Below are 57,671 nucleotides of genomic sequence, written 5' to 3'. Positions count from 1 at the left end.
TCATCTTGAGTATAGTTATTTACTATAGTTTTAGCATTAATTGGATTAGAGCTATCCATTCTCATATCCAAAACATCGCTTTTAAGCCCAAAACCACGCTCATTAAGGTCCAGTTGAAGTGAGCTAACACCAATATCAGCTAAAATTCCTTTAATATTCTCTTGTGGAATTTTTTTAATAATTTGGCTAAAGTTGCTTTTGTAAATCTCAATCCTATCTTTATAATCTTTAAATTTATCTTGACAATATTTGATCGCCATATCATCTTGATCGCAAGCGATTATTTTGATATTTGGTATAGAATCTAATAGTGCTTTTGAATGCCCACCATATCCCAAAGTACAATCCAATATCACACCATCGCCAATATTTTTAAAAGTATCAACAACCTCGCTAAGCAAAACAGGAGTATGAATAGAGTTCAAAATAAGCCCTTAATTGAAATTTTTAATAAAAATTTTATCATAAATTTGATGAATAGAGTCTTATATTTTGGTATAATGTGGGTAATTTTATGGGATAGTTCAGGAATAATTATGAATGTAGAGTATTCAATAAATGAGATTAAGAAGATCTCATCTTCTATGTTTAAAAAGAATTTTTTAGGCATTTTTCATGGTTCTATATCAGCTAGAATAGAGCATAATCAATTTGTAATAAATAGAAAAGATGCGATTTTTGATGGTCTTAGCGATGAAGAGCTAACCATTTTATACTCTAAGAAAGATTATAGATGGAATGATGCTAGTATCGATGCGGATATCCACTTAAATATTTATAAAAATATAGCTGAAGCTAAGTATATCTGCTATGCAATACCGCCATTTCTAACCGCTTATAGCATTAATCACTCATTTTTTGAGCCTAAAGATTATTTTGGTTATATGAAATTTGGAAATATATTTATATATGACCCAAAACGCTTTGATGATTGGTATGAGCGTGCACCATCTGAAATTTGCCGCCACATGATAGAAAAGCATACAAATGTAGTTGTTATTAAGGGTTATGGGCTATATATATACGAACGAACGGCTCATGACTTAGCTAAATCCATAGCTTTGCTTGAAAATAGCTGTAAATTGCTAAATTTATCAAATGGATTTATAAATTGATTTTAGATAAAGATAAAATTTGATTTTAAGGTCTATTTTAAGGTAATTTAAAAGCAATTATTGATAAAATAACACCGTTTAATTGTCTGGTGTATAAAAAGGGTAGTTTGATGATAACTTGGATGCAAAAGCATAAAAAATATTTAGTTGTTACTATTTGGGTTAGTACAATAGCCTTTGTGGGTGCTGGATTTGTAGGTTGGGGTGCTTATGATATGAATACCAATCGTGCAAAATCCGTAGCAAAAGTTGGCAATAGAAATATATCAATTAGCCAATTTCAACAAAAATATAGCACAATGTATGAATTTTATCTAAATGCTTCAAATGGTAAATTTACTCAAGAACAAGCCGAGCAAATGGGGCTTGATAAGGTGGTGTTAAAAAGATTAATCCAAGATAATGTAATGTTAAATTACGCCGATGAGCTAGGACTAGATGTATCTCAAGAGGAGATAATCCTTGCTTTAATGGTAGATCCAAGCTTTATGAGCGATGGTAAATTTGATAAAGCTAAATATGAAAGCGTGTTAAAACAAGCTAGAATTTCACCAAAGGATTATGAGCAAAATTTAGCTAGCAATCTACTGCTTGATAAGCTATTTAATGCCTTAAAAATAGACACAAACTCAAAAGATCTTGATATGTTAGCGGCTAGTTATTTTATGAAAGATAGGGTATCTACGCAGATTATAAATTTAAATAGATCAGATATTAAAGTAGATGAAAGTGAGCTAAAATCAATCTGGGAAAGCAATAAAGATAAATATCTTACTCAAACAAAATATAATCTAAAAGGCAAATTTATACCAAAAATTATAAGCGATGAGAATTTGACCGCTTTGCAAGAGTATTATGATGAAAATAAAGCCCAATATAGAGATGGATTTGATAAAATTTTGAGCTTTGAAGTGGCTAAAGAGCGTGTAAAAGATGACTATGATATGAGACAAACAAGGAAATTAGCTCTAAGCCAATACCTAAAGGCAAAAAAGGGTGAATTGGAGTTTGAGTTTGATCTAATTGCTTTAGAAGATGATTATGAATTTGACGCACAAGAGTTGAAAAATCTACAAATTGGCGACTATATAAAGCCAGTTAAATATAGAATGAACTATCAAGATGGATATTTAATATCAAAATTAGAGTCTAAAGATATTCCAAAGCCTATGAGTTATGAAGAGGCTAGAGAGTTTATAATAGGTGAGTATATAGATAATAAACTTAAAAATAATTTAGAAAATATGGCTAAAGGTGCTTTAGAAAATTTCAATGGTAGAGATATTGGCTTTATAGCTAGAGATAGCAAGGTGGAGATTGCTGAGTTAAATGAGAGCGAAGTGTCTGAATTTATAAATTTAATCTTTGATAGCAAGAGTAAAGATGGGTATGTGATTTTAGGCAATAAAGCTGTAGTTTATAAAATCACAGATCAAAAATTAGCTAGTGCTAGTGATGTATCTAATTACGAAAATCTACTTAGAAATAGTGCGATTAGTATCAAAAATGAGCAATTAATAGAGGATTTACTATCATCGCTTCAACATAGATATAAGATAGAACAATATTATAAAGGTCAATAGTCGTGGGAATTAAAATATTAGGTATTGATATTGGCTCTACTCAAATTTGTGCTGTGATGGTAGAGCACGACCCAAGGTCAAATAATTCAGTAAAAATTATTGGTATGGGGACGATCAAATCTCAAGGATTAAAAAAGGGCTCAATTACAAATATTGAGTTAGCATCAAATTCTATAAAATCAGTAGTAAGCGATGTAGTAAGGGTAGCTGGAACTAAATTTGATAAGGTTATTGTATCTATTTCTGGTAAAGATGCTAAAAATATAGATTGTAAAGATGTGATAAATATCCCTGAAAAAGAGGTAACAATCAAGCAAATTGAGCGTGCTATTAGCTCAGCTGAATATAAGGTTAAAATTCCTCACGATTATGAGATTTTACATACTTTGCCTTATAACTTTAAAGTTGATGAGCAAGATAATATTGAAGATCCACTAGGTATGAATGGCACTAGATTAGAAGTGCAAGCTCACATTATAGCGGTGCAAAAATCAGCCATTACAAATTTAAGAAAAGCTATAGAAAAGGCTGGTTTAAAGGCTGATAATATCGTATTATCTGGATATGCTTCGGCTATCTCTACTCTAAACGAAGATGAAAAGTCATTAGGAACTGTCTTAATAGATCTTGGCGGTTCAAGTTGTGATATGGTTATTCACTCTGGAAATTCAATTAGATTTAACGATTTCTTACCAGTTGGTAGCTTAAATATAACCACAGATATTTCTACCGTGTTACATACCCCTCCAGCTGTAGCTGAAGAGGTTAAGATAAGATATGGAACTTTAAAAGCTAAAAGTAATGAGCTTATAGTCTTGCCAGATTTAGGCGATGAAAACTCAAGTCGTGAAGTGGATATAAGCGTTATAATAAATGTTATATATATGCGTGTTGAAGAGGCTTTAATGATCCTAGCTACTATGTTAAGCAAGAGTGGATATAAAGACTACGCTTCAGCTGGGATAGTCTTAACTGGTGGTATGGCAAAGCTTGAAGGGCTTAAGGAGTTAGCTACTGCTATTTTTGATAATATGCCTGTTAGAATTGCTAAACCAAGGGAATTTGAAAGCTCAATTGATGTTTTCAAAGACCCATCAAATTCATGTGCAATTGGTCTTTGCTTGTATGGTGCTGGGTATTTTACGCCATATGAGATAGATTCAGAAAGAAAGCTTAGATATAAAGATGAGATAGTCTTAAAGCCAAATCCTTTTGTATCTATTAAAGAGTTTGATGACAATATGGAGAAGTCTGGCTTAAGCGCAAATTCTAATTCATATGATGAGCTTAAATCTGAGCCTAAAACCAAAGTGGAGCTAGATTTGAAGATCGATGATATTAGCGATAAAGGTGATTTAAAGTCAAATAGTGATTTAGATAGGGTAAATCCTATTTCTAAATTTGTTAATTATTTAAAAAATTTATTTTAGTCAAGGGGGCTTGTAATGAGTGGTTTTACTGTAGAAGAGAAGACAAATATTTATGGTGCTAAGATAAAAGTTGTTGGCGTAGGCGGCGGCGGTGGTAATATGATTAATCATATCATCAGAGAGGGTATAAATAATGAAGATGGTATGAAAACTGTAGATTTGATAGTTGCCAATACAGACGCACAAGCACTTGATAGCTCAACTGCTCCAAATAAAATTCAACTAGGCGAGAAAAAGACTAGGGGGCTTGGTGCTGGTATGCAACCAAGCGTTGGTAAAGAGGCAGCTATTGAGAGTTATGAAGAGATTAAAACTACTTTAGAGTATTCTGATATTGTGTTTATAGCCTCTGGATTTGGCGGCGGTACTGGTACTGGTGCGGCTCCAGTAGTGGCTCAAGCTGCTAAAGAGATTGGAGCATTAACCATAGCCGTAGTAACCACTCCATTTAAATTTGAAGGTAGTAAGAGAATGCGTCTTGCTATTGAGGGTATCAATGAGTTAAAAAAAGAGTGTGATAGCGTTGTAGTTGTTCCAAATGAAAAATTAAGCAATATTGTAGATAGAAAAGCTGGTATAAAAGATAGCTTTAAGCTTGTTGATAGCATTTTAGCACGTGCGGTAAATGGTATGAGCTCTATAGTTCTTAGCCATGGCGATAGCGATATTAACCTTGACTTTGCTGATGTTAAGACTGCTATGAGTCATAGGGGGCTATCACTTATGGGTGTTGGAGAAGCTCAAGGTGATGGTGCGGCTCAAGAGGCCTTAAAATCAGCTATGCAATCTCCACTTTTAGATGATATGGATATTAAGGGGGCGATGGGTGCTATAGTTCATTTTACTATACATCCAGATTGTCCGATGAGTGATATGACTGAAGCTATGGAGATTATAGAGTCAGCTGCTGATCCTGATGCGGATATATTTTGGGGTACTAAATGCGATTTGAGTATGCCAATTGACAAGGTTTTAGTAACACTAGTTGCTACTGGTTTTTCTGATAATAATGTATCTAAACTTCAACCAAGCAAGGAGGTTACTCCAGCAAAATCTGAAGAGCCAAAAGAGAGTATATTTAGTCGTCGTAGGGTATCAGGCTTGGATATAAACATTAATAGCGATGATTTAGATATTCCAACTATTAATCGCCATCAATTAGATTAATTAGTAGTTTTATAGGTGGTTAAGCTAAATTTAACCACCAAAATTCTGATAAATACTTCATTTATTTAACTAAACTAAATATAATAATAAACAAAATTAATTTTTAAGGTGCTTAAATGGAAATTACACTTAATTTTTACTCCACTCTTTGTGCGATGGTTTTTGTGCTATTACTAGGTACTTTTATCATCAAAAAGATTAAATTTTTAAGAGATTACAATATTCCTGAGCCAGTTGTAGGTGGAATTATTGTAGCTGTGGCTATATTTATTGCAAATAGATATGCTGGATTGAGCTTTAATTTTGATGGTTCGCTTAAGGATCCATTAATGCTTGCATTTTATGCTAGTATTGGTTTGAGTGCTGATTTTGCCTCATTAAGAAAAGGCGGAAAAGTCCTTTTTGGTTTTTTATTTATTGTTACTGGCTTATTGATTTTACAAAATTTAGCCGGTGTTGGCGTGGCTTTGGCAATGGGAGAAAATCCTATTATTGGCTTACTTACAGGCTCAATAACTATGAGTGGCGGTCATGGCACTGGTGCAGCGTGGGCAGCTGAGTTTATCAAAGAGCCTTATAGTTATGCTCCAGCTATGGAAGTAGCGATGGCAGCAGCTACATTTGGTTTGATAGCTGGCGGAATTATCGGTGGTCCTGTAGCTAGATATTTAGTTGTTAAAAATAATCTAATAGGCCACACTTCAAAAGAGAAGATAGACCCAACTCTATTTGAAAAGCCTGAAAAAAGTAGATTAATAACATCTAGTTCGTTTATTGAGTCTTTGGCGTTGATTGCTATATGTTTATTGGTTGGAACTGAGCTTAAAAAGATTGTTACTTTCGTAACTATGCCTACATTTGTATGGTGTCTATTAACAGGTGCGATTCTTAGAAATATTCTATCAGCTACTAAAATTCACACAGTATTTGATCGCGAGATGTCTGTAATTGGCAATGTTAGCCTATCTCTATTTTTAGCATTTGCTTTAATGACTATTAATATCTTTCAGCTTATCTCTCTTGCACTTCCTATGCTAACAATCCTTGTGGTGCAAATTGTGCTTATGGTTTTATATGTGATATTTGTTACATATAGATTTTGCGGGAAGAATTATGACGCAGCCGTGCTATCAGCTGGTCATTGTGGATTTGGTCTTGGTGCGACGCCTACAGCACTTGTAAATATGCAAACAGTAACAAAGCATTATGGTCCAAGCCATATGGCATTTATCGTTATTCCATTAGTTGGAGCATTTTTCATAGATATTATAAATGCTTTTGTAATCTCAGCGATGGTGGGTTTGCCTATTTTTAATTAACCCCATATAAGGCGGCAAATTCGGGGCGATACTCAAAATGCATTGTATCAAAATGCTCCCATCTGCCGCCCCAGATAAATCCATTTTTCTCAAAAATCTCAACTATTTTATATGGAATTTTGTTTTGGTAGCCATCTTTGTGCCATAGCCAGTAGTGGCTATTTGCTACATTTATGTCTATAGCAATCCCCCAGCTATGAGCCGATAGCCTGTTGGTTTGAGCTATATTTCTATATTTAAATGTCCCACCAATATCTTTAAGATATATAATCAAATTTGGCTCATTTTGCACCAAAATATCAAGCTCATCGCTGACTTTTTGTAAAGCCTTAGCAGCTCCATTGATGGAGTTGAATTTAATTTTTTGATTTAGGCTGTTTTTTAGCCAAGTTACTTCAACTAAGTTTTTCTCTACAGCCTCTTTATTCTGACCATAAATTTCGTTAAAAAATCGCTCATTTCTTATCCTTCCAGCATCTATTAGCTTAGAGTTTAAAGGGGCTAAAAGGGGATATTTTAAAGCAAACATATCTTTGATACTTGGGTTATTTAAAATATCACCCTCATCATATGGCATAGATGAGTTATTGGCAAAGATTATATTATTATTTTGAAATTTAATATCATAGCTATTTTGTAGGGCTAATTTTGGATTTGGGGCTAGGATATTCATCGATTCTACAAGGCTGAGTAAAAGAGCTTTTATATCATCTCTATCTTTGCCAATCTCAATATCAGTTATAGCTGTGCGACCTATGATGGCTCTAGCGTTATTTTTGGTTTTTAGTCCCCAAGAAGCGTGAGTAACGCTGATTTTACCATCTACAACGCCAGTATATAGCATAATATGCCCACGCATATATAAAAGCGTAGCATAAGGCACTCCAAATTCAACTATCTTAGATTTTTTCTCTTCATCAGATAAGCCTTTTAAATCTATGATTTGTGCGATTTGAGATTGTGGTTTGGAGTTGCGTGGTAGCCAAATTCCAAAACTAGCAAAGTAGTCTTTTGTAAATGCAGAGCAATCACGAAGTCCATCTATCCCGCCCCAGCCATAGTTCATTCCTAGCATTTCATTTAATATCAGTTTAGCATTTTTGGAGTTTAGCTCCAATTTATCAGTGGCTATATCTTGGCTTATTTTATATCCTTGTGGTGTGATGAAATTGCCATTTTCAACTCTTTTATATGGCACCAAACCGCCAATTCTTGAGTAGAATTTAAACTCCCCAACCTTATCTTTTATCGCAACTCCATCTTTTATAAATATAGCGAATTTGGATTTTCTAAACTCATCAGCCTCTTTTTTGTTTAAAATTTTTATATCGCTACTTAAGACAAAGCCAGTAAATGAGTCGCTTTGGATAAAGGCCCACGCCCCATCAAGGCTAAAGTGCGATACAAGCACCGGATGGAAAGCTTCTAAATTTGAATCTTGTAAATAATCAAATGGATATCCCTCACCTGGTCTGCTATCTAAAAATAGCCTATTTTTAGTCGCAAAGCTTCTAACGGCGGTATCTCTAAGGATAATTGCTGGTTTTAAAATCGTTTTATAAGCGGCGAAATTTGCGTTTTGTCTATTCTTATCAAACCAAGCTTGATTGCGTAAAATGTGGCTCTCGCCATAATATTTTTGCTTCTCAAAAGTGTAAGTATTAAACGCCCACATAGCGCTATTTATATCAATATCAAAGCCATTATCCCAAACGCTAAAATATTTATCTATTAGCTCATTATTGTTTGAGCTAACGCTTAGAGTGGTATCTGGTAAGATACTTGCATTTTGATCCAAATTTAAATCAAGTGCCAAATTTAGCTCATTTAGCGTATAGCTCTGTTTAGAACACCCTAAAAATATAAAAATTATTAAAAATAGTAGTAAATTTCTCATTTTTATCCTTAATTTTTTAGGTATAATTATAGCAAAAATAGGATAATTGTTTTGTTAAATTACATTATAGAGCTTCTTGAAAATAGTAATATCTTTCTTACTGGCGGTGGTGGGGTTGGCAAGAGCTACACGACTAAAGAGATTATGCGAATTTATAGATCTAATGGCAAAAATATCATAGCCCTTGGTAGCACTGGAATTAGCGCAGTAGGGATTGGTGGAGTAAGCATTCATAGCTTTTTTAAATTTGGGCTTTGTGGGAATTATTCTGAATTAATGGCTCTTGATAATAAGCAAAAAGGACGGCTAAAAGAGCTATTTGATATTATCAAAAATATTGATCTTTTGATAATTGATGAGATTTCGATGGTAAGTGCTGATCTGATGGAGATGATATATTATAGGCTTATTCAAGGTAGCTTTAATGGTCGTGTGATGGTGGTGGGGGACTTTTATCAACTGCCACCAGTTAAAAAGCAAGATAGTAGTAGCTTGATGAGTTTTTGCTATGCTTTTGAATCTACTGCTTGGTATAATTTTAAATTTAAAAATGTTGAATTAGTGGTATCTAAAAGAACTTCTGATATGCGATTTTACTCTATGCTCTCACGAATTAGGCTTGGCATTGTAGATGATGAAATTTATCAAAGCTTAAAATCTAAAATAACAGATATAATCCCAAGCGATAGTATAGTTTTATTTGGTAATAACGCTCAAGCTGATATGCTAAATATCAAAAAGCTATCTCAAATTCCAAATCCGCTCATATCCATAAAGGCTAGTAGTAAGATATATGATGAGAATTTGCATATTAGTGCTTATGATAAGTGGGTAGATAGCTTAAATGTCTTAAGTGATTTGCAGATTAAAAAAGATGCTAGGGTTATGTTTTTGACTAATAAATGGGGTGAGTATTATAATGGCGAACAAGGCATAATCAAAGATGTAAATATAGCTGATAATGGCAATGTAATTAGCATAAATGTGCTAAAAGATAGCGGCGAAATCGCTGAAGTGGAGCCATTTACATACTCTTTATTTGAGTATGAAAAAGATGGAGATAGTATAAATGAGAGATTAAGAGCGGAATTTACTCAATTTCCATTAAAACTAGCTTACGCCATTACCATACATAAATCTCAAGGAATGAGTATCGAGCGTTTGGTTTGTAATTTAAATAATATTTTTGCTAATGGTCAGCTATATGTAGCACTCTCAAGGGCGATTAGCTGGAGTGATTTGAGTATAGTTTATACTAAAAGTATGGATTTTTACTCATATTTAAAAAGCGTTGTAAATGTGGATAAGAGCGTGAGTGAATTTTATTCAAAAGAGAAATTTATAAGGGAAGATATATGAAAAAGGCTATTTTATTAGTGATGATTTTGTGTAGTTTTGGTTTTGGTGATATTGTGAGCGTGGAGGGGTTTGAGAGTGATTTATACTCCAAATATGATGCGAATAATCTTAAGAAAATATCTATGGATTTAGAGATTATAACTAGAGATGATGATGTGCCCACAGCTCCTATTTACGATGCTTTAAATATCATTGTGGGGAGCTTTTATGCTGAGGATATTATGACTTCAAAAGGCAAAGAGGGCTTTAAAACCACTTTAATAAAATATATAGATAAAAAGCACTCAATTGCCATTGAAGAGATATATATAATCAAGCTTAAATTTGTAGAAGAGACAAATATCCAAAAGATACTTGATGCTATAAAATCTATCAATAAAAATACCCCAAATAGCAGTGAGCCAGCCTCTGTTTTACCAAATTTACCAAAGATTGAAAATCTAATCCAAGATAATAATTTTGATAAGAATTTTTAATTGCTAATTATATCGTAATTAGCTGGTATTTTAGGAGTTAATAGCCCTTTATCAATTGGCTTATTTTTGATTATTTGAGTAAATTCAATGGTGATTTGATTGCCTAGTTTATCTTCATAGCTAATTAGCTTTGGGGAGTTATTTTGCATTGTGATATTGTAGATTATATCATCATATTGGGCTTGAAATTTATCATCTGTGAGCTTTTTTGCGTTTTTTAGAATTTGGGTTATATCTGGTGAGTTTTTTAGGCTTGTGATTATGGCTTGTTCTAGTTCTGGCTCAATTATAGTAACTCTATTTTCTCTAAAATATATTAGCTTTGTAGTTGGGGTTTGGTATTGCCAAAATGCCCCTAACTTGCTATCTATAACCACCAAGCCACTATAATTTATTGTTTGATTTTGGCTTTTTATGGTTTGGGTAAATTTAGCATCAATGCTATCAAATTCAAGCTCGTTATAGCCAAATAGATTTAAAGATAATATAAAAATTACTATGATTTTTCTCATATTTTGCCTTAAATTTAGTGATTTGTAATGGCAAATTGTAGCAAAACTTAGCAAATAAAAGCCTAAATTTAAGCGATTTTAGGTAAAATGGCAGATTATTTTAACTACAGGATATAAAATGCTTTCACTCATTGCTAGAAAAATATTTGGAACCAAAAATGATAAAGAGGTAAAAAAATATTACAAAAGAGTAGCCAAAATCAATGCTTTAGAGCCAAAATATCAAGCCTTAAGCGATGATGAGCTAAAGCAGGAGTTTCTCTCTTTACAAAATTCATTAATAGATGGAAAAGTAACTAAAGATAGTATATTAAATGATGTATTTGCCATCGTAAGAGAGGTCTCAAAAAGAGTGCTAAATATGAGGCATTTTGATGTGCAATTAATAGGCGGTATGGTTTTAAATGATGGTCGCATAGCAGAGATGAAAACTGGAGAGGGAAAAACCTTAGTAGCTACCTTACCAGTGGTGCTAAATGCTATGGATAAAAGAGGCGTCCATGTCGTTACTGTAAATGACTATTTAGCTAAAAGAGACGCTACGCAGATGAGTGCTATATATAATTTTTTAGGTCTTAGCGTGGGCATTATAGTAGGTGGTGAGTATGATGATGTAAAGCGTAAGGCCGCTTATGATGCTGATATAACTTATGGGACGAATAATGAATTTGGCTTTGATTACTTGCGTGATAATATGAAATTTGAATTATCTATGAAGGTTCAAAGGGAGCATAATTTTGTAATAGTAGATGAGGTAGATAGTATTTTAATCGATGAGGCTAGGACTCCTCTTATAATTTCAGGGCCTACTAATCGCACTCTTGATGGCTATATCAAGGCTGATGAGGTGGCTAGAGCTATGGTAAAAGGTGAGCTAGCAGCCACGCCTCAAGATAAGCCTACAGGGGATTTTATAGTAGATGAAAAGAGCAGAACCATAATGATAACTGAAGCTGGTATTGCTAAGGCTGAAAAGCTATTTGGGGTTGAAAATTTATATAATCTAGACAATGCTATATTAAGCCATCATCTAGACCAAGCCTTAAAAGCTCACAATTTATTTGAAAAAGATGTCCATTATGTGGTGCGTGATTCTGGGGTTGTGATCGTTGATGAATTCACAGGCAGACTTAGTGAGGGTAGGAGATTTAGCGAAGGATTGCACCAAGCCTTAGAGGCTAAAGAGGGTGTAAAAATTCAAGAAGAGAGCCAAACCTTAGCTGATATAACATTCCAAAACTATTTTAGAATGTATAGCAAAATAGCTGGTATGACAGGAACAGCACAGACTGAAGCATCTGAATTTTCTCAAATTTATAATTTAGATGTTATATCCATTCCTACAAATTTACCTATTAAAAGATTAGATAAAGATGATCTTATATATAAGAGTGAAAATGAGAAATTTAAAGCTGTTATCGAAGAGATCAAAAGGGCAAATTCCATCGGTCAGCCCGTGCTTGTAGGAACTGCAAGCATAGAAAAGAGTGAAGTGTTTCATAAAATGCTTGTAAAAGAGAGAATCGCCCACTCTGTGCTAAATGCTAAAAACCATGAAAAAGAGGCACAAATCATCGCTCAAGCTGGTGTTAAAGGTGCTGTAACAATCGCAACTAATATGGCTGGTCGTGGTGTGGATATTAGGATTGATGATGAGGTCAGATCGCTTGGAGGGCTATATATAATAGGCACAGAAAGGCACGAAAGTCGCCGTATAGATAACCAGCTAAGAGGTCGTGCTGGGCGTCAGGGGGATCCTGGTATTAGTAGATTTTATCTAAGCTTAGAAGATAATCTTCTTAGGATATTTGGTAGCGATAAGATAAAGGCTATTATGGAAAGATTAGGGATTGAAGAGGGAGAAAGTATAGAGAGTAGGCTAGTTACTCGTGCTGTAGAGAATGCTCAAAAAAAGGTAGAGAGCTTGCATTTTGAGAGTAGAAAACATGTATTAGAGTATGATGATGTAGCAAACGAACAAAGAAAGACCATATATAAATATAGAGATGAGTTACTAGATCCAAATAGCGATCTAAAAGATAAGATTATCTCTAATCGCCAAGATTTAGTCGCTATGTTTTTAGATGATGCTGATATTGTCGATGGTGGGCTTAGCGAGGATTTTGATATGGATAAACTATGCTTGATAATCAAAGAAAATAGCCTAATAGATATAAATTCTAGCCAGCTAAAGGGGCTTGATTATAATGAAATCAAATCTTTTATAGTTGATGAGCTTACTAAAGATTATGAGAATAAGATGTCAAATATAGATAGTGAGCAAAGAAAGAGTATAGAAAAACTCTTATATCTACAAATTTTAGACGCAGCTTGGAGAGAGCATTTATACCAAATGGATATTTTAAAAACGGGAATTGGGCTTAGAGGATATAATCAAAAAGACCCCCTAACTGAGTATAAAAAAGAGAGCTATAATCTCTTTATGGAGCTTGTAAATAGGCTAAAAACTGAGAGTGTAAGAGCTTTGCAAGTGGTTAAATTTAAAACAGAATTAACAAATATAGATGAGCCAAAAGATATGTCAAAAAGAGATAAAAAGCCATCTCGCAACTCGCCTTGTCCTTGCGGTAGTGGGGCAAAATATAAAGAGTGTTGTGGTAAAAGCGGACCAAAAAAAGGAGTTTTTGCTTAGTGGTTAGGTATTTGCTATTTAAATATTTACGCTTTGATAAGTCTCAGCCCTTCATCGCACTATCGGCTATTTTAGCCTTTTTGGGTGTTAGCGTTGGCTTGATGGTGCTTATCATTGCTATGGCTATAATGAATGGATTTGATAAAGAATTTGAGCGTAAGCTATTTACTATGAACTATCCAATTACGATTATTAGCTATATTAAAGGCTCTATTGATGAAAGCGATGTAACTGGGCTTAAAGAGCAGTTTAAAGAGCTTAAATTTAGCCCATATATCTCCACACAAGCTATTGTAAAATATGGCAACAAACTAGAGGGCGGAGTGCTATTTGGCGTAAATTTTAGCGATGAAAAGCAGATAAATTCTGTAATAAATGAAGCCTTAAAAGATACCATTCCAAAGGGTTTTGAGGTGGTTTTAGGCAAGGGGATTGCTGATGATTTCTCTCTTGCTTTAAATGATAAGGTTACTATACTTTTTACTCAGCTTAGTCCAAGTGGCTTAGTATCTATGCCTACTATGAAAAGATTTGATTATGTAGCAAATTTTAGCTCAGGGCTTAATGCTTATGATAAGGCGTATTCATACACAAATATAGAGTTTTTGGCTAAAATTTTAGGCTATGAGGATAAAAAATATGATGGAATTCATATCTATTCAGACAATCCAAAAGATGATATTATAAAGCTAAATCAACTCTTAAAGCCAGGTCAAAAAGCCATTGGTTGGTGGGAGCAAAATGGCAATTTTTTTAGCGCTTTAGAGCTAGAAAAAAGAGCGCTTTTTATAGTTTTAATGCTTATTATTTTAGTGGCTAGCTTAAATATTATTAGCTCACTTCTTATGACTGTTATGAATCGTCGCCAAGAGATAGCCTTGCTTTTGGCACTTGGAGCAAGTAAGATGGAGATTAAAAAGAGCTTTTTTGCTCAAGGGGTTGTAATTGGTGGAAGTGGGATAGTTTTTGGGCTGATTTTGGGGCTTTTTGGAGTTTGGTTATTAGGAAGTTTTGATATAATTAATTTACCAGCTGATGTCTATGGTAGCTCAAAACTCCCTATGGAGCTATCAATTTATGATCTAGCCATGATATTAGTTGGTGCTTTGATTATTGTCTTGCTCTCATCATACTATCCAGCCAAAAAGGCTAGTAATATCGATATTCTTACTACTTTAAGAAATGAGTAAGATTAGGCAAACAGGCTTAATAAGGGGAATTTATGGATATAACTCTATTTTTACAGCAGATGGTTAATGGCTTTAGCTTGGGTTCTATGTATGCTTTGATAGCCATTGGTTATACTATGGTTTATGGGGTGCTAAGGCTTATTAATTTTGCTCACGGCGATATAATGATGGTTGGGGCTTATGTGGCGTTATTTTCTATGACAAGTATGTCGCTTCCATTTGGTTTTGCTTTGATTTTTGCAGTTATTGTATCTGCGATTTTAGGTATTTGCACTGATAAGATAGCTTATAAGCCTCTTAGAGCCGCACCTAGAATTTCACTATTAATCACAGCTATTGGGATTAGCTTTTTATTAGAAAATATATTTCAAGTTGTATTTGGCGGGATACCTAGATCATTTAGCGTTCCATCTTTTTTTGAAAATATTGTAGAGATTGGCCCCATTACCTTGCCTGTTAGTGCGATATTTGTTCCTGTGATTACTATATTTTTGCTTTGTATAGTTTTATATATACTTTATAAAACCAAATATGGCATTGCTATTAGAGCTTTGGCTTTTGATATTAGCACTGTGAATTTGATGGGAATTGATGCGAATTTAATCATATCAATTGTCTTTGCTCTTGGGTCATCTCTAGCGGCTATTGGCGGAGTGTTTTGGGCTATTAATTATCCTAGTATTGATCCATTGATGGGTGTTTTGATAGGGCTTAAGGCTTTTGGGGCAGCTGTGCTTGGGGGCATTGGGAGTGTTGGCGGAGCTGTGCTTGGTGGATTTATCATAGGATTTAGCGAGGTTGTGGCTGTGGCTTTATTTCCAGATCTTGCAGGATTTAAAGATGCATTTGCGTTTATATTTTTAATCCTAGTTTTATTATTTAAGCCAACTGGAATTCTTGGGATTAATTTTGAAAAGAGCAGGTTTTAGATGGTGGGTAAATTTAAATTTTGGATAGCTACTATTTTGGCTATTGGGTTTTTATTTTTTTGTGATAGATATTTTAGCGAGTATAGTTTAGGAATTATCAATAATATCGCTATTTTCATAACTCTTGCTATTAGCTACAACCTTATAAATGGCGTAACTGGTCAGTTTAGCCTTGAGCCAAATGGATTTGTGGCTGTGGGGGCATATGTAGCGGCTATTTTATTATTAAATGCTGATTCTAAAGTGTATCAATTTGACGCTGCTGAGCCATCTGGTATTATACTAGCTCTATATACTAGCAATTTTATTTTAGCTATGTTTGTAAGCGGTATTTGTGCTACCTTGCTTGCTTTGATTCTTGCTATGCCTGTATTTAGGGTTAGGGGTGATTATTTAGCTATTGTTACTTTGGGATTTGGCTTTATAATCCAGCTATTAGCTGTGAATTTCCCAGCATTTACTAATGGCTCAATTGGGCTAAATGAGGTAATGAAAGTAGGTGAAAACGGAGATTTGAGTCGCTTTACTAATATATTTTATAGTGGAGGACTGGCTATTATAGCTACTATTGTGATATTAAATTTAGTCTATTCTAAATTTGGTAGAGCCATGAAAGCTGTAAGAGATGATGAAGATGCGGCCATTGCTATGGGGATCAACGCCTTTGCTACTAAGACTACCGCATTTTGCGTTAGTGCGTTTTTTGAGGGTATGGGTGGGGCCTTGCTTGTAGGGCTATTAGGTAGCGTGAGTCCAGATCAATTTACATTTATGTTTACTTTTTTATTGCTTATTATTATTGTGCTTGGCGGACTTGGTAGCACTACTGGAGCGATTATTGGGACGATACTTGTCATCGGCGGTAGCGAGTGGCTTAGATTCTTAGATGAACCGATGAATATATTTGGGTATCAAACAGATGCTTATCCAGGGCTTAGAATGGTGGTATTTTCTTTGGTACTTATATTTGTTATGCTATTTGCTAGAAAGGGCATTATGGGTCAGATGGAGCTAGGTGATCTATTTAGGCGTAAAGGTAGCGACAAATGATATTACAATTAAATAAAATTTCTAAAAATTTTGGTGGGGTTGAGGCTATTAAAGAGACAAGCTTTAGCATTAAAAGTGGCGAAATTTTCGGTCTTATCGGTCCAAATGGTGCTGGAAAAACTACTATGTTTAATATAATTACTGGTGCCTATGAGCCAAGCAAGGGTGAGATTAAATTTAATAATAAAATCCTAAATGGGATTAAACCAAATAAAATTGTAAATTTAGGTATCGCTAGAACATTTCAAAATATACGCCTTTTTGGCTCTTTGAGTGTGGTTGAAAATGTCCTAATCGGACTGAATTCATCTACTAAATATAGCTTTTTAGAGGCTTGCTTGCATATTGGTAGATTTGCAAGATCTGAAAAATTAGCCAAGGATAGAGCTATGGAAATTTTAGAGCGTTTGGGGATTATTAGATACGCTAATGAATTTGCAAAAAATCTAAGCTATGGAACTCAGCGTAAAGTCGAGATAGCAAGAGCGCTAGCTACTAATCCAAAGCTACTATTATTAGATGAGCCAGCAGCTGGAATGAATCCTAGCGAGAGTGATGAGCTAGCAGATTTGATATTTGATCTTAGGGCTAAAGATGGATTATCGATTTTATTAATCGAGCATGATATGAAATTTGTAAATCGCTTGTGCGATAGGGTTTTGGTGCTTGATTATGGAAGGGTGATTTTTACTGGCTCTCCATCTGAAGCAGTAAATCACAAAGATGTTATAAGTGCGTATTTGGGAGATTTTATACAATGATAGATGTTAGAAATTTACATGTTTATTATGGTATGATCGAGGCTGTAAAGGGGATTAGCTTTTCAGTTCAAACAGGTCAGATAGTAAGCTTAATTGGCTCAAATGGTGCGGGTAAAACTAGCACACTAAATGCACTTATAAACTCAGTTAAAAGAAGCGGAGAGATAAATTTCTTAGGCTATGATACTAGCAGACATAAGACTCACACTATAGTAAGGCAAGGAATAGCCCTAGTCCCAGAAGGTAGAAGAGTCTTTATAAATCTAAGCGTAGAAGAAAATCTTAAAATGGGGGCTTTTAATAATGATGAAAATTATGAGCATTTAAGAGATGCTATGTATGAGCTATTTCCTAGATTAAAGCATAAAAGAGATCAATTAGCTGGAACTCTAAGCGGTGGAGAGGCTCAAATGCTTGCTATTTCTAGAGCTTTAATGAGTGAGCCAAAGCTCTTAATGCTAGATGAGCCAAGCCTTGGACTAGCTCCTAAGATTGTTGGGGAAGTTTTTGATATTATAGAGAGATTAAAAGAAGAGGGCATTACTATACTTTTGGTAGAGCAAAATGCTTTTTTAGCCCTAAAAACCAGCGATTATACCTATGTGTTAGAAAATGGTCATATAGTAATGGAGGGAGTATTAAAAGATATGACTAATAATGATGAAATTCGCAAGAAGTATCTTGGTGCTTGATAAATCTTAGAATTTAAAGTAAATATGGGGGCAGATTAACGCCCCGTTTATTAAAATTTGTAGTTATATCCTACATATACGCCATAATTTAGTATATTATCAAATTCGTCTATACCGGTTGTTTGATAATCCCCTTTGACGCCAAATTCAATCTCATTATTTTTGACAACTTCATAGATACCACCAATTTTTAGACCGATTAATGCACCTGTGCCAGTTGTTGATGAATTATCTAAGGTATATGTATAGATACCTGAAGTATATTGGGCTTGACCTGAGAATTCTCCCTTAACAAATGAAATGCCAGTATAAGCACCAAGAGCTAGTTTGAGATTATCGCTTAGTAGTGGAGTGTAGTCAGCACCTACTAAGATATTGTGAGTTTGCCAACTAAATTTACCATCTATGAAATCCGCGCCATCTCTTAGATTATAATCTTCACTACCTTTAGTTCTGTATGAGTATCCACCCCAAACTCTAAAAGTATCAAAGTCATAACCACCTTTTAACCCAAGCTCAACTGAAGTATCGCTTGGATCATCAACAGTTGAAGGGAAAATTTCATCTAATGTTGTTCTGCTTTGTAAGAAACCACCCTCAACCCCTACAAATACGCTTTGCGCTACTGCATTGCTGCTTAAAATAGCTGTAGCTGCTACAACCGCAGCACCAAATTTAACTATGTTTGTCATAGAAAAACCCCTTGTATAATAAAATTTGAATTAAAAATTCATAACTTCACTATACCCCCCCCCATTAATCTAAGCTTAAATTTAATAAAATAAGATAAAAATTTATAATATTTCAATATTGTGTTACTTATGGTAACTTTTATGGGGTGATTAACTGACTTAAGCTGCCATTTATGCTATGATATATCGTGGTTTTATGCTTAAATGCCATTAATTTTAGTAGTTTGCTTTGTAAATTTGGCTGGGTAGATGGGCTAAACCACGCATTATTGCTAATAGCTATCATAAATTTAGGATCATTCTTAAATAGCTCATCTTTAGTAGCTTCGTAGCAGATGGCGTTTCTAATCTTTACTCCATCAATCTCATAATCACTTACCCCATTAGCCTTGCTATAATCCACCGCAGAGCCAAAAAATAGGGTATTAATAGGATTTTTAATGAAATTTGGCAGCGGGATCTCCTCGCCAAATGGGACTAAAATGAGCTTATCAAGCCTTTGAAATTCCCCTTTATCAAATATATATGTTGAGTTATAAAGCTTATTATCGCTAACCCCTAAGGCTCCAGCTATTATGGCTATTTGGTGGGATTTTTGCTTAAGCTCACTAAGTAGAATTTGGCTTTTATTTAAAAATAGCGGAAAGGCACTCTCAGGCAGCACCACAGCCCTAGAGCCATCTTGGATAGCTAGGTCGATTATATCAAGATTGCTTTTGATAATCTTATCTTTTGTGTTGCGATCCCAAATTTGATCTTGGCTAAGATCTGTGCTAATAAGCGAAATATCAAATGGCAAACTCTCATATTTGGCTGGTTTATTGTAGCTAATCATAAGGGAGCAAATAAGCAATATAACCCCAAAATATCCATTAAATTTAATAGCTATAATAAGGCAGATTATCACCAAAGCAAGGGTATATATAGATGGGATAAACGGGGTATCTATAAAGATTAATTGAAAATTTAACCAATCAAAGCCAAAAGGGGCAATGAGATTAGCAAAAAGCAAGAAAATCGCCTTAATATATATATTTTCTAGCCAACCAATAGCCAAAAATATAAAGCCATATATTAAGCAAATTCCCAAAATTTCAATAGGTATAAGATAGCTAAAATTATAATAAATCAAACTAAAGCTAATCCAGTAAAACCAAAATAATCCGATAAAAAACCCACTCCAAAACCAAATTTTTCTATCATTTTTTAATAATAGATATAGACCTAAAATTGCACTAATTAGACCTAAATTTGCAATATATTTTAAATTTAGTAGATCTAAAAATATAAAAAGCGAGAGTAAAATAGATATTATAAAGCCTTTTATTATAAATTTTAATGTAAAATAATCAACTAATTTTTTCTTAAAGGATCCACATGGCAGAAAATTCAATGCTAACTTCATTATTACCCCTTGTTGTATTGTTCGCAATATTCTATTTTTTAGTTATTAGACCACAGCAAAAACAGCAGCGTGAGCATAAAAATATGCTAGCCAATCTCCAAAAAGGCGATAAAATCGTAACAAATGGAGGCTTAGTGTGCGAGGTCATAAAACCAGAAGATGATTTTATCAAAGTTAAACTTAATGATGATGTAATTGTCCGCATTGATAGAAATTTTGTCGCCAAAAAATTAGACAAAATAGAGTCTAATGATGAGAAGTAGGATAACTTACAGGCTTATAGTTTTTATCCTTGCTTTTGCGTTTGGCATATTCTTTTCTATGCCAAGCTTCACTGATAGTCAAAATGGTAAAAAGGTAAGCCTAGGACTAGATCTACAAGGCGGTTTGTATATGCTCTTAAGCGTCCAAACAGAGTCTGCAATAATCTCTAAAATCAAAACAATAGCCTCAGCTATAAAGTATGATACCGATAAAAATGATATATTAGTAGATAGATTAAAAGCTGATGAAAATGGCATTAATATATCGCTTTTAGATGGAGATGATGCTAAGAGATTAGATGAAATTTTGACTAAAATCAGCGGTGTAGAGGTGCAAAAAGATGGATTGAATTATAGAGTTTTGCTCACCCCACAAGAGAAGATCGATACCTCTAAATACGCAGTAGATCAAGCTGTAGAGACTATTAGAAACCGCTTAGATCAATTTGGCTTAGCTGAGCCTACGGTGATTAAGCAAGGAGAGGATAAAATTTTAGTTGAACTTCCTGGTATTAAGAGTGCTGCTGATGAGCAAAGGGCTATGGATTTGATAGCAAAATCAGCCCACTTACAGCTAATGGCAGTTGATGAAAAGCGTCAAGATATAGCTCAAACTATGAATGAAGATGAGGCCGCAGCTTATGGAGATCTATTATTAAGCGATGCTAAAAATCCAAGATATAAGTATTTGGTAAATGAAATTCCAATTTTAGATGGAAGTATGCTAGTAGATGCTAGGGTGGCATTTGATAATCAAACAAATATGCCAATTATAAATTTCACCCTAAATGCTCAAGGGGCTGCTAAATTCGGTGATTTTACTGGGGCAAATGTAGGCAAAAGACTTGCTATAGTCTTAGATAATAGAGTATATTCAGCCCCATCTATTAATGAGAGAATCGGCGGTGGAAGTGGTCAAATAAGCGGTGGATTTAGCATTGAAGAGGCTCGTGATATAGCTATAGCTTTACGAAGTGGAGCCTTAATAGCACCTGTAAATTTGGAAGAAAAAAGAAGTATAGGCCCAAGCCTAGGTCAGCAAAGCATCGATCAAAGTATGATAGCTCTATCTTTAGGGGCTGTTTTGGTTTTATTATTTATGGTTTTAGTGTATGGCTTAGCTGGAGTTTTGGCTAATATTGCTTTGGTTGTAAATATATTGCTACTTATAGCGGTTATGGCGTTATTTGGTGCGACGCTTACACTTCCTGGTATGGCTGGGATACTACTAACTATAGGCATGGCAGTTGATGCAAATGTCATTATAAATGAGCGTATTAGGGAGCTTTTAAAAGAGGGACACAATATACATACTTGTATCCAAAAGGGATATCAAAATGCTATGAGTGCGATTGTTGATTCAAATTTAACTACGCTTATAACTTCAGCTGCCCTATATGCTTATGGGACTGGACCAGTAAAAGGCTTTGCTGTAACTATGAGTATCGGTATCATCGCTTCTATGCTAACTGCGATTTTAGGCACTCATGGTATGTTTGAGTTTTTAAGCCGTAAGATAGAAAGAGGTAGTAGTGTGCTTTGGTTTGGTTATAGGATTAAAAGGGGCTAATAATGCAGATATTTGATAAGGGTAAAATATATAATTTTATGGGTATTAGATGGGTTATGTTTGCCATCTCTGCTACGCTATTTTTTGGCTCTATTGCTCTTTTATTTACCAAGGGGTTAAATTATGGGATTGACTTTGCTGGTGGGACACTAATTCAGGTTAAATATCATGATAAAGATGCGCCAATAGATTTGATTAGAGATAAATTTTCTAGTAATGAAATTTTAAAAAATGCTAGTATAACTGAGTTTGGCTCAGCTAGTGAAATCACCATTAGATATACCACAACTAGCGATAGTTTGGGTAATAATCCTGGGGCTTTTGTGGCTGATATGCTTAAAGGTAGTGGAGAATTTGAGATTCGCAGAGTTGATGTGGTAGGGCCAAAAATCGGTAGTGAGCTAAGAGAGAAGGGGATAATGGCTGTGATTGTCTCTCTTGTGCTTATACTTATATATCTTGGTGTTAGATTTGAGTGGAGATTTGCTCTAGCTGCTATATTTAGCGAAATTCACGATGTGGTTATAGTGCTTGGGGCTATTAGTTTGCTTAGTATTGATGTAAATTTAGATACCCTTGCGGCGATTTTAACCGTTCTTGGCTACTCGCTAAATGATACTATCATTATTTTTGATAGGATTAGAGAGAGGGTTAAAGAGAGTAAATTTATAGAGCTATTTGGCGTGATTAATGAGTCTGTATCGCTTACTCTTTCTAGGACTTTGATGACATCAGTTACCACACTTTTAGCCGTTATTACGCTATTTTTCTATGGTGGAGATATGATACATGGCTTTTCTATTATTATGATAATTGGAATTTTGATTGGGACTATTAGCTCAGTTTTTATCGCTGCGCCTATGCTTAGTTGGTTTAGATTTAGTGTTGAAGAGTATAGAGCTTTAATGGTTGCTAAAGAGCTAAGAAAGAAAGAGAAAGAGAAAATTCGCGCTATGTATGAAAAAGGTAGATTATAAGGAGTTTATATGGATTGGGGTAAGGTTATATTTACATTTTTTGCACTTATGAGCTTGACTACTACGGCTGGTTTTTTATTTGAGGATAATGCTGTTGCGTTATTTATCGCTGCTAGTATAAATTTGATCTCTACCTTGCTTAAAGTAGGGGTAAGAAACCTACTTGCAGCTGAGCTTTTTGCTAGTTCATTGGTGGCTGATTTACATCTAATTCCTGCTTTTGTGTTGCTTATAACTGGCTATAGTCAAAGTATGGTATATACGCTAGTTATTGGTGCGATTTTGGCAAATATATTTTCTATTATTTTAATATTGATAGAAGCGTATAAAACTAGAGATGAATTCTAAGGATAAATAAATGCAATACATAGCTAAAGATATAGAGTATAAATGGCAAAGCACATGGAGAGATAGCGGTTATAGTGAGCCTAAAGATGATTATAATTTGCCTAAAAAGTATATTTTATCAATGTTTCCATATCCAAGCGGTAGGCTCCATATGGGGCATGTGCGAAACTATAGTATAGGAGATGCCCTATCTAGATACTATAGAAATCAAGGCTTTAATGTCCTTCAGCCAATGGGCTTTGATAGCTTTGGTATGCCAGCAGAAAATGCTGCTATAAAGCATAAAATCCATCCTAAGAAATGGACTTATGAAAATATTGATTATATGATAAAAGAGCTTGATTCTTTGGGGTTTAGCTTCTCTAAAAAGAGATTACTAGCTACAAGCGATCCACTTTATACAAAGTGGGAGCAAGAGTTTTTTATAAAAATGTATGAAAAAGGCTTAGTATATCGCAAATCAGCTGTAGTAAATTGGTGTGAAAATGACCAAACCGTCTTAGCAAATGAGCAAGTCGAAGATGGCAAATGCTGGAGATGTGGGCATGAAGTAGTCCAAAAAGAGATGCCAGGATACTATCTTAAAATAACTGAATATGCCAATGAGCTTTTAGAGTGTTTAAAGGATTTAGAGGGCAAATGGCCAAGCCAGGTTATTACTATGCAAGAGAATTGGATAGGAAAGAGCAATGGGCTTGAGTTTAAATTTGAGTTTGATGATAGTAGTAAAGAGATAGTCAAAAATGATGGATTTATGGTCTTTACCACTAGACCAGATACTATTTATGGTGTTAGCTATTGTGCTTTAGCACCTGAGCATGATATTGTAAAGGGATTATTAAATAGCGAATTTATAAGCACAGATATAAAAGATAAGATTAAATCTATGTTAAATCAAAGCCCTAAAGAGCGTCAAATAGCCGATAAAGATGGGGTATATTTAGGTATTAATGCTATCCATCCGCTAACCAAAGAGCTAGTGCCGATATGGTGTGCTAATTTTGTATTAGCCCAGTATGGGCATGGGGCATTGATGGCAGTTCCAGCGCATGATGAGCGGGATTATGAGTTTGCTATTAAATTTAATTTGCCTATTAAGAAGGTAATAGAGTGCGATGAGTTGCCATATACTCAAAAAAGTGGTAAGCATATAAATTCTAATATGATAAATGGCAAGGAGTATGAAGAGGCTAGTAGGGTTATTATAAATTATTTTCAAAATAATAACACTGGCAAAGAGGTTACAAACTATAAATTAAGAGATTGGGGTATCTCTAGGCAGAGATATTGGGGTGCGCCTATACCAATGGTGCATTGTGATAAATGCGGAATTGTAGCCCAAAAGCTTGAAAATTTGCCTATTTTATTGCCTGATGATGTGGTTATCACTGGGGAGGGAAATCCGCTAGATAAGCATCCAAATTTTAAAAACTGCAAATGCCCTAAATGCGGTAATCAAGCTAAAAGAGAAACCGATACTATGGATACATTTTTTGAAAGTAGCTGGTATTTTGCTAGATATGCAAGTGATGAGAAAACTTGGGAAAAAGTAGCCATAGATAAAAAAAGCGTTGATTACTGGATGAGCGTAGATCAATATATCGGCGGGATAGAGCATGCTATACTTCATCTTTTATACGCTAGATTTTTTCAGAAAGTTTTAAGAGATCTTGGATATTTGCGTGATAGTGAGCCTTTTGCTAGTTTGCTTACTCAAGGTATGGTCTTAAAAGATGGTGCTAAGATGAGTAAAAGCAAGGGAAATACAGTTGATCCTGATGAGATTATCGCTAAATATGGTGCTGATACAGCAAGGCTATTTATACTCTTTGCAGCCCCACCGCAAAAGGAGCTTGAGTGGAATGATAGTGCCGTTGAGGGTGCGTTTAAGTTTATAAATAGGCTTTGTGATAGAAGTGTAAATGCCTATAAAACAGAGCAAATTCCAGATATAAATCACTCAAATTTAGATAAAGATGAAAAATACGCAAGATTAAAGGTCTATGAAGCGCTTAAAAAATCAAGCGATGTTTTTGAGAGTAGCTTTGCTTTTAATACCTTAATCGCAGCTTGTATGGAGGCTCTAAATGCCCTAAATGCTCAAAATAATAAAGATATATGGACAGAGGGCTACTATATAATTTTAAATTTACTAGAGCCAATTATTCCGCATATTTGTTGGGAGCTTAGTAGCAAGCTATTTGGGCTTAAAAATTTTAGAAAAATTGAGCTAAAAAGCGAGGTTTTTGATAGTGATATAATAAATTTAGTAATTACTATAAATGGCAAAAGAAGAGCCCAAATCGAAGTAGATAAGAGCTTAAGCAATGAAGAGATAATTGCTCAAGCCAAAGTCGCAGTATCTAAGTGGATCGCACAAGCACAAATAGTAAAAGAAATTTATGTACCAAATAAACTTGTAAATATCGTTATAAAGGGCTAAAGTGAGACTATTTGCCGTTTTATTGCTAGCTTTTTTGATTGTGGGTTGTGGATATAAGCCATCTAGCGTAGCTGCTAGAGATGTTTTGGGTGGTAGTGTTTGGATTGATGTGATTATTAGCAAGATTGATCCAGAGAGTTCAGTCAATATAAAAGATGGTATAAAATCTGCTATGTTAAGACGCCTTGGGACTGATCTAGTATCAAAAGATCTAGCTGAGAGTACAATTATCGCATCTATAAAATCGCTGACATTTACCGCTATTTCATATGACCAATTTGGCTATGCTACTGCATATAAGGCAAATTTGATTATGGAGTATAGATTAAAGCAAAAAAATGGCAATATTAAGAGTATTTTAGCTAGTGGGGATTATGATTTTCGTGTAACAAGAAGGCTTAATGATAAGCGATTTACCGATAGTGTTATTAGCGATAGTGAGAGATTTGACGCTATTACAAATGCCTCACTTCAAAGTTTTGATGAATTTATAAGCAAGTTAGCTATGCAAGGTCTTTTAGATGGCAAGTCTAATATCTGATGTTATAAAAGATGTATTTCAAGAAGCAAGTCAAAAGAAAATCACCCTAACTCCTGATAATTATCACACTCTTTTTTGTGCTGCAGCAGCTAGAAGGGGTCTTAGTGCGATGGAGTGTAAGAAGCTAGAAAATTATATATCCAAGCTAGATCAAAGCTATCAAAATGAGCTAAAAAAGATGAATGTAAGAAATATTGATGAGCTTTTTGCTTTCATTAGCTCTAGACTAAATCGTGCTAATCCAACTGATATTACTAAGATTAGTCTAGCTCAAACGATGCTTTTAAAGCGAATTTTACACGCTATAAATTTATTACATAATACCAAAGCTAAGGATTTAGCAAATTCAAGTATCTCTATGCTAGATGGTGTAATAAGCGTAGATAGTTTAAATTTGATTAGAGATCGTTGGTTTGATTTTGTTTCGCATTTTGATGATAACTATATAAAAAGATTAGAAAAATATGGGATAAAACAAAGCGATGATATAGAGAGCATAATCTCTAAAATAGAGAAATTTAAAGATAATTCTAAAGAACAAGATTTAAAATATCTTAAAATTTGCGATCTACTTATAGCGGCTTTAGTCCCATCTATAGCACCAAGTGCCGATGATGATATAGCCGCAGTTAGCGAGCATTTAAGGCAAGATCCAGCCTTGCTTAGTAGCCCAGCTATGGAAGATGATATTAAGAGATGTATCTTAAAAAGAGTTAGGCTTGACCAAAATGAGATAAAGCATAAAATTGCTATTTTAGATGGGATATTAAATAGTTTAAATACCCAAATTCAAGATTTTGCCACGACGCTTTTAGATAATGGCAGTATGGTTGATAGTGCTATTTTTGATATGGATAGTATCACTTCAATTGATGATTATAATACCATAAAGCTAAAATTGCAAAATACATCAAATAGCCTTCGTAGCGAGATAAAAGCGATGGGCTCAAAATTAAGCGATGATAGTAAGGTTATAAATAATCTAAAAGAGCGAGTAAAAGAGCTTGAAGAGATGATAGCTAGGGCTAATATCCAAAAAGATGAGATAACAGGGTTAAATAATAAAAGTAGCTTTGAGATGGAGCTAGCTAGCATTGAAGAGGCTAATTTAAAATATGGCGTGGATTATGCTATTATGATTATTGGGATTAATGGCTTAGATGATACTAGTGCTAAATATGGGGCAAATGCTAAAGATGCTATCTTATCTACAATGGCTAAAATTATACAAAATCGCTGTTTAAATGGCGAATTTATCGCTAGGACAAATACAGATGAGTTTGTGATATTAGTAGCAAATTTGGATACAAATGGTTGTGTGAATTTAGCCCAAATGATGTTAAATGATATTTCAGGGTATAAATTTAGATATAAAAATGAGCATATCATAGTAGGTGCTAGCTGTGGAATTGCCATTAGATCTAGTGCAAATAACCAAACTGATATGATACAAAGGGCAAATTTGAGATTAAAATCAGCCAGAAGCGAGGGGTTAAATTGCATAAAAGCGATTTGATGGATTATGAGAAATTCCTAAGCTCAAAGCCTATTTATTATAAAGAGATTGATTATGAGAGATTTCCTAGGATTTTTAAACAAATTAAGCTAAATACGCCACCAATTATCCATATATTAGGCACTAATGGCAAGGGTAGTACTGGCAGATTTCTTACTCAAATTCTCTCTTCTAGTGGTAAAAAAGTAGCGCATTATAGTAGTCCGCATATATTTGATTTTAGTGAGAGATTTTATAGTAGTTGTGAAGTCATTGATAAAGATAGATTAAATTTAGCTCACATTAAGCTTTTAGATATTTTTAACTCCTTTGATAACGCAAATCAGATGATAGAGAGTTTAAGCTATTTTGAGTGGGCAACCTTGATGGCTGGAGTTCTATTTGATGGGTATGATTATCTTATTATGGAGGCTGGAATGGGTGGTGAGTATGACGCTACTAACGCCTTTGATAAAATCCTTAGCATTTTTACGCCAATTGGCTTAGATCATACTGATATGCTTGGGGATACTCTTAGTAAGATTGCTACAACCAAGCTTAATGCGATGGGAGGGGTGGCTTTGGTTAGTAGCGAATTTGCCTGTAAAGATATAGCTAAAGAGATTGCTAAGAGTAAAAATACAAATTTAATATTCCAAAGCGATATATTTCAAAGTAGCATTGATGAGTATGCTAAGAGATTTAATTTGCCTGAGTTTTTAAAGATGAATCTAAGCTTAGCGGCAAATGCGGCTCACATTTTGGGTGTAGAGAATTTGGATAATATAATTTTAAATTTAGATAAATTAAGCTTAATTGGCAGATGCCAAAGGATAAAGGATAATCTAATAGCAGATGTCGGCCATAACCCCCACGCAGCTAAAGCCGTAGCAAAATATCTACAAGATATAGGCTGGGATAGGGTAAATTTGATATATAATGCCTTTGATGATAAAGATATTTTTGGAGTTTTATCAAGCTTAAAGCCTTTTATTGATACAATTTTGGTTTATAATTATCCAAGTCAAAATAGAAAATTAGCAGTAGATAGGATTATTGAGCTTTCAAAAGAGCTTAAAATTAAGTGCTTTGAGTTTAAAAATCTTGATGAAAAAGAGCGTTATTTGCTCTTTGGATCGTTTATGTTAGTAGAAAATTTTATTAAGGAAGAGATTGAAAGATAAGATTGTAGTTACCATAACTGATGTTAATGGCTCTAGAAACTATCTATTAAGTCAGGTATTAAAGAAAATTTTTATATATATTTTTGCTATTTTATTATTGATTTTTGTCTTTGGGGCTTTATATATGGGCTATTTACAAGATGAGACAAATGCTCTTAGGCAGACCAAAGAGGAGCTAATAAGCAGTAGCGAGAGTTTAAATTTAGAGTATGAAAAGATGAAGCAAAAGCTCTCCACTAAAGAAGAGGAGCTAATAGCAATCGAGGATAAAATTTCTCTTTTAGAAGAGCAAATAGGGCTAAATGATGAGGCAAATAGCACTACAATAGATGATAGATTAGAAAATATTAAGCTTACAGTAGAGCAGCAAAATATACTATTTTCGATGATTCCAAATGGTAAAGTGATGGAAGATGGTGGTGTAACGGCTGAGTTTGGCTGGAGAATTCACCCAGTTTTAGGTCATAGACACTTACATCAAGGTATTGATCTTAGAGCGCCAATTGGAACTCCAGTATATGCACCCGCTGATGGAGTGGTCCAAGTAGCTGGATTTAATATAGTTAGCGGATATGGATATTTGGTGGTTTTAGAGCATAATTTTGGCTTTAAGACTAGATTTGCCCATCTATCAAGGAAAGATGTTGTCAAAGAGGGGCAGTTTGTTAAAAAAGGAGATTTAATAGGCTATAGTGGTAATACTGGTATAAGCACAGGCCCGCATTTACACTATGAGATTAGGTTTGTGCAAAGACCACTAGATCCAGCAAATTTTATTAATTGGAATAGAAAAAATTACGAAGAAATATTTCAAAAGGAGAAGAGAGTATCATGGCAGTCTTTAGTAAAAGCAGTGGCAAATTTAACTCTGAAACAACCATAATATCAGAAGGTGCTTATATAAAAGGGGAGTTGGCTTGCAGTTCGGTTTTATACATAGAAGGGCATGTAGATGGTATGATTAAATCTAGCAACACAGTTGTAATTGGTAAAAATGGTAAAGTTACTGGGATTATCACAGCTTCTAAAGTTGTGATAAATGGCGTTTTTGAGGGTAATATCGATTCTGATTCAGTTGAGATTTTAAGCGGTGGATTTGTGCTAGGCGATATATGCTCAGGTAGCTTAAGTATAGAAACTGGCGGTAGATTTGATGGTAAAAATTCGCTCAAAGCCTCAGACTCTATGAGATCTTTAGAAAATTTAGAGATAATTGACACAGAGGAAAGTGGTGCAATCAAGGGTATATGAGTTTTTTAAAACCCATAAAGATCAGTTTCAAATTTTAATTGTTAGCGATGATAAAGATGCGCTCAAAGCTTACGCTGCAGCTAGTTATGCTGGGCGTGAGTGCTTTATCCTTCCTGATTTTAGAGCTAAAAACGGCGATGATTTAAGAGCTTTTAATAGTGAGCTTTTAGATATTAGCAAGGCTTTGAGCGAATTTCATCTAAGCACAAATCCAAATAAACTTATAATCTCCCCATTTAGAACAATCCTAAATAAACTCCCAAGCGCAAATCAGCTAAAGGTAAAAAAGATAAATTTCGCTGATACCATCGACTTAAATAGCTTTAAAGATGAGATGCTAGGGTATGGATATACATTTGTTGATATTGTAGAAAGTAGGGGCGAGATAAGGGTTAGTGGCGATATAATCGATATTTTTAGCGTTGGAGATGAGCAGCCTTGTAGAATTACACTAGATATTGATATAGTAGAGAATATTCGCAGATTTGACCCCGCTACCCAAAAGAGCATTAGCAATGAAGAGAGCATTACGATTACTCCATATGTAGCAGCACTTAGCGATAGTGAGTTTAAGAGCACTTTAGATAGCTTACAAGAGATCAAAACAAATAATTTGGTAAATGATTTAAATTCATTTGGCTTTTGGGTCATTGATGGATTTATAGATTACTTAGAGCAGTTTAAAGCTATTAAGGATTGTGAGATTGACTACGATGATTGCGATATGGATATAAGCAAACTTAGTAGCATTGATACCTTGCCAAAATCAAAAATATATAGAGCCTTTGAAGGTAGCATTAATAGTGATCTTATAGCATTTCATAAGGATAAAAAGATAGAGATTTTAAGCTCTAATGAGAGTGCATTTAGGGCTTTGGGATTAGAGATAAATCCAAATTTAAGTTTTATTAAAAGCGATTTAATATTAAATTTAATAAGCAAAGATGAGCTTATAATCAGCCTAAACCGCCTTACTTCTCGTAAGAAAAGACAGAAAACTAGCATTGTTTTAGATGAGTTAAAAATCGGAGATTTTGTAGTTCATAGTGAGTATGGCATTGGTAAATTTGCTGGTCTTGAGCTAATTTGTGTGCTTGGCAATAGTAAGGAATTTGTGGTATTAACCTATCAAAATGATGATAGATTGCTCCTTCCTACAGAGCACCTTGATATGATAGATAGGTATATTGCTGGAAGTGGTGCGGTGGTAAATTTAGATAAGCTTGGTAAAGCGAGTTTTACAAAGCTTAAGCAAAAAGTCAAAGAGAAGCTATTTATCATCGCTAGTAAGATTATCTCACTAGCAGCTAAAAGGGAGCTGATAGAGGGTGTTAAAATCGATATTGATAGTGCTGAATTTGCTAGTTTTCAAGCACAAGCTGGATTTGAATACACTCAAGATCAAAGTGTAGCTATAAGCTCTATTTTAAATCATTTAAGAAGTGGCAAGGTAATGGATATGCTCTTAAGTGGCGATGTAGGCTTTGGCAAGACTGAAGTAGCTATGAATGCGATATTTGCTTGTGTTAAAAGTGGATTTCAAGCTCTATTTTTCGTGCCTACTACCTTGCTTTGTGCTCAGCACTATAAAAGCTTAAGCGATAGATTGAGTAAATTTGATATTGATGTTAGGCGACTTGATAGATTTAGCACGGCTAAAGATAAGGCTAGATTACTTGCTGATTTAAAGGGCTCTAAACCACTTGTGGTTATTGGGACACACGCACTTTTGAGCGTTCAAAGTGTGAATTTGGGTCTAATCATTATCGATGAAGAGCATAAATTTGGGGTAAAACAAAAAGAGAAATTAAAAGAATTTAGCGATCATTCCCATTTATTATCTATGTCAGCTACTCCGATTCCAAGAAGCTTAAATATGGCTCTTAGCTCCATTAAAAGCTATGCCACACTCACCACGCCGCCACTTGATAGATTAGATGTTCGCACCTTTGTCAAGCAGTGGGATAGAAGCTTGATTAAAGAGGCGATTATGCGTGAGCTACGCCGTGCTGGGCAGATATTTTACTTGCATAATAAAATTGCTGATATGCCAAGCATTGAGCGTGAGATCAAAGATATAGTGCCAAATTTAAAGATTCTTACTCTTCATAGCAAGATTGATGCGAAAACTAGTGAAGATGAGATGATTAAATTTGCTAATGGCGAGTATGATTTATTGCTTTGTACTAGCATTGTTGAGAGTGGAATTCATATCCCAAATGCAAATACAATTATAATTGATGAAGCAAATAAATTTGGTATTGCGGATTTACATCAGCTCCGTGGTAGAGTAGGTAGAGGCTCTAAGCAGGGGTATTGCTATTTCTTAGTAGAAAATAAAGATGAGCTAAGCGATGAAGCGCTTAAGCGTCTTGTGGCACTAGAGTCAAATTCATTCCTTGGCAGTGGTGCTTTGCTTGCTTATCATGATTTAGAGATTAGGGGTGGCGGAAATTTAATTGGAGAAGCACAAAGCGGTCATATAGAGGCCATTGGCTACTCTTTATATCTTAAAATGCTAGAAGATGAGATAAATTCGCTTTTAAATAAAAATGATAAAAAGGAGTCTCAAGTAGATATTAAACTTAGTGTAAATGCCTTTTTAAATAGTGAGCTAATTAGCGAAGATAGATTAAGACTAGAGCTTTATAGGCGTCTTAGTAAGTGTAATCAAGCAAGTGAAGTATATGAAATTGGTGGGGAGATTGAAGATAGATTTGGCAAGCTTGATATTTATACTAAGCAGTTTTTAGATATTATAGTTATAAAGATTATGTCAGCACAGCAAGGATTTAAGAGCGTTAGTAGCTATGAGCAAAATATCACTTTAACCAAAATCGATGGAACAAAAGTTGCTTTAAAATCGCCAAGCAAAGATGATGATGATGTCTTAGCTGAAATTTTACGCTATTTAAGGAAAAATAGATGACTATTTCTGGGCTATCTTACCATCAGCCACTTTATACTATAGAAAAAGAGGTTTCGCAAGAGAAGCAAAGTAGCGATAGCAACACGCAAAATTCACAAGATCAAGCTAGTAAATATGAGCTAACAAAAGAGCAAAAGATGCAAATTACCCAGTTGCAAAAGCGTGATTTAGAAGTTAGAACTCACGAAGCAGCGCATATGTCAGCTGGAGCTGGGCTTACAACTGGTGCTACCTATAGCTACCAAAGGGGGCCAGATAATAAAATGTATGCTATAGGCGGTGAAGTTGGCATAGACACATCTCCAGGCAATACGCCAGAAGAGACATTGAAAAAAGCAGGACAAATCAAAAGAGCCGCCCTAGCGCCAGCTCAGCCTAGTGCGGCTGATTTACAAGTAGCAGCTACGGCCACAAGCATGGAGATTGATGCTAAGATAGAAATTCAAAAAAATCAAACCCAAGAAGCAAAAGAAAAAAGAGATCAAAATACCCAAAATTCGCAATCAAACTATCTAAACGAGCAATTAAAAAACTCATACACAGCTATGAGCGTGGATTATACATCTAAAACAATAGGGGTATTTTAGTGAAAATAAAGTGGAAAAAGACCAAAGCAGCTATCGTAAGAGATGGAAAATTAAAGGCCGTAAGTGAGCTTGCCTATACAAATTTAGATGATTTAATAGGACTTAAAGAGCAAAAAGAGAAGCTTGTAAATAATACGCTAAAATTTATTAATGATGATGTTGTAAATCATGTACTTTTATGGGGCGAGAGGGGTTGTGGTAAATCTAGCCTTGTAAGGGCTGTATTTTGTAAATTTATGGATATGAATTTAAGGCTTATAGAGATAAGCACTAAAGAGCTTAAGTATCTTCATAAAATTTTAGATAAAATTAGAGATAAAAAGAGATATAAATTTATTATTTTTTGCGATGATTTTGGGTTTGAAAATACAGATAGCTCATTATCTGAGTTAAAAAATCTTCTTGAAGGCTCTATTCAAGCGACCCCATCAAATGTGATATTTTACGCTACGACCAATTTAAAACATCTTGTAAAAAGCAAACCAAATAGCGATAATTATATCATTGAGAAGGAAAATAGCAGGGAGAATTTAAGCCTTGCTGATAGATTTGGACTTCATATTAGCTTTTATGAGTTAGGGATCGATGAGTATATCGATATTGTGAGTAAATTTTTTGAAGGTAGCAATATCAATAAAGATAGGATAAAAAATGAAGCCCTAGCATACGCAGCTAGTAAGGGTGTAAGAAGCCCTAGAAATGCTAAGCAGTTTTGGCAAATGACAAAGGAGTATATTGAGAAGCGTTGAGCTATTTTTAGCACTTGATGAAGTTTGTGAGTTTGATTTTAATCTAAATAGGCATTGGTGGCCTGATTATGGGACTTTTTGGGTTATAGTGGGTGCTATTTTAACCCAAAATAGCAAGTGGTCTAGCGTAGAAAAATCCTTAAATAATCTAAAAAATTATGGCGTTAGAACTCTAAATGATATAGCAAATTTAGATATTGAGATATTAAGTGAGCTTATTAAGCCAAGTGGATTTTACAACACTAAGGCTAAGAGATTAAATCTGCTTTGTAATAATATTGTAACTAAATTTGATAGCTTTGATGAGTTTGCTAGTAGGGTTAGCTTTGATTGGCTCATAGCTCAAAAGGGCTTGGGGCTAGAGAGTGTTTATTCTATTTTATGCTTTGCTTGTGGGCGTGATGAGATGGTCGTTGATAGCTATACTAATCGGATTTTAAGGGCCCTTGGGTATGAGTTTGAGAGTTATGAAGAGACTAAAGAGTGGTTAGAGAGCATTGATAGAGATGAGGTTTATAAAGCAATTGGCGATATAAGCGATAATGAGCTATTTTGCCGCTATCATGGGGTTATTGTGGAATTTTGCAAACGCCACTTAAAAGGGGCTAAATTTGATGATTTTGCGTTAAATTTATTTAATAAGCTTAGCGATATATTATAATATTAATTTAGTAGATATTTAGATGGGCAGTTAAATGGGGATTTTGGTAGATTTTTTAAGTGGTTTGTTTCTTATTTTTGCGCTATTACTACTATTGATTATTTTGTTTTCATCTATTTTGATGATATTTTTTTATTTTAAAAAAAGAGCTGATTATAGTTTTAAATCGGATTTAGCTTTTAGGATTTTTGTTTTTTGTTTTTCTTATCCAATTCTTACTTTTATTCTTGGTTTAAGTGCTTTTGCTTGGGCGAATATTTTTATAATTTTTCATTAAAATAATATATTTTTAAGGAGATTAATATGTTTGCTGGTATTATTGGTTTATTTACAATTGGAGCTTTTATATCTTTATTGCTTATACTTACTATATTTGGCTTGATTTGTCTATTTTTCTTACCATTTGCTATTGTTAATAGGTTATTTCCAGACCCATACGCTAAGCCATTTAAGGATAATTTTTTAGGAATTGGTGATAAATTTCCTTTTTTGTATAAGATACCAAAATTGGCTTTGAGATTTAGCTTTGCTAATGGTGATTATTCTAATTACACTGATGAAGAGTTAAAAAAATTTAAAAAAATTAGAGAGTTTTTATTTAAATTAATTTTTCGTTTTAATGTGATAATATACCCGATTTTTATGATTTCTACGCTTTTTATCTCTAGTTTGTTTCGGTGAAAATTTTGTTAAAATTAAGGTATTTTATAAAAAAGCAATAAAATATAAGTTATTATGGGGAATTTAGTTTGATTAGTTTTTGGCTATCTTTGCTTTTGTAAAGATAAAAAGCTATAACTTTAGACAAAATTTTTATATATTCATTAAAATATACTTTTAAATTTCACACTTGCTTAACAAATATGGTATAAAATTACGCCATATTAATTATTAAAGGAAGTAAAATGAAAAAAATTAGTTTGATAGCGATTTTAGCTTTAGCAATTAGTGCTAACGCAGCAGGCTTTACAGGCGGTCAAGCACCGATTAATCAAGGTGGATTTTTAGGTCCAAAAAGCGGAGTTACAACAGTCAAAGAAGCTCTTCGTGCTTGGGATGATACTTTGGTTGAGATAAAAGGCAAAATCATAGCTCAAGTCGGACATGAAAAGTATAAATTTAGCGATGGCAAAGATACTATTATCATAGAGATTGATGATGAGGATTGGTATGGGCTTAGCGTAGGTCCTGATGAAGTTGTCACAATATATGGTGAAGTCGATGGCAATGGCGTTTTTGCCAATGAAATTGATGTAAAAAGAATTATTAAATAAATAATCACACTACCAAAAGCTTATTACCAAAGCTTTTGGGTAATTTAAATTTAAACTTAGCAAAATTTCGTTAAAATCTAAACCTAAAAATCACAAAAAAGAAAAATAATGCAAAATATCTTAAATTCAATGAAAAATATAGCCGTTGTAGGCTTTAGCCCTGATCCAAATAAGGCTAGTAATCATGTTGGTAACTACTTAATAGAGCAAGGTTTTAATGTATTTGCCATATATCCAAAAAGCGTAGAGATAAATGGACGCCAAACATATCAAAGCTTAAGCGAGATTAATCAAAATATAGATACTATAGTTATGTTTAGAAAGGCTGAATTTGCCACTGAATTAGCCAAAGAAGCAGTGAAATTAGGCGTGAAAAATCTATGGCTGCAATTAGGGATTATAAATGATGAGGCTAAGCAGATTGCGCAAAATGCGGGGTTAAATTTCGTTCAAGATGCTTGTATAATGATAGAGCATAAAAGGATTAAGAATGATAAGTTTAAATAAAATTATCCAAGCTAAGCGTAATATCGATGGATTTGTGGCTAAAACTCCTTTTGGATTTGCTCCTAAATTAAGCAAGATAGCAGATGCGCAAATTTATCTTAAAAAAGAGAATTTACAAATAACTGGTGCTTATAAGGTCAGGGGTGCTTTTAATAAAATTGCAAATTTAGATGAAGATGCCAAAAAGTGTGGAGTCGTAGCAGCAAGTGCTGGTAATCACGCTCAAGGGGTAGCAATCAGCGCAAAGCACTTTGGTGTTAAATCCACAATTATCATGCCAGAAGCAGCACCGCTATCAAAGGTCGCTGGGACTAAAGCCCTTGGTGCTGAAGTGATTTTAAAGGGAGATAATTTTGATGAGGCTTATGCGTATGCCTTAGAGTATGCTAAAGAGAATAATATGAGCTTTATCCATCCATTTGATGATGAGCTAGTCCAAGCCGGTCAAGGAACAATCGCTCTAGAGATGCTAGATGAGGTTAGCGATCTTGATTATATAGTTGTGCCAGTTGGCGGTGGTGGGCTTATTAGCGGTGTGGCAAGTTGTGCTAAGCAGATTAATCCAAATATTAAGATTATTGGCGTTAGTGCTAAGGGGGCTCCAGCTATGTTTGAGAGCTTTAAAGATAGGTGCCAACACAATTCTAAAAGTGTCCGCACCATTGCTGATGGAATTGCTGTTAGAGATGCTAGTAAGATTACTCTAGCTCATATTTTAGAAAGCGTAGATGAGATGGTACAAGTAGATGATGAGGAGATCGCAAATGCGATTTTATATCTTTTAGAGCAGCAAAAAATTATGGTTGAAGGAGCTGGTGCGGTATCGGTAGCAGCCATTTTGGAGAGTAAATTTGAGTTTAAAAAGGGCTCTAAGATCGGTGCTATCTTAAGCGGTGGCAATATAGATGTACAAACTCTAAGCGTGATTATAGAAAAAGGCCTTTTAAAGAGCTATAGAAAGATGATAATTAATGTTACTTTGATCGATAAGCCAGGTGCTTTAATGGCACTTGGAGATGTCTTAAGGATTGCTGGGGCAAATATCGTTAAGATTGATTATGATAGATTTTCAACCAAATTAAGCTATGGCGATGCTAAGATAACCATCACTTTAGAGACTAAAGGCAAGGAGCACCAAGATAGAGTTCAAAAAGCCTTAAAAGACGCTGGATACGAATATACTCAAGAGTTTTAGCTCTTGATTTAATGGCTAAATTTAGCTTTTTGTTATCTTTTGGGCTACGCTTTTATTGGTTACTTTTTTTATCTCATCAAAGCTAGCATTTTGGATATTTTCAAAGCTACCAAAGTAGTTAATAAGCTTGATTATTGATCCTTTTGATATACCAAGAGTGGCTAATTGACTGCTTTGTATATCAATTTTTTGCCTACTTTTTTGATGAAAACTAATGGCAAATCTATGCGCCTCATCTCGCAAACGCTGGATAAATTGCAGTTTTGTATCATTTGGATTAAGGCTAAATTTGCCTATATTTGTGTAAATTTTATCACTTGCCCTGCCTTTTGCTCTATTTGCTTTAGCGTCAATTTTTTCTTTAGATATTGCGATTATATCGACATTTGCTCCACTACTTTTGATTATTTGATTGGCTAAATTTAGCAAGGCATCGCCACCATCTATAATCCATAAATCAGGAGCTGGGGCTTTATCAAAGCTTTTGGCTCTATGGGTTAATAGCTTTGACATTTGGTCATAATCATTTATATCTTGAAGGTGCATATGGCGATATTTTGCTTTATTAAATTCCCCATTTTCCCACACGACCATAGCGCCAACTGGAGCTGAGCCAAATAGATGAGAGTTATCAAAAATCTCAATTTTTAATGGTAGATTATTTAGCTCAAATAGATCTTGAATTTCCCTTGCTAGAGTGTAATCATTTGTTTTGATATGTTTTTTTATAAACTCAAGAGCATTTTGGTAGGCGATATCTACTAGCTCTTTTTTCTCTGCGATTTTTGGCTGAGTGATTTGAAATTTTCTATTATGGCGTAAATTTAATATATCAGTTAAAATATTCTCATCTTCAAGCTTTGCGTATGTGTAAATTTTAGTCGCACCTACAGGCTGATCTATTGTAAAAGCATCTAAAATCATAGTTGAGTATAACGCTTCTAAATCCGATTCTATCATATCTTGAGCTGGTTTAATACTGTGAGTACAAAAGCAAACTCTACCATCTCTAATGCTAAATCTAACACCACAAACAAAGCCAGAATTTACATTGACGCTAATGACCTCAAAATCCTCTAATTTAGCTAGATCGATTTGGATTTTTACGCTTGTATCGTTAATGGTTTTGATCTGATCTCTTATCTTAGCAGCCTCTTCATAGTTCTCATTTTGGGCTAAATTTAGCATTGTTTTTTCTAAATTTGGTATTAAAAGCTCTGGATTTTTAATCTTTTTTATAGCTTCATTTACGATTTTAGCGTAATCATTTTTATCAATTAGCCCAAGACAAGGAGCGTAGCAGCGGTTAATTTGATGAAATAAGCACCCCTTTTTCTCTTTTAGGCATAATCTTTTTTGGACTAGTTTAAACTCTAAATACAAAGCTTCTAAAATCTCATTAGCACCTTTGAAAAATGGGCCAAAATATTTGATATTAGAGCCTTTTAACACCTTTCTAGTTATCTCAAATCTAGGAAAATCGCTATTTAAATCTAAGCATATATATGGGTAGGTTTTATCATCTCTTAATAAGATATTATATTTTGGGTGAAGTTGCTTGATAAATGAATTTTCTAGTATCAACGCATCTTGTTCGCTTTGAGTAGTGATCCACTCTATATGCACAGCTTGGCTTATCATCTTTGCTATGCGTGGGCTAAGATTTGAATTTGGCGTAGCATCAGCGTTAAAATAGCTTTTTACTCGGTTTTTTAAATTCTTAGCTTTGCCAACATATAAAAGCTTTGCATTTTTATCAAAATATTGATAAATTCCTGGGCTATTTGGTAGCGATTTTAGCTCATCTATTAGCATTTATGGACTCTCTTAATCTTTCAAAAAGTTCGTAAATATCTCTATCTTTGGCGTTATTTTGAAATTTTCCATCACTTCGCTCTATGAAAATTGGCTTTTGCTCTTTGGGTATTTCTTGGAAATTTTTAGGTTTTGTGATGAAAACTACTACGCTATTTACAGGGGTTAGGGTAGTGCTAGGAGCATTATGAATATATGTGTTTAATAGGTTTTTTATCTGAAATTTGATACTATCGTGATTTAGCTCAAATTTGGCAAGTGGATGCACCACAGCGATAAATAAATTTCCATCTTTTTGGTATGTAAATTTAATAAGCCTATTTTTGGCAACGCCGAGCAATTTTAATATATCTCTTGTCTCTTTTGCGGCTTTTAATTTTTTATATTTAGGATCGTTTATAATATGGTTAATAATCTCAAAACTTTGCATATGGCAATTATAGCCGTTTTTTGCTTAATTTTTTTAGCAGGATGTGGATATAAGGCAGATCCATTCTATACAGATTTTAAACAAGAGATTAAGGCTAATTAATTAATAAGCCAAATTTAGATAGACTTGCGTAAATTTAATTTTAGGATAAATTATGAAAAATGCTGATATTTTGGTGCTAGATTTTGGCTCACAATATACCCAATTAATTGCTAGAAGACTTAGAGAGCAAGGCGTTTATACCGAGCTTATGCCCTTTAATGCTAGCATTGAGACCATAAGAGCAAAAAACCCAAAAGGGATAATTCTAAGTGGTGGCCCAGCAAGTGTGTATGATGAGAATGCTTATTTTTGTGATGATGGGGTATTTTCTCTTGGACTTCCTATCCTTGGGATATGCTATGGTATGCAGTTAATCGCTCATAAAAATGGCGCCAATGTCGCTCCAGCCAATCACAAAGAGTATGGTAAGGCAAATATAGAGATTATAAAAGAGTGCGAGTTTATGAGTGGTGTGGTAAATAATAGCGTTGTATGGATGAGCCACTCTGATAAGGTAAATGAACTTCCAAAGGGCTTTGAAGTAATAGCAAAGAGCCAAAATAGCGAATTTTGTGTATTTGGTGATTTTGAGCGTAAAATTTATGCTATGCAGTTTCATCCAGAGGTGGCTCATAGCGAATTTGGTAGTGTAATGCTTAAAAACTTTGCTAAGATTTGTGGGTGCGATAGCACTTGGAATATGGGAAGTTTTGCTAAAACTCAAATTGCTGCCATTAGAGAAAAAGTAGGCGATGATAAGGTATTGTGTGCTGTAAGTGGCGGAGTGGATAGCTCTGTTGTTGCTGCACTTTTAGCAGCTGCAGTGCCTGAGAATTTGATAGTGGTATTTGTAGATAATGGCTTACTACGAACTAATGAGGCTAAGCAAGTTGAAGAGATGTTTAAGCTTAAACTTGGAGTAAATTTAATCAGCATTGATGCTAGTGAGCTATTTTTGAGCCGTTTAAAAGGGGTAAGGGATCCAGAGAAAAAACGCAAAATTATTGGTGAGACATTTATAGAGGTTTTTGACTCTGAAGCTAAAAAACACGCTAATGTAAAATATCTAGCTCAAGGAACTCTATATACTGATATAATCGAGAGTAGCGTAGCTGGTGCGTCTAAAACCATTAAGAGCCATCACAATGTAGGCGGACTTCCTGAATGGATGAAATTTGAGCTTATTGAGCCATTAAGAGAGATTTTCAAAGATGAGGTTAGAGCACTTGGGCTTGAGCTTGGGCTTAGCCGTGATGTGGTATTTCGCCATCCATTCCCTGGGCCAGGACTTGCTATACGCATAATGGGCGAGGTAAATGAGCCTAGCCTTGAGCTACTTAGAAAAGCTGATGTAATTTTACGAGAAGAGCTAAAAAGTAGTGGCTGGTATGATAAGACTTGGCAAGCATTTTGCGTGCTTTTAAATGTAAATTCAGTAGGCGTAATGGGGGATAATAGGACATATGAGAATGCTGTTTGTATCCGTGTAGTTGATGCGAGCGATGGTATGACGGCTAGCTTTTCAAGGCTCCCATATGATTTATTAGAAAATTGTAGCCGCCGTATAATAAACGAAGTAAGCGGAATTAACCGTGTAGTTTATGATATCAGCTCTAAGCCACCAGCGACAATTGAGTGGGAGTAGGGTGGATTTTCTAGATTAAGATATGATATATCTACTCTCCAATACGCCTTTTGATGATGAGAGCGTGGAGCAAATTTCGCTTTGTAGGATTGAGTTTAATAAATTTAATCTTGATTTAAGTGAATTTGACGCTCTTATAGTTACTAGCAAAAACGCTATTAATTCGCTTAAATTTAACTCTATAACCTTAGCTGATATTTTGGTTTTTGCTATTGGCAAGGCTACGGCTCTAGCTTGTAAGGAGTTTGGATTTAGGCAAATTTATGAGGCTAAGAATTCGCATGGAAGCGAGTTTGGTGCTGAAATTTTAGAAAAATTAGATGGCAAGAGAGTAGTATTTATCAAAGCTAAAGAGACAATTTCAAATTTAGATATATACTTTCGTCAAAACGGCATTGATATAAGCGTAATTGATGGCTATGAAAATATAATTTTAAAAAATAATAGCTATGAAAAACCGCAATTAAACTCAGTTTTAATTTTTACAAGTCCTATGAATGTGCGTGCGTTTATCCAAAATTTTGGCTGGGATCATAGCTACAAAGCAGTAGCTATAGGCAAAGCTACAGCTAAGGAGCTAAAGGACTATTGCGACCCTATAATCTCTAAATCGCAAAGCATAAAAGATTGCGTAGAATTAGCTAAATCTTTAAACAAGATATGAGCCAAATAACAAAAACGCTAATCCTAAAATTATGCGGTAAATCCCAAAGCTAATATAGCTAAAGTGTGCCACAAAACGCAAAAATAGCTTAATAACCACAAGAGCAACTATAAACGCTACAGCCCCACCAAGTAAAAATATCCAAATTTGATCTAAATTTGTAGCGAAAATCTCTCTATTTTTATAGCTATCATATATTGTAGCTGCTATCATTGTAGGAATTGCAAGTAAGAAGCTAAATCTAGCTGCCACTTCACGGCTAAGCCCGCAAAGCAACCCAGTAATAATAGTAGAGCCACTTCTAGAGGTGCCAGGAATCATAGCTAAGCACTGACTAAGACCGATTATAAAGGCTTGTTTGTGGCTGATATTGTGAATATGCGTGGTGCTTGGAGTATAGCTAGGGCGTTTTTGAAATAGCTCAACAATGATAAAAACAATACCGCCAATGATAAGCATATATGCTACAGTGTTTGGGTTAAATAGCTCTTTAATGTATTTATAGGCCAAAAAACCTATAATCGCAGTTGGGATAAATCCGATAATTAGCTTGATCCATAGTAAAATATCACTTGTAAGACGCTCTTTAAAAGCCCACACAACAGCCAAAATACTACCAAGCTGAATGACAACCTCAAAGCATTTTAAAATTTCATTTTGCTTAAGTCCTAAAAAGTGTGAAGTAAGGATCATATGCCCAGTTGAGCTAACTGGCAAAAACTCAGTAAGCCCCTCTACAATGCCTAAGATTATCGCTGAGATTATATCCATTTTATCCCTTTAATGCTCTATTTAATTTATCTATATTGTCCTTTATAGATCCACCTGTATATAGTGCGGATATTATAGCTATGTAATCAACGCCAATATCTTTTATTAAATTTAAATTTGAGCTATTAATTCCACCTATTACGGCGATTTTTTCTTTAAATTTTAATCTAGCTTCTTTGATTATATTAAGCGGACATAGCGGTGCGTTTGGCTTAGAGCTGCTAGGAAATAGCGAGCCAAATGCGATATAATCAGCGCCATTTTTAGTAGCATTCCTAGCTAGGTTTAAATCGCTATAACAGCTAACTCCTATAAATGCTTCATACCCTAAAATATCCCTAGCTCTTTTTAGACTCTCATCATCTTTGCCGATATGAACGCCACTAGCTTGAACTATTTTGGCTAGATTTACATCATCATTTATTATAAATTTACTATTATAACTTTTACAAATTTTTGCTATCTCTTTTAGAAGTGATATATCGTGATTTTGGCTTTTATTTCTATATTGAATTATCTTAACTCCACTATTTAAAAGCTCATTAATTTGAGCTTTTAAAGTATGATTTGGAGTGAAATTTTGATCAGTTAATGCGTAAATTTGATTCATTTAAGATCATATTTAACAAGTAGTTTATCATAAGTGCCATTATCTTTGATCTCTTTTAAGGCTGCATTAAATTTATTTAAAAATTCGCTATTTTTACCCTTATTAAAAGCAAAGCTAAATCCATCACTACCATCTGACTCTTCTAAGAAATTTACAATGTCTCTATTTTTATTTAGATACCCAAACCCAACAGAGCTATCTACGATTACTACATCTACTTTTTTGGCTTTTAAATTCATAATAGAACCAGCAATGCCTTCAGTTGGAATAACTCTAGCTCCTTTTATTGAATGTGCTACGCCCTCTTGAACTGTGCCAAGCATCACGCCAATTTTAAGGTTGTTTAGCTGCTCTTTTGATACGATTTTATCATTATTTGCAAGTTTTAAATATAAATTTTTAGTAAAAAAATATGGATCACTAAAATCAACAGATTTTTTACGCTCATTAGTAGCACTCATAGAAGCAGCAATCATATCGATTTTACCGGCTTTTAAAGCTGGAATTAAGGCATCAAAGCCAATTTTTATAAATTTATACTCAAATCCAGCAACTTTAGATATTTCATCGATTAAATCAATATCAAATCCAGCGATTTTGCCATTTTCATCTATATAATCAAATGGCGGATACTCAGCATCAGAACCGATGATAATCTCCTTAGCATTTAAGGCTACAGATAGACAAAATATAGCCACAAATATCTTAAATAAATTTCTCATTTAACTCCCTTATTTTAGATCATATTTGATTAAAAGTTCATCATAAGTGCCATTTCTCTTTAGCTCATCTATAGCACTATCTACCTTAGCTTGAAGCTCTTTATTTTTATTTTTATCAAAAGCAAAGCTAAATCCATCGCTACCATCTGGAAGGATTAAAAATTCAGCTAAATCTGGATTTTGCTTTAAATACCCATAGCCTATAGAGCTATCTACTATTAAGGCATCGGCTTTTGAGTTTTTCACAGCCATAACCGCACCAAAAATTTCATCAATAGTCATAACTTTAGCTGATTTAATCTCTCTAGCGGCTAACTCTTGGACTGTGCCTAATTGGACAGATATTTTTTTGCCTTCTAATTGCTCAAGCTTGGTTAAATCTTTATTATCAGCTCTTTTTATAAATAAATTCATAGTATTATAGTATGGTTTGCTAAAATCAACAGCCTTAGCTCTTATAGGAGTAGCACTCATAGCTGAAGCTATAATGTCGATTTTACCGGCTTTTAAAGCTGGAATTAAAGCATCAAAAGAGATATTTACAATCTCAAATTTAAACCCAGCAATCTTAGATATTTCGCTTATTAAATCAATATCAAACCCAGTTATTTGATTTTGCTCATTTATAAATTCAAATGGCGGATATGTAGCGTTTGTGCCGACTTTTATCGTTTGGCTAAGAGCCAAAGTAGCTAATAAAGCAACACCGAAAAATAGTTTGAAAAATAGTTTCATTTAAGCTCCTTTTAATGGTTTAAAACCTTATTTAAAAATTCATTTAGTCTTGGGTGCGAAGTATCTGCAAAGATGGATTTAGGGGAGCCATCTACTGCTATAACCCCCTTATCCATAAAAAATATTCTATTTGCTACATTTCTTGCAAATCCCATCTCGTGAGTTACTACAACCATAGTCAAACCCTCACTTGCTACCTCTTTCATAATGGATAAAACTTCGCCTATCATCTCTGGATCTAAGGCACTTGTAGGCTCATCAAATAGTATTATTTCAGGCTTTAAGGCTAGACTTCTAGCTATGGCTATTCTTTGCTTTTGACCGCCACTTAGCTTGTGCGGATAGACATCTGCTTTGGACTCTAATCCAACTTTTTTTAGTAAAGTTAAGGCTATATCTTTAGCTTCAGACTCACTGCATAGCTTTGTTTGGATTGGTGCTAGGGTTAAATTTTGCATTACGGTTTTATTAGCAAAGAGATTAAAATGCTGAAAGACCATACTAACTTTTTGTCTTACCTTATTTATATCTACTTTTTTATCTAAGATATTTTTGCCATTTATAAATATCTCTCCACTACTTGGCTCTTCTAATCTATTTAAACAGCGTAAGAATGTGCTTTTTCCCCCGCCGCTTGGACCTATTATAGCTACTACTTCGCCTTTGTGAATTTGGGTATTTATGCCATTTAATACAGATAAATCGCCATAATTTTTTGTTAAATTTACTACCTTAATCATCTTTATTTAACCTATTTTCTAATAATTTTGCTATAACAGAAAATATCTTAACATTAGCATAATATATCACCCCAGCAAACAAAATCGGCTCTGGAGTAAATAGTGTAGCTTGTAGGCTTTTGCTTTGCATTGTTAGATCAAAAATACCTATAAGCCCCACTACGGAAGTCTCTTTAAATAGGCTTATAAATTCATTAGCAAGGGCTGGAAGGATATTTTTAATAGCTTGTGGAAATATGATTAATCTCATTGATACACTATAGCTAAGCCCCATTGCACGAGCTGCTTCCATTTGACCGCGATCTACGCTATTAATACCGCTACGAACTATCTCTGCGACATAAGCAGAGCTATTTAATCCAAGTGCTATAACTGCTGCGTAAAAATTATCACTAAGTGTAGCAAGAATAACAAAAGCAAATATCATAAGTTGCAATAACACAGGTGTGCCACGGATAATATCTATGTATTCATCGATGATAAATGATAAAATTTTAATATCTAAAAATTTTAAAAATGCTAAAATAAAGCCTAGAATTATACCTATGCTAATCCCGCCAAAAGTCAGCATAATTGTGGTAAAATAGGCATTTTTGTAGGCTAGTTTTTGTGCTTGGGTTAGCTCAGTTGGAAAAGTAAGCCATAAGCCAATTATGATTATGGTAACTATAAAGATGAATTTAAAAAATTTCTCATTAAATATCTTGGTCAAATTTATAAGCCTTAATTTTGGTTTAAATGAAGTTGTGATTATACATTAAAATTAATTTTTTATAGCTTAATGTTTATGAAAATAATATGTTTTTTATACTCAAATTTTATTATGGAACGCAACTTGCTTATTTGCCTAAAATCATTTTTATTAGGAGCTACTATGCAAAACGGATATTACCAAGCAACTGGTGCGATGGTAACGCAGTTTAACCGCTTGGATATTATTACTAATAATCTTGCTAATATCAATACCAGTGGGTATAAAAAAGATGATGTGGTAATAGCTGATTTTGAAAGAATTTTTAAAGAGACTAAGGATATATTACCACTAGAAAATCACACTAAAGATTCTGCTAAATTCTTAAATCGCACTTTAAATAGAGTGCCTCATATTAATGAAGTTTATACAGATTTTAGCGTAGGTGGGTTAAAGCATACTAATAATCCTCTTGATATAGCAATTGGTAAAAATGATCTATTTTTATTAGTAGATACTCCAGCTGGTGTAAGACTTACTAAAAATGGCTCTTTGAATTTAGATAATGAAGGGTATTTGGTTACTAAAGAGGGGTATAGGGTTTTGCCGACAAATTATGAAGCCCAGCCACCGCTCACAAGGGGGATAATTATTCCGCAAAATGCTCCAATGACAATTGATAGTAATGGTAATATCTACTCAAATCAAGATCCAGTAGGAAGATTATATGTAGCCCAGCCTAGAGAGCTTAGAAATTTACAAAAAGAAGGGGATAATCTATATAAAATAGATAGCTTAGAAGATGTGGTAGATAATGCTACAAGTGGCTCTATAGCTCAAGGTTACGCACAAATCTCAAATGTAAATCCAGTAAAAGAGATGGTAAGTCTAATAGAGACCCAAAGAATGGTAGATATGTATCAAAAAGTTATGACAACTCATATGAGTGATTTAAACCAAGAAGCGATAAATAAACTAGCCTCAATGAGAGCTAACTAAAGGATAGAGTAATGATAAGATCACTATATACAGCAGCTACAGGTATGATGGCTCAGCAAACACAGATAGATACGACTTCGCACAATATCTCAAATGTTAATACAATAGGTTTTAAGAAAAGTAGAGCTGAATTTGCTGATTTAATGTATCAAACAATGCAATACGCAGGCACCCCAACTAGTGCTACAACTATGAGCCCTACAGGTATGGAAGTGGGTCTTGGTGTGCGTCCTACTGCTATTACAAAGATGTTTAATCAAGGATATTTTAAAGAGACTGGCAATAATCTAGATATGACAATTGCCGGAAATGGCTTTTTCCAAGTACAACTTCCAGATGGGACTACGGCATACACAAGAAATGGGGCATTTAAGCTTGATGGCGATGGAAATATAGTAAATAGTGATGGCTATAGATTGCTTCCAGAGATGACTATTCCAGCTGATGCGACTGAAATTTCAATAGGCACAGATGGGACTGTGTCTGTGCTTCAGCCAGGCAATCAAGAGATGACGCAAATTGGTCAAATAGAGTTAGCTGGTTTTGTCAATCCAGCTGGACTTCACTCTATGGGGGATAATCTATTTTTAGAAACAGCAGCAAGCGGAGCTCCAAATATTGGAAATGGTGGAACTGATGGATTTGGTCAGATTAAGCAAAGCTTTGTAGAGATGAGTAATGTCCAGCTCGTTGAAGAGATGACCGATCTCATCACCGGTCAGCGTGCGTATGAGGCCAACTCAAAAGCTATCACCGCAAGTGATGAAATGCTCCAAACCGTAAATCAGCTAAAACGATAATTTAGCTGATTAAATTTTAATATATAGCCCTATTTATGGGCTATTACTGCTCTATCTCTACATTTTCTAAAGCCTTGATAAATGGCTCTATATCATATGATTTAATCTTTTGCTCCACTGTTTTTAAATACTTATCTATGTTTTGTGGGGTTAGGATATTGGTTTGATTTTTGATAGCGTCAAGTTGGATTGAATTTAAATCTTTGCTATAATGTGGCAAGTCTTTATAATTAGCAATATCATCAGCATAATCTAAATCATCAAATCCATATACTTTGACATTTTTATAATTACTGCTTTTTGTGATAAAGTATCGTAGAGATTTTTCCCAGATATAAAAATATTTAGAATTATCACTATATGCTCCTTTTATATTTCGCATACGATAAAATAGTCTTGAATATGTTGGGATTATTATTGAAAATTTGGTATTTGGATAGTCTTTAAAAAATCTAATTAAATATTTTTGTAGATAATCTTGTTGAGCTAATATATCTACCCCCCCCCATACATCTTGATTATTTATATTTTTTAGATTACCATTTTTTATATCTATTAGCGGCTGCTTGATCGCATCATTATCTTTATTTTTTATCCAGTTATCAAATCCACCAAATATTGCTTTATTTTTTTTATACCAGTTGGTAATTTGATATATATCATCTATTTTGCCTACACATTTTTCTTGGTTTGAAAATCTGACAGCACAAGATATAAATTTCCAATTCATATAAATTTTTATATCATCATATAAATTATTATTGTATAAAAAATCCCAATCCAAACTACTATTATTGTGATTATTTACAATATAATATCCATCAAGAGAGTATATAATATGTTTTGGATTTTGATTTTTAAATATATAATCCATCACTATAGCTCTTTCATCAAAACCACTACCGCTAAGTGATATATTTATCCAATTACCATCGTTACTAAGTTTATTTGTGGCCTCTTTGGAATCGGTATTTTCTAGCATTGAAGTTCCTATTATATATGAGTCAAATTCATAATTTTTTATAATTCCTAAAGCTTGTTTTCTCATATCTGTAAAAAATGTAGCTTCTCTAAAGTATGGTTTATGAAATATTTGGAGCGGGTCATAAATATATATCAATCCAAAAATCATAATCACAAAAGGCAGTGGATATAGTAGGGTAATAAGTATAAATCTTTTTGCATTCTTATCATTTGGCATTTTAAAACCTTGTTTATTATAAATTTTTTATCATATCAATAAATGGCTCTACATCATATGATTTAATCTTTTGCTCCACTTTATCAAAGTATGATTTTGCGTTATCAAGAGTGAGAATATGTCTTTTGTCTTTAATAGCACTAAGCTCTAAAGAGTTCATATCTTGTGCGTAATGGATTGTATCTCCAGCGTAATTGGCAATATCATCAGGATAATCTAAATCATCAAATGCGTAAATCTTAACATTATCTAAATCCCTAATTTGCTCAAGTAGCCACAATACCACCTTTTTACGCTCCATAAAAGCTGATGGAAAAACTTTAAAATGAAATCTAGAGTATGGCGGGAGTATTAGGTAAAATTTGGTTTGCGGATTATCTTTGATAAAAGGTAGGGTAAATTGGCTGAGAAATTTCTTTTGCTTTGTTATATCCATTAAGTTATCATCAAATATCACTGATTTGAGATTAAAAAGATCAAATTTCTTTAATTCATCTGGATTATACTTTATCCAATTAGCAAATCCGCCTAATCTTTGCTGATGCTTCTCTTCTCTATACCATTGTAAGGCAGTTTCAATATCAGGCTTACCGACGCATTTCTCATTTTTACTAAGTGTTAAAATACATATTAGAAATCTATCATTTAGATAGGCTTCTAAATCATTTAGTTTTGAATCATCATAAAGTAGTTTGAAATTTACCTTCCCTCTCATCTCATCGGTAAATGCGTCTAAAGAGTAGATTATACTTTTAGGTTTTTTGTGTTTAAATAGAAAATTTAATATAATGGCTCTTTCGGCTATACTGCTTGCTGCTGGAGATATATTAACAAAATTACCGCTAATTTTTTGGTTTGCCTCTTTTGCTGAGGTGTTTTGTAGCATAGAGGTGCCAATGATATATGAATCATAATCATAATGCTCTATAATCCCTCTAGCCCCAAGACGCATCTCACCAAAAAATCGTGGCTTACCAAAAAAGCTTTTATGAAATATCTGAAGTGGGTCATATATGTATATAAAACCAAATAAAATAGTAGTAAGAGCTATAGGCGTAGCAATAGCAACTGCTATAAATCTTTTTGAATTCTTATCATTTGGCATTTTGTAACCTTAAAAATTGAAATATATAAACTCTACATATGGAGTTATGCTTAAAGTAATAAGTGCTAAATATAGCAAAAATCCAGCAAAAATTGCGTTTTTTAAATTTGGCTTAAATGAATTTAGCATCTCAATGCTATTTTTGAATATTAAGGTTATGATAAATGCGAGTATTAGATATATAATAGTATCATTTCTACCACCAATATGCTCTAAAATAAAAGGAAATCTAAGCTTTTGTGGTAGTTCTATCCAGACAATTCCAAACATTCCTTTAAGTAAATTTAAAGCCCCATCTAAGTTTTGACTTCTAAAAAATATCCAAGTTATATTTAAAAAATTAAATGTTATAAACCAGCAAAAAACCTTATACACTCTAAAATTAATAAATTTAAATGAGCTACTATAATATGAGTAAATCCTATGGATTACCATAGCTAAGCCATGAAGCGCTCCCCAAATCACAAATCCCCAGCCAGCACCATGCCAAATTCCGCTTAAAAATGCTACTATAAAGAGATTTCTAAGCGTTAAAAGCTTGCCAAATTTATTACCGCCAAGTGGAATATATAGATAATCTTTTAAAAATCTACCAAGAGTTATATGCCATCTACGCCAAAATTCAGTTATACTCAATGATTTATATGGAGAGTTAAAATTCATAGGCAAGATAATGCCAAACATAAGCCCAAGCCCAATAGCCATATCACAATACCCACTAAAATCAAAATATAACTGAAATGTATATGAAAGCGAGGTTACCCACGACTCTACAATATTTAAAATTCCACCATTTTCAACATAGCCAAAACCAGCATTAGCCCACTTAGCAAAGCTATCTGCGATAAATATCTTTTTAAATATTCCAATACAGAATATAAAAACCCCTTTAGCTATAAGCTCAATCTTGATAGTTTCATTTGCTTTAAATTGTGGCATCATCTCCTTGTGATGGACTATTGGCCCAGCAATTAGCTGTGGAAAGAAGCTGACAAATAAGCAGTAATCTATAAAATCAATATTTTTACTTCCCTCTTGTAAATCATTAGTATCTACCTTTTTATAGCAATCTGTTAAAAACGCAATCTGCTGAAAGGTAAAAAATGAGATTGCTAAAGGCAAGACTATATGTGGTAAAGGAATATTGAAGTTTAAATTTAAAATTTGGCTAAAAAGATTGAAATTTTCTAAGAAAAAATCTGTATATTTGAAAAATCCAAGTAATCCAAGATTAAATATTATGCCAAAAATTAAAGTGGGCTTTACCCCCCCCCCCACCAGCTCAAATTCGGCGTTAAAATTCTCTTAGCTATTATGTAGTTAATTAAGATAGAGCCAAGTAGCAATGGGATATAGATTAAATTCCAAAATCCATAGAAAAATAGACTACCAAGGACTAAAAATATATTAGAAAGTCTATGATATTTTAGATATTTTAAGAGATAAAATCCAAAGAGCATAATAGGCAAAAAGCCAAATATAAAGGCATATGAGCTAAATATCATTGTTTATCTTTCATTAAAAATAGGGTCTAAATGCTATCGTAATTTAGCTTAAATTAAAATATAATTTATTAGATTTTAAAATATTTTTTGCTATTCTTTGCGATTTAATTAAAGGTTTGTTATGTTAAATTTAAATAGTAAGATTAGGGCTTTTGCTGAGTGGGAAGCTCAAGAGCTTTTGATGCTTAGCATACCGCATAGTAAGAGTGATTGGGCATTATATCTAGATGAAATTTTAGATAGCTATGAAGAGCTAGTAAGGGTGGTTAGTAGCTATCAAAAAGTGCTATTGATAGCGCCGAATTTAAGTGATTTTGATAGGTTTAAAAAGTATAAAAATTGCGAATTTTTACAAGTGGATACCGATGATACTTGGATTAGAGATTATGGTGCTATCGATGTTCAAAGGGCTGATGAGATAATTAGCTATAATTTTAAATTTAACGCTTGGGGTGGCAAATTTAGTAGTAGCAAAGATAACGCAGTAAATGCAAAATTATTTAAGCATTTTGGCGGAGTTTTACAAGATGTGGATTTGATATTAGAAGGTGGGAGTGTAGAATTTAACGGCAATGGCACGATGCTAACTACTACTGAGTGTTTATTAAATGATAATAGAAATAATTTAAGCAAATTTGAGCTAGAAAATAGATTAAAATCCCTATTTGGGCTAGAGAAAATAATCTGGCTAGAACATGGTTTTATAAAAGGCGATGATACCGATAGCCACATAGATACTCTAGCTAGATTTATAGCCCCAAATATTGTAGCTTACGCAGCTTGTGATGATGAGAGCGATGAGCATTATGTGGAGTTAAATTTAATGAAAAGAGAGCTAGAATCGGCTGGATTTGAGCTTGTGGGATTAAACTTACCCAAACCAATCTACTATAATGGCAGACGCCTTGGGGCGACATATTGTAATTTTATATTTATAAATGGTGCTGTAATCGTGCCGACATATGGGGATAAAAACGCTGATGAAAACGCTATAAATGCTCTTAAAAAAGCAATTCCAAATAGGGATATAATAGGCGTGGATAGTAGGGTGTTTATTAGACAAAATGGTAGCTTACACTGCTCAAGTCAAAATAGATATAAAAGGATAAAATAATGAAAGTAGCGCTAATTTCGCATAGATATTATGGCAATAAAGATAGCACGATTAACCACACAACGCAGATGATCCAAAAGGCTGCTAGAGATGGAGCGCAGCTTGTAGTGCTTCAAGAGCTCCATCAAGGGGCGTATTTTTGTCAAGATGAAAATGTGGATAAATTTGATTTAGCAAATGATTATCAAAAGGATAAAATTTACTGGGCTAATGTAGCTAAGGATAATAAAGTGGTGCTGGTAACTTCGCTATTTGAAAAGCGAAGCGAGGGGCTATATCATAACACTTCAGTTGTATTTGATAGCGATGGAAAAGAGGCTGGTATATATAGAAAAATGCATATTCCAGATGATCCAAATTTCTATGAAAAATTCTATTTTACGCCTGGGGATTTAGGCTTTAAGCCTATTGATACTAGTTTAGGAAGGCTTGGAGTGCTTGTTTGCTGGGATCAGTGGTATCCAGAAGCTGCTAGATTAATGGCTTTAAGTGGGGCTAAATTATTAATATATCCAACTGCGATTGGGTGGTTTGACTCTGATGATGAAGAGACAAAATCAGCCCAACTAGAGGCTTGGGTAGCAGTCCAAAGGGGTCATGCTGTGGCAAATAATATCCCTGTAATTAGCGTTAATCGTGTGGGTTTTGAAAGCGATGAGTGTGGCGGTGGGATTAAATTTTGGGGAAATAGCTTTGTTTTTGACGCTCAAGGGGTAGAGCTATTTAGGTCAAATTCAACAGATGAAATCGTCCAAATAGTAGATATAGATATGCAAAAATGCGAGCAAATCCGAAGGTGGTGGCCATTTTTAAGAGACAGAAGGGTTGAGTCTTATGGAGATATTACAAGGAGATTTATAGATTAAGTCTAGATTTAAAATCAGCCATTAAAGATGCGATAAAATCATAAAATTCCTTTTGGTGGTGCGGATAGATTAGGTGAGCTAACTCGTGAAGCACCACATACTCTATAAATTTAATATCTCTTTGAATGAGATTTGAACTAAAATTCAAATATCCCTTTTTACTATTACAACTACCCCATCTAGTAGTCATCTTTTTAATCCTAATAGCATTTATCTCTTTGCCTATTTTAGGGCTATAAATAGCGATATATTGGCTTATTAGCTCTTTTAGCTTTTCGTTGGCGTAATGATTTAGAGTTTGTAAATCTGGAGTAAATATATAATCATCGCTAAATTTAAACTCATTAGATATTTGGATTTTATAGCTTTTGCCTAGGAATTTTATCAGATTTGGATCGTTTTTTGGGATTTTTGATAGGGTCTTTTCTATCCAAATAGAGTGAGTTTTGATAAAGTTGTCTATTTGAAATTTAGTAGCGTAAAGTGGAGCTATGAGCTTAATATCACCAGTTGAAGTAATCTTTAGGCGTAAATATTTAACACGCTTTTTTATGCACTCTATCTTAAATTTCCCATACTCTATCAAGATATCTCCCCTTTATCAAATGGGACATTTTATCTAAATTTTAGATATTTTTGGCTGAATTTAGCTCTATTAAAAACCAAAGCGGAAAAAGAGCTGAAACTATGAAGGCAAACTTCATAATAGAAAAGCTCAAGCCTTTAATACCAAGATTAGGCAATAATGAAGCCTTAAAACTACACTTAAATAGAGCCATTTTAAATGCTAATGGCGACTTTAAACTAGCGATTAAAAATATTGAGAATATCCCAGATGGCAACTTGCCAACGCCTACAAGAAATCTCTTAAATGAGTTTAAAAATGCGTTAAAAGATATAGAACAAGTGGTTAAATCTCAAGCTAATGAGCCAACGCAAATTAAGGCTGAAAATCAAGTAAATTTATCTAAAACCAAAGAGCCAACGCAAGAGCCAGTAAAAGCTGAAGCTAAAAAAGAAGCTGAAAATTTAGCTCAGTATCGCAAAGATATCGAAACTAAGTATAACATTAATCCTATAAAAGAATTCGGCACTAATTACGCTGAGTTTTACCACGATGGGGCAAATGCCATTAGAAAGCTTTTAGTTGAAAGACAAGGGCAAGTAGCTGGAGCGTTTGAGAGAAAAGAGCTAGGCGATATCGATTTAGTGTGGGGCGAAGCTAAAGCTGCAAATGGCGATATAAAAGGGTATGGGCTTAGCAAGATAGAAGCTAAGCACCTTAATGACTTTGCTAGTTTTTACGGCGATATACCGCAAGAGAAATTAATAAATGGCTTAAATGAGATTATAAAAAATGGCAAAATTATAAATGAAAACGGCGTAGATACTATATGGTATAAAAAAGATAATGATTATTATTTAATCGGTCTTAGCAAGGGCTTTTATAATAAAGGGGATAATAACTGGATTATTACAGTATATGAAAAAACTAACCTAAGTATAGATAAAAAAGCTAGAATAGATAAAGCTTTAAAAGGTGGCGACAGCAAGACCATTTCCGCTTATGCTGAAATTAAAAGCTCAAAGACACCTAAGCTAACCACCGCTGAGAATTCTACCACAACGGCTAATAAAAGTCAAGCCAAAAATATGATGGGTGGCTTTAGCACTATGGCGTTGCAAAAGGCTATATTACACCTAGGTAGTGGAGCTGCAGGTGGAGCGATAAATGCTAATGCTGAGCAAGACCCAGACAAAAAGGCTGAAGCATTTCTCAAGGGATTTTTACTAGGAGCTGGTGGCTCAGTTGAGGCTATAAAAATGCTAGAAAATTCAGCCAAATTAGCCCCACAATTGGCACGAATTAGCCAAAGATTAGCCAATGATTTACCTGTGATTTTAAATGATAGACCTGATATTGTGGGTAAAGCCCTAGGTAAAACACCAAAGGATAATTATAATTATATTTTTGGAGGAGAGAACGCAATCGGAGCAAATAAGGCTAAACTAAAAACCGCTAGGGAGATGGTAAAAAATGGAGTAGATGAGAGCCAAATATGGACTAAAACTGGCTGGTATAAAGACATTGATGGCAAATGGAAGTTTGAGATAAATCCGCTTGGTGGCAAGTTTAAAAAAGTAATAAAAGATTTGTTTGACGCTAAGGCTTTTAAAGAAAAAAATAGAGAAAAACTAGAAGTCTTACAAGATAGAGCTAAAATAAATGATAAATACCAAGCCAATCTAAATAACTTAAACGCTACTTTAAGCCAACAAGCTAGTATTATCACAAAGGCAAAAGATGGTTTAAAGCTTAGCGAAGTGCTAGATGATAAAAAGCTCTTTAATGCTTATCCACAGCTAAGAGATTTGAAAGTAAGATTTGATGAACTTGAAGGTCAAATGTCTATGTATGATGGATATTACAATAAAACGCTTGATGAAATAGTTTTAAACTCTAAACTCTATAATAAGCCTGAAATGCTAAGAAGTATTTTATACCACGAAATACAACATAAAATCCAAAGCATAGAGGGCTTTGCTAGTGGCGGTATGGGTAAAGATGGGCTAGAATATCGTAGATTAGCTGGTGAAGTAGAGGCTAGAAACGAGCAAACAAGGCTAATATCAAGTGAGCTAAATAACGCTAAGCTTGAGAGAACTACTGATTTAGATGATTTAGAAAAGATAGTAAAAGTCTTGCCAAAAAGCCAAGCTAACGAGCAAATAAGCAAAGAGCTAATAGCACTAAAAAAGCAAGATATGGCACTAGATAATGAGTATGGCAAAATCAGTCCGCAAAGGGATAAAGAGATAGATAGGCTAACTGATGAGCTAGATAATAGGTTTAATGCGTTAGTAGGACAAATAGATAAAGATGAGTTAGCAACTGCCTTGCTAAAAGTCTATAACAAAACAAAGCACCCAAATGCTACTGCTGATGTGATACCTGAGCTTAGAAAAGTGGTTTTTAATAAAGCCCAAACCATAGCTAAACCCAAATGGGCT

At 34.1% G+C, this 57,671-nt stretch carries 54 protein-coding genes and 1 pseudogene (1 of these 55 running past the window's edge); 38 read left to right on the top strand and 17 right to left on the bottom strand.

From position 1 onward, the window contains the following. Window positions 1-425, bottom strand: the start of a protein-coding gene (rsmH, locus tag CSUIS19073_RS04495) for a 16S rRNA (cytosine(1402)-N(4))-methyltransferase RsmH (RefSeq protein ID WP_086236918.1). 499 nt of this gene lie to the left of the window's left edge; the window shows 425 of its 924 coding nt (coding positions 1-425); its start codon is at window positions 423-425; its stop codon lies beyond the left edge, outside the window. A gap of 111 nt (window positions 426-536) precedes the next feature. Between rsmH and CSUIS19073_RS04490 the strand changes: the two genes are divergently transcribed. The 5 genes from CSUIS19073_RS04490 (at window position 537) to gltS (ending at window position 6,614) form a co-directional block, all read left to right on the top strand. Next, the gene (locus CSUIS19073_RS04490) at window positions 537-1,115 is read left to right on the top strand and encodes a class II aldolase and adducin N-terminal domain-containing protein (RefSeq protein ID WP_086236954.1); all 579 of its coding nucleotides are present in this window, start codon (window positions 537-539) and stop codon (window positions 1,113-1,115) included. Window positions 1,116-1,225: 110 nt separating this feature from the next. Further along, window positions 1,226-2,698, top strand: coding sequence for a peptidylprolyl isomerase (locus tag CSUIS19073_RS04485; protein WP_086242496.1), 1,473 nt, complete (start codon window positions 1,226-1,228; stop codon window positions 2,696-2,698). Between the two features lie 2 nt (window positions 2,699-2,700). Next, the gene (gene ftsA, locus CSUIS19073_RS04480; protein ID WP_086236916.1) at window positions 2,701-4,128 is read left to right on the top strand and encodes a cell division protein FtsA; all 1,428 of its coding nucleotides are present in this window, start codon (window positions 2,701-2,703) and stop codon (window positions 4,126-4,128) included. Between the two features lie 15 nt (window positions 4,129-4,143). Then, window positions 4,144-5,295, top strand: a complete 1,152-nt coding sequence (ftsZ, locus tag CSUIS19073_RS04475; RefSeq protein ID WP_086236915.1) for a cell division protein FtsZ — start codon at window positions 4,144-4,146, stop codon at window positions 5,293-5,295. 116 nt (window positions 5,296-5,411) lie between these two features. Then, a complete protein-coding gene (gltS, locus tag CSUIS19073_RS04470; RefSeq protein WP_086236914.1) occupies window positions 5,412-6,614 on the top strand; it encodes a sodium/glutamate symporter in 1,203 nt (400 codons plus the stop codon). On the opposite strand, the gene CSUIS19073_RS04465 is transcribed toward gltS, so the two are convergent. Continuing rightward, window positions 6,607-8,511, bottom strand: a complete 1,905-nt coding sequence (locus tag CSUIS19073_RS04465; protein WP_086242497.1) for a bifunctional C40 family peptidase/M15 family metallopeptidase — start codon at window positions 8,509-8,511, stop codon at window positions 6,607-6,609. The genes gltS and CSUIS19073_RS04465 overlap by 8 nt on opposite strands. A 51-nt stretch (window positions 8,512-8,562) precedes the next feature. Between CSUIS19073_RS04465 and CSUIS19073_RS04460 the strand changes: the two genes are divergently transcribed. Both CSUIS19073_RS04460 and CSUIS19073_RS04455 read left to right on the top strand, forming a co-directional pair. After that, window positions 8,563-9,870, top strand: a complete 1,308-nt coding sequence (locus tag CSUIS19073_RS04460; protein WP_086242498.1) for an ATP-dependent DNA helicase — start codon at window positions 8,563-8,565, stop codon at window positions 9,868-9,870. Next, the gene (locus tag CSUIS19073_RS04455; protein ID WP_086236911.1) at window positions 9,867-10,346 is read left to right on the top strand and encodes a hypothetical protein; all 480 of its coding nucleotides are present in this window, start codon (window positions 9,867-9,869) and stop codon (window positions 10,344-10,346) included. Before CSUIS19073_RS04460 ends, CSUIS19073_RS04455 begins: the two co-directional genes overlap by 4 nt. On the opposite strand, the gene lolA is transcribed toward CSUIS19073_RS04455, so the two are convergent. After that, a complete protein-coding gene (lolA, locus tag CSUIS19073_RS04450; protein ID WP_086236910.1) occupies window positions 10,343-10,858 on the bottom strand; it encodes a LolA-like outer membrane lipoprotein chaperone in 516 nt (171 codons plus the stop codon). The genes CSUIS19073_RS04455 and lolA overlap by 4 nt on opposite strands. A 118-nt stretch (window positions 10,859-10,976) precedes the next feature. Between lolA and secA the strand changes: the two genes are divergently transcribed. The 6 genes from secA to CSUIS19073_RS04420 are packed head-to-tail and all read left to right on the top strand — an operon-like array spanning window position 10,977 to window position 18,133. Further along, the gene (gene secA / locus CSUIS19073_RS04445) at window positions 10,977-13,511 is read left to right on the top strand and encodes a preprotein translocase subunit SecA (protein ID WP_086242499.1); all 2,535 of its coding nucleotides are present in this window, start codon (window positions 10,977-10,979) and stop codon (window positions 13,509-13,511) included. Then, window positions 13,511-14,701, top strand: coding sequence for an ABC transporter permease (locus tag CSUIS19073_RS04440; RefSeq protein ID WP_086242500.1), 1,191 nt, complete (start codon window positions 13,511-13,513; stop codon window positions 14,699-14,701). The genes secA and CSUIS19073_RS04440 overlap by 1 nt, the downstream gene beginning before the upstream one ends. 32 nt (window positions 14,702-14,733) lie before the next feature. Then, a complete protein-coding gene (locus CSUIS19073_RS04435) occupies window positions 14,734-15,630 on the top strand; it encodes a branched-chain amino acid ABC transporter permease (RefSeq protein ID WP_086242501.1) in 897 nt (298 codons plus the stop codon). Further along, window positions 15,631-16,680, top strand: a complete 1,050-nt coding sequence (locus tag CSUIS19073_RS04430) for a branched-chain amino acid ABC transporter permease (RefSeq protein ID WP_086242502.1) — start codon at window positions 15,631-15,633, stop codon at window positions 16,678-16,680. After that, entirely contained in the window at window positions 16,677-17,441 is a 765-nt protein-coding gene (locus CSUIS19073_RS04425) for an ABC transporter ATP-binding protein (RefSeq protein ID WP_086236905.1), read from the top strand. The genes CSUIS19073_RS04430 and CSUIS19073_RS04425 overlap by 4 nt, the downstream gene beginning before the upstream one ends. Beyond that, on the top strand, window positions 17,438-18,133 hold the full coding sequence (locus CSUIS19073_RS04420; protein WP_086242503.1) for an ABC transporter ATP-binding protein: 696 nt from the start codon (window positions 17,438-17,440) through the stop codon (window positions 18,131-18,133). Before CSUIS19073_RS04425 ends, CSUIS19073_RS04420 begins: the two co-directional genes overlap by 4 nt. 50 nt (window positions 18,134-18,183) lie before the next feature. On the opposite strand, the gene CSUIS19073_RS04415 is transcribed toward CSUIS19073_RS04420, so the two are convergent. Next, on the bottom strand, window positions 18,184-18,825 hold the full coding sequence (locus tag CSUIS19073_RS04415) for a hypothetical protein (protein ID WP_086242504.1): 642 nt from the start codon (window positions 18,823-18,825) through the stop codon (window positions 18,184-18,186). Window positions 18,826-18,964: 139 nt separating this feature from the next. Then, window positions 18,965-20,230 carry an apolipoprotein N-acyltransferase gene (locus CSUIS19073_RS04410; protein ID WP_086236902.1) on the bottom strand — a complete coding sequence of 422 codons (1,266 nt, stop codon included), beginning with the start codon at window positions 20,228-20,230 and terminating at the stop codon, window positions 18,965-18,967. Here CSUIS19073_RS04410 and yajC point away from each other — a divergent pair. The 18 genes from yajC to ilvA all read left to right on the top strand — a co-directional run bounded on the left by yajC (window position 20,203) and on the right by ilvA (window position 38,204). After that, window positions 20,203-20,493: a preprotein translocase subunit YajC gene (gene yajC, locus CSUIS19073_RS04405; protein ID WP_086236901.1), complete on the top strand. Its 291-nt coding sequence runs from the start codon at window positions 20,203-20,205 to the stop codon at window positions 20,491-20,493. The genes CSUIS19073_RS04410 and yajC overlap by 28 nt on opposite strands. After that, complete coding sequence (gene secD, locus CSUIS19073_RS04400; protein WP_086242505.1) at window positions 20,480-22,063, top strand: protein translocase subunit SecD; 1,584 nt, start codon at window positions 20,480-20,482, stop codon at window positions 22,061-22,063. Before yajC ends, secD begins: the two co-directional genes overlap by 14 nt. Before the next feature lie 2 nt (window positions 22,064-22,065). After that, on the top strand, window positions 22,066-23,040 hold the full coding sequence (gene secF / locus CSUIS19073_RS04395; RefSeq protein WP_086236899.1) for a protein translocase subunit SecF: 975 nt from the start codon (window positions 22,066-22,068) through the stop codon (window positions 23,038-23,040). Window positions 23,041-23,049: 9 nt separating this feature from the next. Further along, a complete protein-coding gene (locus CSUIS19073_RS04390) occupies window positions 23,050-23,388 on the top strand; it encodes a DUF6394 family protein (RefSeq protein ID WP_086236898.1) in 339 nt (112 codons plus the stop codon). 10 nt (window positions 23,389-23,398) lie between these two features. Continuing rightward, window positions 23,399-25,831, top strand: a complete 2,433-nt coding sequence (gene leuS, locus CSUIS19073_RS04385) for a leucine--tRNA ligase (protein ID WP_086242506.1) — start codon at window positions 23,399-23,401, stop codon at window positions 25,829-25,831. A gap of 1 nt (window position 25,832) precedes the next feature. Next, window positions 25,833-26,372, top strand: coding sequence for an LPS assembly lipoprotein LptE (gene lptE, locus CSUIS19073_RS04380; protein ID WP_086242507.1), 540 nt, complete (start codon window positions 25,833-25,835; stop codon window positions 26,370-26,372). After that, complete coding sequence (locus tag CSUIS19073_RS04375; protein ID WP_086236895.1) at window positions 26,353-27,888, top strand: GGDEF domain-containing protein; 1,536 nt, start codon at window positions 26,353-26,355, stop codon at window positions 27,886-27,888. The genes lptE and CSUIS19073_RS04375 overlap by 20 nt, the downstream gene beginning before the upstream one ends. After that, the gene (locus tag CSUIS19073_RS04370; RefSeq protein ID WP_086236953.1) at window positions 27,888-29,051 is read left to right on the top strand and encodes a Mur ligase family protein; all 1,164 of its coding nucleotides are present in this window, start codon (window positions 27,888-27,890) and stop codon (window positions 29,049-29,051) included. Before CSUIS19073_RS04375 ends, CSUIS19073_RS04370 begins: the two co-directional genes overlap by 1 nt. Continuing rightward, on the top strand, window positions 29,041-29,934 hold the full coding sequence (locus CSUIS19073_RS04365; protein WP_086236894.1) for a M23 family metallopeptidase: 894 nt from the start codon (window positions 29,041-29,043) through the stop codon (window positions 29,932-29,934). The genes CSUIS19073_RS04370 and CSUIS19073_RS04365 overlap by 11 nt, the downstream gene beginning before the upstream one ends. Beyond that, entirely contained in the window at window positions 29,883-30,302 is a 420-nt protein-coding gene (locus tag CSUIS19073_RS04360) for a bactofilin family protein (RefSeq protein ID WP_086236893.1), read from the top strand. The genes CSUIS19073_RS04365 and CSUIS19073_RS04360 overlap by 52 nt, the downstream gene beginning before the upstream one ends. Continuing rightward, window positions 30,283-33,231 (top strand): transcription-repair coupling factor, encoded by a 2,949-nt coding sequence (gene mfd / locus CSUIS19073_RS04355; protein ID WP_086242508.1) that lies wholly within the window; start codon window positions 30,283-30,285, stop codon window positions 33,229-33,231. Before CSUIS19073_RS04360 ends, mfd begins: the two co-directional genes overlap by 20 nt. Next, window positions 33,228-33,818, top strand: coding sequence for a putative metalloprotease CJM1_0395 family protein (locus CSUIS19073_RS04350; protein ID WP_086242509.1), 591 nt, complete (start codon window positions 33,228-33,230; stop codon window positions 33,816-33,818). The genes mfd and CSUIS19073_RS04350 overlap by 4 nt, the downstream gene beginning before the upstream one ends. Further along, window positions 33,818-34,567 (top strand): DUF815 domain-containing protein, encoded by a 750-nt coding sequence (locus CSUIS19073_RS04345; protein ID WP_086236890.1) that lies wholly within the window; start codon window positions 33,818-33,820, stop codon window positions 34,565-34,567. Before CSUIS19073_RS04350 ends, CSUIS19073_RS04345 begins: the two co-directional genes overlap by 1 nt. Then, window positions 34,554-35,228, top strand: a complete 675-nt coding sequence (locus tag CSUIS19073_RS04340) for a 3-methyladenine DNA glycosylase (protein ID WP_086242510.1) — start codon at window positions 34,554-34,556, stop codon at window positions 35,226-35,228. The genes CSUIS19073_RS04345 and CSUIS19073_RS04340 overlap by 14 nt, the downstream gene beginning before the upstream one ends. A gap of 303 nt (window positions 35,229-35,531) precedes the next feature. Further along, window positions 35,532-35,909 carry a hypothetical protein gene (locus CSUIS19073_RS04335; RefSeq protein ID WP_086242512.1) on the top strand — a complete coding sequence of 126 codons (378 nt, stop codon included), beginning with the start codon at window positions 35,532-35,534 and terminating at the stop codon, window positions 35,907-35,909. Window positions 35,910-36,133: 224 nt separating this feature from the next. Next, window positions 36,134-36,502 carry a YgiW/YdeI family stress tolerance OB fold protein gene (locus CSUIS19073_RS04330; protein ID WP_086236886.1) on the top strand — a complete coding sequence of 123 codons (369 nt, stop codon included), beginning with the start codon at window positions 36,134-36,136 and terminating at the stop codon, window positions 36,500-36,502. A gap of 108 nt (window positions 36,503-36,610) precedes the next feature. After that, entirely contained in the window at window positions 36,611-37,009 is a 399-nt protein-coding gene (locus tag CSUIS19073_RS04325; protein ID WP_086242513.1) for a CoA-binding protein, read from the top strand. Further along, window positions 36,993-38,204, top strand: a complete 1,212-nt coding sequence (ilvA, locus tag CSUIS19073_RS04320; RefSeq protein WP_086236884.1) for a threonine ammonia-lyase — start codon at window positions 36,993-36,995, stop codon at window positions 38,202-38,204. Before CSUIS19073_RS04325 ends, ilvA begins: the two co-directional genes overlap by 17 nt. Window positions 38,205-38,225: 21 nt before the next feature. Here the strand turns inward: ilvA and uvrC are convergent, their stop codons facing one another. Next, the gene (uvrC, locus tag CSUIS19073_RS04315; protein ID WP_086242514.1) at window positions 38,226-40,019 is read right to left on the bottom strand and encodes an excinuclease ABC subunit UvrC; all 1,794 of its coding nucleotides are present in this window, start codon (window positions 40,017-40,019) and stop codon (window positions 38,226-38,228) included. Continuing rightward, window positions 40,006-40,449 (bottom strand): hypothetical protein, encoded by a 444-nt coding sequence (locus CSUIS19073_RS04310; RefSeq protein ID WP_086236882.1) that lies wholly within the window; start codon window positions 40,447-40,449, stop codon window positions 40,006-40,008. The genes uvrC and CSUIS19073_RS04310 overlap by 14 nt, the downstream gene beginning before the upstream one ends. A gap of 154 nt (window positions 40,450-40,603) precedes the next feature. On the opposite strand from CSUIS19073_RS04310, the gene guaA reads away from it, so the two are divergent. Further along, window positions 40,604-42,136 (top strand): glutamine-hydrolyzing GMP synthase, encoded by a 1,533-nt coding sequence (guaA, locus tag CSUIS19073_RS04305; protein ID WP_086236881.1) that lies wholly within the window; start codon window positions 40,604-40,606, stop codon window positions 42,134-42,136. Window positions 42,137-42,158: 22 nt separating this feature from the next. After that, entirely contained in the window at window positions 42,159-42,800 is a 642-nt protein-coding gene (locus CSUIS19073_RS04300) for a uroporphyrinogen-III synthase (protein ID WP_086236880.1), read from the top strand. Here the strand turns inward: CSUIS19073_RS04300 and CSUIS19073_RS04295 are convergent. From CSUIS19073_RS04295 to CSUIS19073_RS04270, 6 genes are read right to left on the bottom strand one after another with little or no spacing between them, the layout of a single operon-like run. Beyond that, window positions 42,786-43,571 (bottom strand): undecaprenyl-diphosphate phosphatase, encoded by a 786-nt coding sequence (locus CSUIS19073_RS04295; RefSeq protein ID WP_086236879.1) that lies wholly within the window; start codon window positions 43,569-43,571, stop codon window positions 42,786-42,788. The two genes, CSUIS19073_RS04300 and CSUIS19073_RS04295, sit on opposite strands and share 15 nt — an antisense overlap. Before the next feature lies 1 nt (window position 43,572). Beyond that, entirely contained in the window at window positions 43,573-44,181 is a 609-nt protein-coding gene (thiE, locus tag CSUIS19073_RS04290; protein WP_086236878.1) for a thiamine phosphate synthase, read from the bottom strand. Next, window positions 44,178-44,903, bottom strand: coding sequence for a transporter substrate-binding domain-containing protein (locus CSUIS19073_RS04285; RefSeq protein ID WP_086236877.1), 726 nt, complete (start codon window positions 44,901-44,903; stop codon window positions 44,178-44,180). The genes thiE and CSUIS19073_RS04285 overlap by 4 nt, the downstream gene beginning before the upstream one ends. Window positions 44,904-44,912: 9 nt before the next feature. Continuing rightward, window positions 44,913-45,638: a basic amino acid ABC transporter substrate-binding protein gene (locus tag CSUIS19073_RS04280; RefSeq protein ID WP_086236876.1), complete on the bottom strand. Its 726-nt coding sequence runs from the start codon at window positions 45,636-45,638 to the stop codon at window positions 44,913-44,915. 11 nt (window positions 45,639-45,649) lie between these two features. Further along, the gene (locus CSUIS19073_RS04275) at window positions 45,650-46,378 is read right to left on the bottom strand and encodes an amino acid ABC transporter ATP-binding protein (protein ID WP_086236875.1); all 729 of its coding nucleotides are present in this window, start codon (window positions 46,376-46,378) and stop codon (window positions 45,650-45,652) included. Further along, window positions 46,371-47,081: an amino acid ABC transporter permease gene (locus CSUIS19073_RS04270; protein WP_180379395.1), complete on the bottom strand. Its 711-nt coding sequence runs from the start codon at window positions 47,079-47,081 to the stop codon at window positions 46,371-46,373. Before CSUIS19073_RS04270 ends, CSUIS19073_RS04275 begins: the two co-directional genes overlap by 8 nt. Window positions 47,082-47,252: 171 nt before the next feature. Here CSUIS19073_RS04270 and CSUIS19073_RS04265 point away from each other — a divergent pair, with 171 nt between their 5' ends. Beyond that, window positions 47,253-48,068 (top strand): flagellar hook-basal body protein, encoded by an 816-nt coding sequence (locus CSUIS19073_RS04265; RefSeq protein WP_086242515.1) that lies wholly within the window; start codon window positions 47,253-47,255, stop codon window positions 48,066-48,068. Window positions 48,069-48,079: 11 nt separating this feature from the next. After that, the gene (flgG, locus tag CSUIS19073_RS04260) at window positions 48,080-48,868 is read left to right on the top strand and encodes a flagellar basal-body rod protein FlgG (protein WP_086236872.1); all 789 of its coding nucleotides are present in this window, start codon (window positions 48,080-48,082) and stop codon (window positions 48,866-48,868) included. Window positions 48,869-48,911: 43 nt separating this feature from the next. Here the strand turns inward: flgG and CSUIS19073_RS04255 are convergent, their stop codons facing one another. The 3 genes and pseudogenes from CSUIS19073_RS04255 to CSUIS19073_RS04245 form a co-directional block, all read right to left on the bottom strand. Then, the gene (locus CSUIS19073_RS04255) at window positions 48,912-50,069 is read right to left on the bottom strand and encodes a hypothetical protein (RefSeq protein ID WP_086236871.1); all 1,158 of its coding nucleotides are present in this window, start codon (window positions 50,067-50,069) and stop codon (window positions 48,912-48,914) included. A gap of 16 nt (window positions 50,070-50,085) precedes the next feature. Continuing rightward, complete coding sequence (locus CSUIS19073_RS04250; RefSeq protein WP_086236870.1) at window positions 50,086-51,174, bottom strand: hypothetical protein; 1,089 nt, start codon at window positions 51,172-51,174, stop codon at window positions 50,086-50,088. Window positions 51,175-51,183: 9 nt separating this feature from the next. After that, window positions 51,184-52,679 (bottom strand): annotated as a pseudogene (locus tag CSUIS19073_RS04245) (MBOAT family O-acyltransferase). A gap of 142 nt (window positions 52,680-52,821) precedes the next feature. Here CSUIS19073_RS04245 and CSUIS19073_RS04235 point away from each other — a divergent pair. Further along, window positions 52,822-53,793, top strand: coding sequence for an agmatine deiminase family protein (locus CSUIS19073_RS04235; protein WP_086236952.1), 972 nt, complete (start codon window positions 52,822-52,824; stop codon window positions 53,791-53,793). Next, window positions 53,793-54,659, top strand: a complete 867-nt coding sequence (locus tag CSUIS19073_RS04230) for a carbon-nitrogen hydrolase (RefSeq protein WP_086236868.1) — start codon at window positions 53,793-53,795, stop codon at window positions 54,657-54,659. Before CSUIS19073_RS04235 ends, CSUIS19073_RS04230 begins: the two co-directional genes overlap by 1 nt. Here the strand turns inward: CSUIS19073_RS04230 and CSUIS19073_RS04225 are convergent. Continuing rightward, window positions 54,649-55,245 (bottom strand): M48 family metallopeptidase, encoded by a 597-nt coding sequence (locus CSUIS19073_RS04225; protein WP_180379393.1) that lies wholly within the window; start codon window positions 55,243-55,245, stop codon window positions 54,649-54,651. The genes CSUIS19073_RS04230 and CSUIS19073_RS04225 overlap by 11 nt on opposite strands. 50 nt (window positions 55,246-55,295) lie before the next feature. On the opposite strand from CSUIS19073_RS04225, the gene CSUIS19073_RS04220 reads away from it, so the two are divergent. Beyond that, window positions 55,296-57,671, top strand: a 2,376-nt coding sequence (locus CSUIS19073_RS04220) for an LPD23 domain-containing protein (protein ID WP_337214382.1), incomplete at its 3' end; no start/stop codon positions are given.

The organism is Campylobacter sp. RM19073, from assembly GCF_024723495.1.
Classification (GTDB): domain Bacteria; phylum Campylobacterota; class Campylobacteria; order Campylobacterales; family Campylobacteraceae; genus Campylobacter; species Campylobacter porcelli.
This window is presented reverse-complemented; position numbering and strand designations above follow the sequence as displayed.

Coding starts and splice junctions, on each gene's coding strand:
- CSUIS19073_RS04230 (WP_086236868.1), top strand. CDS start 53,793: ATGAAAGTAGCGCTAATTTCGCATAGATATTATGGCAATAAAGATAGC.
- lolA (WP_086236910.1), bottom strand. CDS start 10,858: ATGAGAAAAATCATAGTAATTTTTATATTATCTTTAAATCTATTTGGC.
- CSUIS19073_RS04465 (WP_086242497.1), bottom strand. CDS start 8,511: ATGAGAAATTTACTACTATTTTTAATAATTTTTATATTTTTAGGGTGT.
- thiE (WP_086236878.1), bottom strand. CDS start 44,181: ATGAATCAAATTTACGCATTAACTGATCAAAATTTCACTCCAAATCAT.
- leuS (WP_086242506.1), top strand. CDS start 23,399: ATGCAATACATAGCTAAAGATATAGAGTATAAATGGCAAAGCACATGG.
- flgG (WP_086236872.1), top strand. CDS start 48,080: ATGATAAGATCACTATATACAGCAGCTACAGGTATGATGGCTCAGCAA.
- CSUIS19073_RS04250 (WP_086236870.1), bottom strand. CDS start 51,174: ATGCCAAATGATAAGAATTCAAAAAGATTTATAGCAGTTGCTATTGCT.
- CSUIS19073_RS04335 (WP_086242512.1), top strand. CDS start 35,532: ATGTTTGCTGGTATTATTGGTTTATTTACAATTGGAGCTTTTATATCT.
- CSUIS19073_RS04330 (WP_086236886.1), top strand. CDS start 36,134: ATGAAAAAAATTAGTTTGATAGCGATTTTAGCTTTAGCAATTAGTGCT.
- CSUIS19073_RS04375 (WP_086236895.1), top strand. CDS start 26,353: ATGGCAAGTCTAATATCTGATGTTATAAAAGATGTATTTCAAGAAGCA.
- CSUIS19073_RS04420 (WP_086242503.1), top strand. CDS start 17,438: ATGATAGATGTTAGAAATTTACATGTTTATTATGGTATGATCGAGGCT.
- ilvA (WP_086236884.1), top strand. CDS start 36,993: ATGATAAGTTTAAATAAAATTATCCAAGCTAAGCGTAATATCGATGGA.
- CSUIS19073_RS04455 (WP_086236911.1), top strand. CDS start 9,867: ATGAAAAAGGCTATTTTATTAGTGATGATTTTGTGTAGTTTTGGTTTT.
- CSUIS19073_RS04275 (WP_086236875.1), bottom strand. CDS start 46,378: ATGATTAAGGTAGTAAATTTAACAAAAAATTATGGCGATTTATCTGTA.
- CSUIS19073_RS04390 (WP_086236898.1), top strand. CDS start 23,050: ATGGATTGGGGTAAGGTTATATTTACATTTTTTGCACTTATGAGCTTG.
- uvrC (WP_086242514.1), bottom strand. CDS start 40,019: ATGCTAATAGATGAGCTAAAATCGCTACCAAATAGCCCAGGAATTTAT.
- secF (WP_086236899.1), top strand. CDS start 22,066: ATGCAGATATTTGATAAGGGTAAAATATATAATTTTATGGGTATTAGA.
- CSUIS19073_RS04300 (WP_086236880.1), top strand. CDS start 42,159: ATGATATATCTACTCTCCAATACGCCTTTTGATGATGAGAGCGTGGAG.
- CSUIS19073_RS04280 (WP_086236876.1), bottom strand. CDS start 45,638: ATGAAACTATTTTTCAAACTATTTTTCGGTGTTGCTTTATTAGCTACT.
- secA (WP_086242499.1), top strand. CDS start 10,977: ATGCTTTCACTCATTGCTAGAAAAATATTTGGAACCAAAAATGATAAA.
- CSUIS19073_RS04415 (WP_086242504.1), bottom strand. CDS start 18,825: ATGACAAACATAGTTAAATTTGGTGCTGCGGTTGTAGCAGCTACAGCT.
- secD (WP_086242505.1), top strand. CDS start 20,480: ATGATGAGAAGTAGGATAACTTACAGGCTTATAGTTTTTATCCTTGCT.
- CSUIS19073_RS04360 (WP_086236893.1), top strand. CDS start 29,883: ATGGCAGTCTTTAGTAAAAGCAGTGGCAAATTTAACTCTGAAACAACC.
- yajC (WP_086236901.1), top strand. CDS start 20,203: ATGGCAGAAAATTCAATGCTAACTTCATTATTACCCCTTGTTGTATTG.
- CSUIS19073_RS04255 (WP_086236871.1), bottom strand. CDS start 50,069: ATGCCAAATGATAAGAATGCAAAAAGATTTATACTTATTACCCTACTA.
- CSUIS19073_RS04310 (WP_086236882.1), bottom strand. CDS start 40,449: ATGCAAAGTTTTGAGATTATTAACCATATTATAAACGATCCTAAATAT.
- CSUIS19073_RS04490 (WP_086236954.1), top strand. CDS start 537: ATGAATGTAGAGTATTCAATAAATGAGATTAAGAAGATCTCATCTTCT.
- CSUIS19073_RS04265 (WP_086242515.1), top strand. CDS start 47,253: ATGCAAAACGGATATTACCAAGCAACTGGTGCGATGGTAACGCAGTTT.
- ftsZ (WP_086236915.1), top strand. CDS start 4,144: ATGAGTGGTTTTACTGTAGAAGAGAAGACAAATATTTATGGTGCTAAG.
- CSUIS19073_RS04370 (WP_086236953.1), top strand. CDS start 27,888: ATGGATTATGAGAAATTCCTAAGCTCAAAGCCTATTTATTATAAAGAG.
- gltS (WP_086236914.1), top strand. CDS start 5,412: ATGGAAATTACACTTAATTTTTACTCCACTCTTTGTGCGATGGTTTTT.
- CSUIS19073_RS04410 (WP_086236902.1), bottom strand. CDS start 20,230: ATGAAGTTAGCATTGAATTTTCTGCCATGTGGATCCTTTAAGAAAAAA.
- CSUIS19073_RS04325 (WP_086242513.1), top strand. CDS start 36,611: ATGCAAAATATCTTAAATTCAATGAAAAATATAGCCGTTGTAGGCTTT.
- CSUIS19073_RS04435 (WP_086242501.1), top strand. CDS start 14,734: ATGGATATAACTCTATTTTTACAGCAGATGGTTAATGGCTTTAGCTTG.
- CSUIS19073_RS04485 (WP_086242496.1), top strand. CDS start 1,226: ATGATAACTTGGATGCAAAAGCATAAAAAATATTTAGTTGTTACTATT.
- CSUIS19073_RS04295 (WP_086236879.1), bottom strand. CDS start 43,571: ATGGATATAATCTCAGCGATAATCTTAGGCATTGTAGAGGGGCTTACT.
- guaA (WP_086236881.1), top strand. CDS start 40,604: ATGAAAAATGCTGATATTTTGGTGCTAGATTTTGGCTCACAATATACC.
- CSUIS19073_RS04425 (WP_086236905.1), top strand. CDS start 16,677: ATGATATTACAATTAAATAAAATTTCTAAAAATTTTGGTGGGGTTGAG.
- CSUIS19073_RS04285 (WP_086236877.1), bottom strand. CDS start 44,903: ATGAGAAATTTATTTAAGATATTTGTGGCTATATTTTGTCTATCTGTA.
- CSUIS19073_RS04430 (WP_086242502.1), top strand. CDS start 15,631: ATGGTGGGTAAATTTAAATTTTGGATAGCTACTATTTTGGCTATTGGG.
- CSUIS19073_RS04350 (WP_086242509.1), top strand. CDS start 33,228: ATGACTATTTCTGGGCTATCTTACCATCAGCCACTTTATACTATAGAA.